This window comes from Roseovarius litoreus (assembly GCF_900142765.1).
Taxonomy (GTDB): domain Bacteria; phylum Pseudomonadota; class Alphaproteobacteria; order Rhodobacterales; family Rhodobacteraceae; genus Roseovarius; species Roseovarius litoreus.
The window spans coordinates 168,246-223,754 of the sequence record NZ_FRCB01000005.1; the positions used below are offsets into that span (position 1 = coordinate 168,246).

Below are 55,509 nucleotides of genomic sequence, written 5' to 3' on the forward strand. Positions count from 1 at the left end.
TGGACCCACCTTGAGCGGCAGCGCGGGGGGCTTGGCTTTGTGGGCGGTCCGGGCGAGACGCAGATCGAGGCCGACCGGCGCGCGATCGACGAGCAGCTGGTGCGACTGCGTCGGCAATTGTCGAAGGTGGTGCGCACCCGCGAATTGCACCGCGCGGCGCGCGCCAAGGTGCCGTTTCCGATCGTGGCTCTGGTGGGCTATACGAACGCCGGCAAATCGACGTTGTTCAACCGCATGACCGGGGCCGATGTGATGGCCAAGGACATGCTCTTTGCGACGCTGGATCCCACCATGCGGCGGATCGAATTGCCCGGTGGCGGACCCGAAGTGATCCTGTCGGACACGGTGGGGTTCATCAGCGATCTGCCGACCGAGTTGGTCGCGGCCTTCCGCGCCACACTGGAAGAGGTGCTGGCCGCCGATCTGATTGTGCATGTGCGCGACATCTCGCATCCCGAGAGCGAGGCGCAGGCGCGTGACGTGCGCACTATCCTCGAAAGTCTGGGCGTGCGCGACACCACCCCGCAGATCGAGGTCTGGAACAAGATCGACAAGCTGGATGACGAGACGCGTCAGGCGGTCCTGACCCGGGCGGCGCGGCATGAGCATGTGCAGGCGTTGTCGGCGGTCACGGGCGAGGGCATGAGCGAGCTGGTGGGCGTCATCACCAGCGCGATGACCGACACGACCCAGGAGGCGCATCTGCATCTGAGGTTCGATGAAGGGCGCAAGCGCGCCTGGCTCTATGAGCGCGGATTGATCGAGGATGAACGCCAGACCGAGGATGGGTTCGATCTGACCGTGCGGTGGAGCCTGCGGCAGCAGGCGCAGTTCGAGCAGGTGTAACGGGCTGCGTCAATGCGGTGTGGTCTTGGAGAAAAGCTGGATCACCACGATACCGCCGAGGATCATAGACGTACCGATTATGGCGGGCGGGTCGAGGCGCTGGCCGAACAGCACGAAACCGATGATCGCGATGAACACGATCCCCAGCCCCGACCAGATCGCGTAGGCGACGCCGACGGGGATGTATTTGAGCGTAAGCCCCAGAAGATAAAGCGCGATGGCATAGGCGACGATAGCCAGAAGCGTCGGCCCCAGCCGGGTGAATTGCTGGCTGGCCTGCAGGGCGCTGGTGCCCAAGGTTTCGGCCGCTATGGCGAAAATCAGCAGGATATAGACCTTGAGCATGGGCGCGCCTTTCGGGGGAGGTGAGTTTGTCCAGTGCTACGCGGTTTGGCCCGCAGGTGCAATTTCCGAAGCCGGGCCGGTCTTGGCCCAAAGCGTTTCAGGCGGTCTGATCCTGCATCCGCGACAGGCGCAGCATCAACAGCCGTGCGAGCAGCACGACACAGAACACCGCCAGCAAAAGCGGCATCGGTGTGCCGTTGAACATCAGCCCCACCGGCACGGTCAGCAGCACGGCGCCCACGGTGGCGAAACAGGCGATCACGCTGGCCCCCATGCCGGCGATATGGCCCAAAGGCTCCATCCCGAGGGCGTTGATATTGCCGAGCGTCAGCGCAGCATTGGCGAATACGGTGGTCTGCCAGACGATATAGACCGGAAATTGCAGCGCCGGGGGCAGGCCAAAGGAAAAGGCCAGCACCATCGCACCCGACAGAACGATCTGCAGCCCGAGCGCGCCCGATACCATGCGCTGCATCCCGAGCCGGACCACGATGGAGGCGTTGAGGAAACTGACAGCACCGGCGATCACCGCCATGACGAAAAACCAGAAGGGAAATTCGGGCGCGCGGTCGAAGGTCACCGCGAAAATCTGCTGGATCATCGAGATCGAGCAAAAGAGCGTGGTCATGCAGAGCATCTGCACCGCGATGGCCAGCCGGACGGTGGGATTGGCAAGCACCTCGCGCATGGCGGCGACAAGGGCGGCACGCCGGAAGGGGCGGCGTTTCTCGGGGGGCAAAGGCTCGTCCAGACGCAGGGCCAGCCAGAGCGAGCAGGCCAGAGCGAACAGGATGAAGGTCAGAAAGATCGCTCGCCAACCGAAAAGGCCGATCACCACGCTGCCCGCCAGTGGCGAGACGGCGGGAACCAGTGTGAACACCATCATCACGAAGCTCATGAGCCGGGCCATGTCACGACCCGAATAGAGATCGCGCACGATGGCGAGGGCCACGATCCGCGCGGCCGCCGCGCCAAGACCCTGAACGATGCGCGCCGCGATCATCAATTCGAGCGAGGGCGCGATCCAGGCCAGGCCTGCGCCAAGAATATAAACGCCCGATCCGATGAGGATCACGCGCTTGCGCCCGAAACTGTCGGAAAGAGGGCCGGTGAACAGCGTGCCGACCCCCAGCCCGAGGATGAAGGAGGTGACGACAAGCTGCGCGCGGTTGAGCGCGTCAGGCGTCAACTCGGCGCCGATGCGGGGCAGGGCGGGCAGCATGGAATCGAGCGAAAAGGCGACGGTGGCCACCAGCATCGCCATCATCGCCACGAATTCCAGCCGGCTGAGCCGGGGCTGACCGGTCATTTGTCGGGGCTTTCGGGTTCGTTTGCGGCGGGCGGGTCCTGTTCGGGGCGGTGGTGGTGGCCAAGCCGCGCGATGAGCCATTCAGTATGTTCTTCGCGTTTGCGCACGGCAAAAGCGCCGAATTGCTGGATCGCCACGGCAAAGATGCCCAGACCCACGAGAATGAAGACCGTGGTGCCGATCTTGCCGATTGCGGTGGCGGGCACCAGTTCGCCGTAACCCACGGTCGAGAGGGTCACGACGGTAAAGAAATAGCTGTCAAGCCAGCTCCACCCTTCGACGAGGCGAAAGAACACCGTGCCGCCGGCGATGATCAGAACCACCATCGCGATGAGCGTCAGGATCTTGAAGCCACTCATGGATCAGCCCTTGCCGTTGCCCGGATCATCGCCGCGCGCGATCTGCTCGGTGATCTCGTCGATGACCTTGAGCCACAGATCGGCGGGTTGTGCGCCGGGGACCGCATGCTGGCCCGCCACGATGAAGGTGGGCACCGAGGTGACGCCCATCTCGCGAAAGCGGCTGTCGCGGGCGCGGATCGCGTCGAGATCGGCATCGCTGTCCAGCAGGCGCCGGATCACGGCGGCGTCCATCTCAAGCCCATCGGCGAGATCGGCCAGAACCTCCGCATCGCCGATATCGCGCCCCTCTTCGAAATAGGCGCGAAACAGCGCCATCACCATCGGTGTCTGGCGGTCCTCGATCCCGGCCCAATGGATCAGGCGATGGGCATCCAGCGTGTTGGGGGTGCGGGTGATCGCCTCGAAATTCAGCGAAAGCCCCGCCTCCTGCGCCTTTTCAAGCACGGGCATGTAGGCTTTGACCGCGCCCTCTTTGCCGCCGAATTTCGCCTCGAGATAGGCGCGGCGGTCCATGCCTTCGGGCGGCATGTCGGGATTGAGCTGGAAGGGATGCCATTCCAGCGTGAAGGGATGATCGGGGCGCGCGGCAAGGGCGGCGTCCAGATAGGTCTTGCCGATATAGCACCAGGGGCAGATCGGGTCGGAAATGATGTCAAGCTTGACCATTGAGGGCCTCGTAGATCGGCCGCAGCTTGCGGCGCAGGAGTTTGCCATTGGCCCCGGTCGGCAGAGCATCGACATGAATATAGGCGCGGGGCCGCTTGTAGGCGGCAAGGCTGTCCGAGACGTAGGCGTCAAGCGCGGCGTCGTCCACCCTTTGCGGCGCGGTATAGAAGGCCATGATGACACGCAGGTCGGGCTTCACCTCGATATCGGTGACGGCGCTTTGGGTGATGGCGGGGTGATGATTGAGCACCATTTCCACCTCGATGGGCGACACGCGGATGCCGCCTGCGTTCATCATGTCGTCCGAGCGGCCAAGATAGGTGATATCGCCCGCAGCGTCCATCACGCCCTGATCGCCGGTCAGGAACCAGTCGCCCTGAAAGCGGGCTTGCGTTTCGTCGGGCGCATCGAGATAGCCCAGCATCAGGCCCGGATCGCTGCGGTGAATGGCGATGGTGCCTTCGGCGTCCTGCGCCACGGGGCCGTCCGGGCCAAGGATCGCCACACGCCTGCCGGGTTGCGGGCGGCCCAGAGTGCCGGGGGTGGCCGGATGATCGGGGCTGGCGGAGATGAAGGTGGAGCATTCCGACATCCCGTACGCCTCGTGGATGGGGGTGCCGGTGGCGTCTTGCCAGTGATGGCGGATATTTTCCGAGAGTTTTTCGCCAGCGGCAAGGCCATGGCGCAGCTTGGGCAGGGGCGGCATCGGCGCGCTGCCCAGCATCTTGCGATAGACACCGGGGGCGGCGGCGAAGATCGTGGCGTCATGACGCTTGAGCAGCAGCGGCAGTTGCGCGGGGTCGGTGCCGGCTTCGGGAATGAGGGCGGTGGCGCCCATGGTCCAGGGGTCCATCAGACCGGTGCCGAGCGTATAGGTCCAGTTGAAGGCGCCGGCATGGAGCAGGCGGTCATCGCGGCAGAGCCCATACCAGCCCTGCATCATCATGCCCCGCGCCCAGATGGCCCGATGCGCATGACACACCGCGCGCGGCACGCCCGAGGTGCCGGAGGTGTAGATGATGTAGCCCAGCCTGTCGGGATCGCCCATCTGCCAGTCGGCGGGCGGAAGATCACGCATCGCAGCAAGCGCCGTGGTGTCGATCACCGGGATCGCGGTGTCGGGGCAGGCGATGCCCGGCCCGAGCAGGATCGCCGCCGGGTCCAGCGTGGCGATCATCGCGGCCACCTCGGGTTCGGTGAGCTGCGGAGAGGTGGGCACCGGCACCAGACCCACGGCAAGCGCGCCCAGATAGGCGATCGGGAAATCGACGGTATTGCCAAGCCGCATGAGCACGATGTCTCCGGGCTGCAGGCCGGAATTCAGAAGGCCGGTTCCGGTGCCCAGAACGGCGGCCTTGAGGCGCGCGTAGCTCCAGCGTTCGGCGCCGGTCAGGCGCAGGACGGCGAGTGCGATCTTGTCGGGCGTCTCGTCGGCCCGGGCAAGGACATGCGCCGCAAGATTGAACGGCGACGGACAGGCAGGGAAGGGATCGGGACAGGTTTCTGAGATCATGCTGCCGGAGTATGCCGGGCGCCCTTCAGTTGCAAGTGGCGAGGGCTGGGCTTATAGCTTTTCACCATGCAGCGCACGACACCTGAAAACCTGATCCGCGTGGCCCGCGAAAGCGGCCGGGAAGAGACCGGCGAACCGCTCAACCTCGGGGAGCGGGTTCGAGACCTGCGCAAGTCGCGCGGCTGGACGCTGGAGCAGGCGGCAAGCCAGGCGGGGCTGGCGCGCTCGACCCTGAGCAAGATCGAGAACGGTCAGATGTCGCCCACCTATGAGGCGCTCAAGAAGCTGGCGGTGGGTCTTGAGATTTCGGTGCCGCAGCTCTTTACGCCGCCGCAACGCGAACAGATCAGCGGGCGCATGTCGGTGACCAAGGCCGGCGAGGGCCAGCATCAGGCCACCACCACCTATGAGCATGTCCTCCTGGGCGAAGCACTGACCAAGAAGAAGATGCTGCCCTATCGCGCCCGCATCCGGGCGCGGCACATGGACGAGTTCGATGGCTGGGTGCGCCATGACGGCGAGGAATTCCTATACGTCCTGACCGGGGTGATCCGGCTTTACACGGAATTCTACGAGGCGATCGAGATGCGCAGGGGCGACAGCGCCTATTACGACGCCACGATGGGGCATAACGTGATCTCGGTCAGTGACGAGGATGCGACGATCCTTTGGGTGACCTCACTGGCGTGACGGCAGGGCGAAAGACCCGGCTGGCGGATGCCAGCAGGGCCGATCCTGCATGCGTGGCGAACGGGGCGAGTGCGCCCGATCAGAACCAGCTTTGAACGCCGCGCGCGGCGCCGGAGATATCCTGTCCGACGCCGTCGATCGTGGCGCAGGCGGACAGGGCCACAAGAAGGCCAAGGGCGATCATATGTTTCATGGCGTTGCCTGAGTATCTTGGACTGCTGTTTTTAGTTTTCTTCGAACCACCAGACTTCGGGCAGGAAATGAATTCCGTCCCCGTAAATCGGTAAGTTATCCACAGGATACTTCAATTCCTTGAGATGGGCAATCCTGCCCACGGCGTAGTTGTGAATCGGAATCACATAGCGCCCCGCGGTCAGGACCCGGTCGAGCGCGCGAGTGGCTGCGACGAAATCCTCACGGGTGCGAGAGGTCAGCATCGCGTCGATCATCGCGTCGGCGGCAGGCGATGTCATGCCCATCAGGTTGCGGCTGCCGGGCTGCTCGGCGGCCTCGGACCCCCAATAGAAGCGCTGTTCATTGCCCGGGCTGAGGGACAGGGACCGGCGCATGAAGGTCATATCGAAGTCAAAGAGCCGCTCGCGCTCGGCATATTGCGCCTTGTCGATGGATTGCACCTGCAGATCGATGCCCAGACGTTCGAGTGCACGGGCATAGATATCCATGATCGCGGTGGCCTGCTGGATCAGCGCATCCTGCTGCAACAGCACCTCAAGCCGGAAGGGTTGACCTTGGGTGTTGCGCAACTCGCCGTCCTGCACGGTCCAGCCCGCCTCTTCGAGCAGGCCGAGCGCCACGCGCAGATTGCCGCGGTTGCGCGCCGAGCCATCGCTGACGGGCAGGCTATAGCCCTCGAGCGCACCGGGCGGCAGGGTGCCTGCGAAGGGCATGAGCAGATCGCGCACGCGGCCCGTGGCGGAGCCGGGTTGCATCCCCAGTTCGGAATTGGAGAAATACGAGGTGATCCGGGGCTGCAGGCCGCCGGTCAGGGTGTCGTTGATATACTCGAAGTTGAACGCCTGAATGAGCGCCTCGCGGACGCGCCAGTCATCCAGAGGCGGGCGGCGGGTGTTCATCACGAAACCCGTCATCCCCGAGGGCTTGGAATGGGGGATCTCGGATTTGACGATATCGCCCGATTGCACGGCTGGAAAATCATACTGCGTGTTCCAGCGTTCGGCGTTGAATTCGCGGATATAGGAGAGCGCCTGCGCCTTGAACGCTTCCTGCATCACGGTGTTGTCGCCGTAAAATTCGATGCGGATCTCGTCGAAATTCGAGATGCCGCGGCGCAGCGGCAGATCGGCCCCCCAGTAATCGGGGTTGCGTTTGAGCACGAGGAAACGCCCGAATTCATGGCTGTCGATCACATAGGGCGCGGAGCCTATGGGCGCCTCGTCAGGGGGCGCATCGGCGAAATCACGCCCCTGCCATTGGGATTTCTGCAAGATCGGACGCAGACCGGCGATGATCGCCAATTCGCGGTCCTCTTCGGCGAAGGTGAGACGGACGGAGCGCGGACCGGTCTGTTCTATCGAGGCGGTCTGATCGTGAAAACCGCGATAGCGGGGGTGACCGGCGGTGCCGAGGCTTTCATAGGACCAGATGACATCCTCGACCGTGACGGGGCTGCCATCCGAAAAGCGCGCCTCGGGGCGCAGGGTGAATTCGACCCATTCACGATTCGGGCCGGTCTCGACCGATTCGGCCAGAAGGCCGTAAAGCGTGAACGGCTCGTCCCAGGATCGGCCCATCAGCGACTCGTGCGTGAGGAAGCGCAATTGCCACGGAGGACTGCCCCTGAGGGTGAACGGGTTGAGCGAATCGAAGCTGCCGACATTGCCGGTAACGATCCGCCCGCCTTTTGGGGCATCGGGATTGGCATAGGGCAGGGACACAAAATCCGGTGGGAGTGCCGGCTCTCCATACATAGCTATGCCATGCGCAGGTTCGGCATGGGCGGACTGCATGGCTGGAACCAGCGCGAGAAACGCCGCGACGACTCCCGCCAGAGAGAAAAAATCCGATCTCATTTCAGCAACAATTCCTGTTCGCCCTTATGTGCTTGAGCTTGGACCGTAGAGGCGGATTCACGTCTTTTCAAACTTTTAGCTTGGATCACGGCGCCAGATTGCTTATAAAGGGATCACTGCTCGATAGGTTTCTTGCCTGTATGAAACCTGCCTCAATAACTTAACGCCGGCTTCGTGCCGGCGTTTTTTTTGGCCGGGTGGTCCGTCATCCATTGTCCGCTTTCCCGTGCAATTCGCACGCGCAGCAATTATGCTGCGCCCGCACATGTCTGCCATGAAGGGCGGGCGCGAACCACAGGAGATCGAGATATGGGCATTTCAGGCAAGACCGCAATCGTGACGGGATCGACCTCCGGGATCGGGCTGGGTATCGCCGAGGAACTGGCCCGCAACGGCGCGAACGTGATCCTGAATTCCTTCACCGACACCGAAGAAGATCATGCCATCGCCGACCGGCTGGCGCGCGAACATGGAATCAGTGCGCGGTATATCCGGGCCGACATGTCCAACCCCGAAGCCTGCCGCGCGCTGGTGGAACAGGCGGGCGCCTGCGATATTCTGGTCAACAATGCCGGTGTTCAGCATGTGGCGCCCATCGACCAGTTCCCGACCGAGAAATGGGACATGATCATCGCGATCAACCTCAGCTCGGCCTTTCATACGACGGCGGCGGCGCTGCCGCTGATGCGCAAGGCGGGCTGGGGCCGGGTCATCAACATTTCCTCGGCGCATGGTCTGACGGCGAGCCCCTACAAGGCGGCCTATGTCGCGGCCAAGCATGGGGTGATCGGACTGACCAAGGTGACCGCGCTGGAGACGGCACAGGAGCCGATCACCGCCAATGCGATCTGCCCGGGCTATGTGCTGACCCCGCTGGTCGAGGCGCAGATCCCCGACACGATGAAGCAATACGACATGTCGCGCGAGGATGTGATCCGCAACGTCCTTTTGGAACGGCAACCGTCCAAGGAATTTGCCACGATCAAACAGTTGGGCGGAACGGCGATGTATCTGTGCTCGGATGCGGCGGCGCAGGTGACGGGCACCACGATCAGCGTCGATGGCGGCTGGACGGCGCTGTGAGCCGCGCATGAGCCAGAAGAAACGGATCAACCTGGCCTTGCAGGGCGGGGGCGCGCATGGGGCATTCACCTGGGGCGTTCTGGACCGTCTGCTCGAGGATGACGGGATCGAGATCGCCGGTATCTCGGGCACATCGGCGGGGGCCTTGAATGGCGCGGCGTTGAAATCGGGGATGCTCGAAGGTGGGCACGAGGGCGCACGCGAGAACCTGACGTGGCTCTGGGAGCAGATGGGTGCTGTGCGCGATATCCGGATGCCTGCATGGATGACGGGCGCGATGCCCGCGCCGGGGGCTGTGAGTGCGGCGCTGGAAGCCTCGGTGCCGTTTGCGATGGTCGATGCGATGACGCGGGCCGTATCGCCTTATGCCTATGGGCCGTTCTATGTGAACCCGCTGGAACGGATCGCCGCGCAGTTTCACTATGACAAGGTCTGTTCCGACGCCGGGCCGCGCTTTTTCGTGGGCGCGACGAATGTGCATAACGGCAAGATCCGGGTGTTTACGGGGGATGACATCTCGACCGAAAGCCTGCTGGCCTCGGCGTGCCTTCCGACGCTGTTCAAGGCGGTCGAGATTGACGGCGAGCATTACTGGGACGGCGGATATACCGGCAACCCGGCGCTGTTCCCGCTTTTTGCGCCGGAGCTGCCCGAGGATATCCTGATCGTGCATATCAACCCGCTGGTGCGCGAGGATGTGCCCAAAAGCCCGCAGGAGATCCAGAACCGGATCAACGAGATCAGTTTCAACTCATCGCTGTTGCGCGAATTGCGGGCGATCGGATTTGTCCAACGCTTGCTGGAGGATGGCAGCCTGACGCCCGGGTCGATGAAGCGGGTGCATGTCCACATGATTGCCGATGACGTGCTGATGCGCGAGCTGTCGGTGGCCAGCAAGCTGATGCCGACGCCCTATCTGCTGCACAGGTTGCGCGATGCGGGATATGCGGCAGCCGAAGGTTTTCTGCAGACCCATCGCGACGATCTGAATCAGCGCAGCAGCGTTGATCTGGCGGCGATGTACAACTGACGCGGACTGCCTTTTGTGAAGCTATTTCAGGTGTTTGTGCTTGTCTGTTGAGGTAGATTCCCCGGGGTAGACAAGCCCCGCCGAGATCACCAGCTTGGCCGCGTCTTCGACGCTCATCGACAGCTCGACCACATCTTCGCGTGGGAAATAGAGCAGAAAGCCACTGGTCGGGTTGGGCGTTGTGGGGACAAACACGCTGAGAAGTTCCGAGACGGTGTCCACCTTGCCCGCGATTTCGCCCTTGGCCGTGGTCGAGATGAACCCGATCGCCCAGATGCCCTTGCGCGGGTATTGCACGAGGCAGGCCTTTTCGAAGCTGCGCTCGGACTGGGCGAAGACCGTCTCGGCGATCTGCTTGACGCCGGAATAGATCGAGCGCACCACCGGCATCCGGTTCACGACGGATTCCGCGAAGCGGATCAAGGACTTGCCGATCAAACCTTTGGCGATCCATCCAACGATGATGGTGAACACAAGAAAGATGATGACGCCGACGCCGCGCAGGTTGATGCCGATGTAATGCTCTGGGCGCAGGTTGGCGGGGATCAGGGGCAGAACGAAGCTGTCGACCCAGCCCATCAGCGTCCAGATCAGCCATATGGTCATCGCCACCGGCAGGATCACGACGAGCCCGGTCAGGAAACTGGCCCGGATGCCGGCGAACATGCCGGGTTTGCGGGGTGGTTGCGGAGTGTCGTCGAACGGCGTTGTCATGACATATGTCTGCTCAGGAAAAGCCCATCGGCTATCTAGGATGTTTCGCTGTCTGCTACAATGGGCTTGGCCGCGAGGCGCTGCAATAGCGTGTTAAATGCTTATATTTCAGGCAGTTCTGCATCGTCGCTGACCGCGGCGATCGCGATGCGCGCGGCCAGCCGGGCATTCGCATGGATCAGCGCGACATTGGCGCTCAGCGACGCGCCGTCGGTCATCTCGGAGATGCGGCGCAGCAGAAAGGGCGTCACGGCCTTGCCGGTGATGCCTTGGGCGTCGGCCTCGGATTGTGCGGCGGCGATCAGAGGCTCGAGAGTTTCGCGAGGGATTTCAGCATCTTGCGGGATGGGGTTGACGACAAGCTGCCCGCCGGGCAGGCCAAGCGCGGCGCGCATCCGATGGGCGAGGGCGATCCGGGCCGGGCAGTCCATGCGCAAGGGTGCGGGCAGACCGGAGTCGGCGGACCAGAAAGCGGGGAAGGCATCCTGCCCGAAGGCGATCACGGGAACGCCCAGAGTTTCCAGCGTTTCCAATGTCTTGGGCAGATCGAGGATGGCTTTGGCCCCGGCGCAGACCACGGTCACCGGGGTTTGCGAAAGTTCGGTCAGGTCGGCGGAAATGTCGAATGTCTCGGCGGCGCCGCGATGCACGCCGCCGATCCCGCCGGTGGCGAAGACGGTGATGCCGGCGCGCGCGGCACAGATCATGGTCGCCGCCACCGTGGTCGAGCCGGTGCCACCCATCGCCATGCAGGCGGCCAGATCGGCACGGCTGAGCTTGGCGACGTCGGGCTTTTGTGCAAGGATTTCAATCTCCTGGCGGGAGAGACCCACCCTGATCTTGCCATTTGTCACAGCGATCGTGGCCGGGATCGCGCCGGCATCACGGACGGCCTGTTCGACCGAAAGAGCGGTTTGCGCATTGCGCGGCCACGGCAGGCCATGGGTGATGATCGTGGATTCCAGCGCCACGACCGGCAGGCCGGTTTGCAGCGCATCGCGGATCTCGGGGCTGGGGTGAAGAAGGGGCATTGCGGGCCTCCGAGGGCAGGATGTCGAATCGGGGGCAGGCCCCTTATGAAGGCTCAGATTACCCGATCGGTATCGCGTCGGTATAACGTCGGTATAACGTCGGTGCGAAAACCGCGCCCCGAAAGCCGCCGAGGCGGGCAGGGGGGTTGCGCCCACCCTGGGGCTGGTCTATAGGCACCGCACTTACACCCGCAGGCATGGGCGGGCTGTCAGGGGAGACATCCCTGTCGGTCCACCGGTTGAAGCAAATGCTTCTCATCCCGTGCCGAGGCTTAAACCGGAAAGGAAACGGACATGGCTCTTCCCGAGTTCACCATGCGTCAGCTGCTTGAAGCCGGCGTTCACTTCGGCCACCAGACGCAGCGTTGGAACCCCCGTATGGGCGAGTTCATCTATGGCGCGCGCAATGGCATTCACATCATCGACCTGACACAGACGGTTCCGATGCTCGACGCGGCGCTGAACGCGATCCGCGACGTCGTCTCGAAGGGCGGGCGCATCCTGTTCGTCGGCACCAAACGTCAGGCTGCACAGCCCGTGGCGGAAGCCGCCGACCGCTGCGCACAGTATTACATGAACCACCGCTGGCTGGGTGGCACGCTGACCAACTGGCAGACCGTGTCGCAGTCGATCAAGCGTCTGAACGAGATCGACGAGATCCTGAGCGCCGGTGCGGGTGGTCTGACCAAGAAAGAGCGTCTTGGCATCGAGCGCGACCAGCAGAAACTGCAGGCGAGCCTTGGCGGCATCCGCGAAATGGGCGGTCTGCCGGACATGCTGTTCGTGATCGACGTCAAGAAAGAGGCGCTGGCCGTTGCCGAAGCCAACAAGCTGGGCATCCCGGTCGTCGCGATCGTCGACACCAACTGCTCGCCCGATGGCGTGGATTACATCATCCCCGGCAATGACGATGCGGCGCGCGCCATCTCGCTCTATTGCGATCTGGTGAGCCGCACCGCTCTGGATGGCACCGCCGTGCAGCTTGGCGCCGCTGGCGTCGATCTGGGCGAGATGGTCGAGGCCCCTGTCGAAGAGGCCGCCGCCGAGGAAGCTCCGGCTGCCGAAGAGGCCAAGACCGAGCAGGCTGCCGAAGGCTGAGCCGCTTTCATCAAAACGACATGGGGGCCGGGCTATCCCGCCCCCTGCATATTCAGACGATTCCAAGGAGAGCCCAGATGGCTATCACTGCTGCACAGGTGAAAGAGCTGCGCGATACGACCGGCGCAGGCATGATGGACGCCAAGAAGGCGCTGACCGAGACCGATGGTGACATGGAAGCCGCGATCGACTGGCTGCGCACCAAGGGTCTGGCCAAAGCCGCCAAGAAATCCGGCCGCACCGCCGCCGAAGGCCTTGTCGCGGTCAATGTCGAGGGCGGCAAGGGCGTCGCCGTCGAGGTGAATGCCGAGACCGACTTCGTCGCCAAGAACGCCGATTTCCAGGATATGGTCGGCAAGATCGCCGGTGTCGCCATCGGCACGTCGGATATCGACGCGCTGAAGGCCGCCGAGCTGGATGGCAAGACCGTCGAAGAGGTCATCACCGCCAAGATCGCCACCATCGGCGAGAACATGTCGCTGCGCCGCATGGCCACGATCGAAGGCGACACTGTGGTGTCCTATGTCCATAACGCCATGGCCGATGGCATGGGCAAGATCGGCGTTCTGGTCGCGCTGAAAGGTGGCGATGAGGCCTTTGGCCGTCAGGTCGCCATGCATATCGCCGCCACCAACCCCGCCGCGCTGAACGAGGCCGAGCTTGACCCCGCCGTGGTCGAGAAGGAACGCCAGGTCCAGATCGACATCGCCCGCGAATCCGGTAAGCCGGAAGAGGTGATCGAGAAGATGATCGTCGGCCGCATGAAGAAGTTCATGGCCGAAGTCACGCTGCTGGGTCAGCAATTCGTGATCAATCCCGACCTGACGGTCGAGGCCGCCGCAAAGGAAGCGGGCGCCGAGGTTCTGGGCTATGTGCGCCTTGAAGTCGGCGAAGGCATCGAGAAGAAGGAAGAGGATTTCGCGGCCGAGGTGGCCAAGGTCGCCCAGGGCTGATCTTTCCACCACGTGATGTGCAAAATTCAATGCCGCCCCGATCGCTCGGGGCGGCATCTTACATTTCCGACGCCTCACTTGGGGAATGAAGACGGACAGCACACAAAAATACACTTCCGGGTTCGCCGGAAAAATTGTCCGACTGACGGCACGATCAATAGAACCGCCAGCCGGGGTCCAGTAAAACTGGAAAGACGGAGAGCTTCGAAATACGCGAAGAGTTCCGCCCCTTGTTCCCGGGCATAAAACGCCACCACTCACGGAACGTGCGCAGTGTGCGCATCTGGGGACCTATTCAAAAGTAGTGGAATCCATACCTTTCGATGTTTTTTTTGGTCTTTCGTTCCGGATCATGGGTCCAGAACGAACATCTGGTTCTGAAACGCTGCCTTCAGAACGGCCTGGGCCGTGGTCTCGACGTTCAACGATTCGCGCGCAAGCCGCAGGTGTTTTTCGACTGTGGCGGGGGTCAGGCCCATCAGAACGGCGATATCCTGAGTGGTCTTGCCATCGCCGACCCAGGCCAGAACCTCGCGTTGGCGCCGGGTCAAGGCGCGGCCCTTCGTGGTGTAGGGCAGGGTGAGGATGCGCAGGTGAACCACGTTGTTGAGCGTGAGGATTTCATGCCCGTAGCTGGCCCAGATGGCATCGACTGCGGGCTGATCCAGGTCTCGGCGGGCCGTCAGGGCGATGGCGCCCTTGCTGCGGGGCGTGACGGATTTGAAGCTGATCGAATACCCGGCGGTCACGCCATGGCGCCGATTGAATTCGATCACCTTGCGTTCCGCTTCAGAGATGTCGCCGGACAGCTTCCTGTCGGCCATCACCGACCATGAGCAGGCGCCTTCATTGTCGAGCGCCCATTTGACCATCGGCGCGTGGAAATAGAGGCCTTCGCCGATGAAGACATCCGAGTAATCCTGATGATGATTGGTCAGCAAGACGAAATCGTCGGGATCCCCGAGCGAGGTTTCGGTGCGGTAGCGGGTGTAGCCATACATGATCCGGTCGAACCCGTAATCGGCCATGCGCCGGGTGTGGATCTTCCAGACTTCCTCGACGCTGGAGACGTTGATGATTTCGTTGATGACCGCTGTGCTGACCGTCATGAAGCGCGCTCCAGGTGTCCGACCATGGCGTCGAGCGCCAGTTCGTACCCCTGGGCGCCGAAGCCACAGATTATACCGATAGCGACTCGTGAAATATAAGACTGATGACGGAACGCTTCACGCGAATGGATATTGGACAGGTGCAATTCGATCGCCGGAATTTCGACCGAGCTGAGCGCATCCATCAGCGCGATGGAGGTGTGCGTGTAAGCACCCGCATTGAGAATGATCCCGTGATGCGTACCGCGCGCCGCATGGATCGCGTCGATCAGGGCACCTTCGGAATTGTCCTGCTGAAACGCCAGATCGACGGACAGGGCCTTGGCACGGGTGCGGCACATCGCTTCGATATCGGCCAGCGTGGTGGTGCCATAGACATCAGGTTGCCGGGTGCCGAGCAAGTTCAGATTGGGCCCGTTAAGGATCAGGATCGAGGTCATTGGAGCGTTCCCTTGTTGGCCGCTGTTCTAGCGCGCTGTCACGGCCCGTGTCGAGAGTGCGATAAGCGGCGATAGCGTTTCGCGCGTGATCTGCGACATGGATGCCGCTAGGGTCAGGCCCGTATGAAACCGCTGCTTTGCGTAAGCTTTGCCTTTCAACAATATGTTTTTAAACAGGATAAACGGTAGCGGCCTCATATCGCGGCCATGTATATTATTTACATAATACTGATTATGCGCCTTAGATCACGATCCGTAGCGCATGGTGTCCAGACATGCCTGCGGCACGATTTTTCGTCACCCGGCAACCCGCCCCCCTGCGGATCGGTCATCGTCTCAATCTGCGCCTCATTGACGGATGATAATGTAAGCGCGGCTTTGCTGGCCCTATCATCAAAGCGTTCCGCCTTTGACCTGAGGCATCAGCTATAGGCGGAACGCGTAGAACGAATGAACGAAGCACTGCAGTTCGCGAAAATCTGTGAGTCAGTTTTTTCGCGAAGCGCTTTAAAGAACCGCAGCACTTGAAGAGCGTATGAGCGACAAGGATGCCACGGTATGGCGGATATCATGGGACAGATTTTCGGGGAACGGACGAACCCAGAGCAGCGCCTGAGGGAGGCAGCGTTTTGGTGCCGTGTTCTGTGCCCCGCCCTGTCGGGATCGCTCACCACATATTTCAGGGACTTTGCGCTGTTTGGCAGGCCGGGTGCAGCCGGCGTCATGGCGTTTGGGGCGCGCGACTAAAACAGGGAGACGATCACATATGCGGCTTAGGATCATCACACCAAAGCGGGTTGTTCTGGACACCGAGGTCAGCCAGATTTTCGGCCAGGGCAGTCAGGGGGCGTTCGGGCTTTGGGCTGGTGACATGGATTGCCTGTCGGATCTGGTGCCGGGTGTTCTGAGATATCAGGTACCGGGGGGACCGCTCGGCCATGTGGGGCTGAGCGCGGGCATTCTTGTCAAGAAAGGGTCCGTGGTGACGGTCACGACGAGCAACGCCTATCCGAGCCATGACCCCGCCGAGGCCGCGCGGCGTATCAGGGCCGAGCGGCGCGATGCGGCGGATGCCGACAGGCTCGAGCGCGAGGCGCTGGCCATGCTGGACGCCGAGATGCAACGCCAGTTGGTCATGTTTGACAGGCCGGCCACTTATGCGGCTCAGGCTGCGCTGTCGGATCTGGGCAAGGGATGAGACGCGCGGTCAGCGCCGCGCTGATACGGCGTGCACAAGGCGCGCGCCGGTCTCGTAGATCGCGGTCTTGAGGCCCGGAAGCCTTTCGATATGCGCGCCCACGGGGTCGAGCGGCAAATGGCTGTCATCCCCCGTCAGCAAGGCATGTGCCGCGGCCTGCCCAAAAGCGGTGCCGGGGGCGATCCCACGGCCCGAATAGCCGAAGATCGACAGCGCATCGGGACCGATCCGCAGGATGCGCGGCAGATGGTCCGACGTCATCGAGATCTGCCCGGCCCATTGATGGGTGATCTCGGCATCGGCCAGTTGCGGGAAAAGCTGTGCCAGCTTGCGACGTGCCCATCCCGCCTGCACGCCGGTATCGTCGCCCATGCCGCCAAGGATCACCCTACCCGCCGCGTCGCGGCGCAAGGACGACATGATCAGGCCGGTATCCCAGCACCCTTCCCCGCCCGGCAAAATGTCTCGAGAAATGTTGTTTCCGAGGGGGGCTGTGGCGAGTTGGAAGTAATTGACCTTGGGTACATGAGGTAATGTCATATGAGCCACGGGCCGGTGATAGGCGTTGGTGGCCACCAGAAGCGCCTTGGCGCGCAGCGTGGCGTCGTTGCTGCGGATGATCCAGTGATCGCCCTGCCGGGTGATCGCGCTGGCGGCACTATTCTCGAAGAGACGCGCGCCCATGTCCCGGGCCGCGCGGGCCAGACCACGGACATAAGCCAAGGGCTGAACCGTCCCTGCCCTTGCATCATGGAGCGCGCCGTGAAAGCCGGATGTGCCGGTGCGGGCCGCAGTCTCGGTTTGGTCCAGCACCGTGACCGGCGCATTGCGGCGGATCAACTGGGCGTGCCGGGCCTTGAGCTGTGCCAATCCGCGTGGCGCATGGGCGAGGTGCAAGGTGCCCGCGCGGCGCGGCTCGCAGGCGATGTCGTGCCGTGCGATCAGGTCGAACACCAAATCGGGGGCCGACGCCAGAACGGTATTGAGCCGCTCACCCGCCTCGGTTCCGAGCGTGTCGCAGACCGTATCGGGCGGCAGCCACAGACCGGCATTAACCAGCCCCACATTCCGCCCCGAGCCGCCGTGGCCGATGGTGTCGGACTCCAGTAAAATAACGTCCGCGCCCTGCCCGACGGCCTTTAGAGCGGCGCTGCAGCCAGTGAAGCCGCCGCCGATCACCAGCAGATCGCATGACAGATCACCCGACACAGGCGGGGCGGAGAAGGTTTCGGCGGCGCTGTCACGCCAGAGGGAGCCGAGGTCGCGCATCGAGTCACCGTAAGAGTCGCACGGGCCACGGTAGCGCGTGCAGGGCCAGACGCAACAGGCGATAGCCCTGCCCCCTGCCCCTGCAGCCTGTGGATCAGAAGAACGCCTGCAACCCGGTCTGCGCACGTCCGAGGATGAGCGCGTGCACGTCATGCGTGCCTTCGTAGGTGTTCACGGTCTCGAGGTTCATCATGTGGCGAATGACTTGATATTCCTCGGAAATTCCATTGCCGCCATGCATGTCGCGGGCCATGCGCGCGATGTCGAGCGCCTTGCCGCAATTGTTGCGCTTGATGAGGCTGATCATCTCGGGGGCGGCACTGGCTTCGTCCATCAGGCGACCGACGCGCAGCGCGGCCTGCAGACCCAACGTCACCTCTGTTTGCATATCGGCAAGCTTTTTCTGGAAAAGCTGGGTCTGGGCCAGAGGGCGGCGGAACTGATGACGGTCGAGACCATATTGACGGGCGGCGTGCCAGCAAAATTCGGCCGAGCCCATGACACCCCAGGCGATGCCATAGCGCGCGCGGTTGAGGCAGCCGAACGGCCCCTTGAGCCCTTCGACATGGGGCAAGAGCGCGTCTTCCCCGACCTCGACGCCATCCATCACGATCTCGCCGGTGACCGAGGCGCGAAGGCTTTGTTTTCCGGTGATTTTCGGGGCGCTGAGACCCTTCATGCCCTTGTCGAGAATGAAGCCCTTGATCTTGCCGTCATGGGCTTCGGACTTGGCCCAGACGACGAAGACATCGGCGATGGGCGCATTGGAAATCCACATCTTGGAGCCGGTGAGACGGTAGCCCGTCGCGGTCTTCTCGGCGCGGGTCTTCATGCCGGCGGGATCCGATCCGGCATCGGGTTCGGTCAGGCCGAAACAGCCGATCAACTCACCGCTGGCCAATCCCGGCAGGTATTTGAGACGCTGGTCTTCGCTGCCATAGGCATAGATCGGGTACATCACGAGCGAGGATTGCACGCTCATCATCGACCGATAGCCGGAATCGACCCGCTCGATTTCGCGGGCAACCAGCCCATAGGCCACGTAACCTGCGGACAATCCACCATATTCTTCAGGGATCGTGGTGCCCAGAAGGCCCATCTGCCCCATCTCGCGAAAAATGCCGGGATCGGTTTCTTCATTGGCATAGGCGCGGATCACGCGCGGCTGCAGCGCCTCCTGAGCGAAGGTGCGCGCGCTTTGGGAAATCATCCGCTCTTCTTCAAGCAGTTGATTTTCCAGCATGAAAGGATCCTGCCAGTCGAAAGATCCGAGATCGGGCTTGTCTTTCTGGCGGATGCTGGGCGTGTCGAGGCTCATGGTCTGTCCGTCCTTATGAGGAAATATCGGGTTAATTGGACAATACATCAGCTCTCGGGTAAGAAAAAACGCGAATTCTGCATTTATCCATGAGGATTGCGCATATGAGTACGATACCACGCCGCTTTCTGCCCTCGACCGCCAGCCTGCGGGCGCTGGAAGCGCTGGACCGAATGGGCAGTGCCACGGCGGCGGCCGAAGAGCTGTCGTTGAGCCAGAGCGCGGTGAGCCGACAGCTGCAAACGCTGGAAGAGCAGTTGGGGATCACCTTGATTATAAGGCAAGGGCGGCGGATGGTGCTGACGCCGGAGGCCGCCGACTATGCCGCCGAGATCCGCGCGGCGCTGCACAAGATCAGCCAGGCGACGTTGAAAGTGACGGTGAATCCGGCGGGCGGCAGTCTGAGCCTTGCCATCCTGCCCACGTTCGGGATGCGCTGGCTGGTGCCGCGACTGGCGGATTTCGCGCGGCGGCACCCGGAGGTGACGATTAACCTTTCGACCCGGATAAAGCCGTTCAACTTCGCCTCGGAACCCTTTGATGCTGCACTCCATTTCGGGCGCGCGGACTGGCCAGGAACGCAGGCTTTGCGGCTGAAGACCGAAGCCGTGATCGCGGTTTGTGCGCCAGAGCTTCTGGCGGGGCGCGCGCTCAGCGGGCCGGGTGATCTGTTGGGCTTGCCGCTTTTGCATATCGAGACCCGGCCCGAGGCGTGGCGGGCCTGGTTTGCAGCGCATGGAATCGAGGCGGGACAGGTTACGGGGACGATTTATGACCAGTTTTCAACGATTACGCAGGCGGCGCTGCACGGGTTGGGCGTGGCGCTTTTGCCCGATTACCTGGCCGAACAGGATCTGGCGACGGGGCGGCTGGTGCGGGCCTGGGGCGATGTGACCGAGACGCCGGGCGCCTATCACCTTGTTTGGCCAGTGGAAAAGGCGCGCGATGGGGCGCTGATCAAGTTTCGGGATTGGCTGAGCACACAGGCTGAGGACGAAGACCCCCTGCCCCGCTGACGCAGCAGTCCATGAGGATTGCGCATATAGCCCCAAAACCGACTTGTGTACGAACCGTACGAAACCGACGCGGGTTTGGGACGAAACCCGGGCCATTCGCCCGGATTTGTGTCCATCCCGTACGCAAATCGCGTTAGCCGAGCGCGTAGCCCGCGCCGCGCACGGTGCGCAGCGGATCGCCCCCGCCATGCTGACAGAGCGCCTTGCGCAGCCGTCCGATATGAACATCGACGGTGCGGGTATCGACATAGATGTCGCGGCCCCAGACCCGGTCCAGCAATTGTTCGCGAGACCAGACGCGGCCCGGCTTTTCCATGAAGGTCGAGAGTAGGCGAAATTCGGTCGGGCCGAGTTTCAGCGGCTTGTCGGAGCGGGTGACGCGGTGGGTTTCGGCATCGAGCACGATATCTTCATATTCCAGACGCTCGCCCACGGCCGAGGGTCGGGAGCGGCGCAGGAGCGCGCGCACGCGGGCCATCAGCTCGATCACGGAATAGGGTTTGACCACGTAGTCATCGGCGCCGGTTTCCAGACCGCGCACCCGGTCCACCTCTTCCGAGCGGGCCGAGAGCATGAGGATCGGCACGTTGCGCGTATCGGCGCGGGTCTTGAGCTGGCGGCAAACCTCGATGCCCGAGACATTGGGCAGCATCCAGTCGAGCACGATGATGTCGGGGGCGGCCTCGTCGACGAGCAACAGAGCCTCTTCGCCGTTTTCGGCGGTGGTCACGCGGAACCCGTCGGCTTCGAGGTTGTAGCTGAGCACTTCGCGCTGCGCGGGCTCATCCTCGACCAGAAGGACGGAGGGCTGATCGATGGACATGGGTCACAGTTCCTTGTTCAGGCCTTGGGTGCCACGGTGGGATCGATCGACGTGCGGTCCTGCTTGGGGCGCACATCGTCGGGCATGTCGCCGGTGACGAGATAGATCACCTGTTCGGCGATGGAGGTGACGTGGTCGCCCATGCGCTCGGTGTTCTTGGCGATGAAATGCAGATGCATGCAGGGCGTGATGTTGCGGGGGTCTTCCATCATGAAGGTCAGGAATTCGCGGAAGAGCGCGTTATACATCTGGTCGATGTCATGGTCGCGATTGACCACGTCGCGGGCCAGATCGGCGTCGCGCTGGATATAGGCGTCAAGCGCGTCGCGCAGCATCTTTTCGACTTCGCGGGCCATGCGGCGCAGCGCGACGGTGGAGCCGTTGATCGGCGTCATCTGGGCCAGAACGGTGGTGCGCTTGGCCATGTTCTTGGAATAATCGCCGATCCGTTCGAGGTTGCCGGCGATTTTCATGACGGTGAGGATCAGGCGCAGGTCGATCGCGGTGGGGGCGCGCAGGGCGATGGTGCGGGCGGCCTCTTCGTTGATCTGCTCTTCGAGCGCGTCGATGGCGCGGTCGCCCTGGCGGACCTGTTCGGCGAGCTCTTCGTCGCGGGTTTCCAGAGAGGTGGCGGCGTCGAGGATGGCCTGTTCGACCAGCCCGCCCATCTTCATGATCTGGGCCTGGATGGTTTCGAGATCGCGATCGAAAGCCGAGGCGATATGGGTGTCGGACATCTGAAGGCTCCTTAGCCGATACGGCCGGTGATGTAGCTTTCGGTGCGCTCATCCACGGGATTGGTGAAGATCTGCCCGGTTTCGCCGAATTCGACGAGATGGCCGAGATGGAAGAAGGCGGTCTTCTGGCTGACGCGCGCGGCCTGCTGCATGGAGTGGGTGACGATGATGACCGAGTAGGACTGGCGCAGCTCGTCGATCAGTTCCTCGACCTGGGCCGTGGCGATGGGATCGAGGGCCGAGCACGGCTCGTCCATGAGAAGAACCTCGGGCGCGGTGGCGACGGCGCGGGCGATGCACAGGCGCTGCTGCTGGCCACCGGAAAGGCCGGTGCCGGGGGCGTCGAGCCGGTCCTTGACCTCGTCCCAGATGGCGCCGCGGCGCAGGGCGGTTTCAACGATCTCGTCCAGTTCCGCCTTGGAGCGGGCGAGGCCGTGGATGCGCGGGCCATAAGCCACGTTGTCGTAGATCGACTTGGGGAACGGGTTGGGCTTCTGAAAGACCATGCCGACCTTGGCGCGCAGCTGCACGGGATCGACGCGCTTGTCGTAGATATCCTCGCCATCGAGACGGATATCGCCTTCGACGCGGCAGACATCGATCGTGTCGTTCATCCGGTTCAGGCAGCGCAGGAAGGTCGACTTCCCGCAGCCCGACGGGCCGATGAAGGCGGTGACGGTATTGTCCTCGATCTCAACGGTCACGTCCTTGATGGCGTGGGTGTCTCCGTAATAGACCTGCACATTGCGGGCGGAGAACTTGATTTCTTTCTGGTCCACGTTTCTCTCCAGGCTGGGCGCGTCGTACATGGGGGTTTTCCCTCGTTTACCAGCGGCGCTCGAAGCGGCGGCGCAGGATGATGGCAATGATATTCATGGTCATCAGGAAGACCAGAAGGATGATGATGCCGCCCCAGGCGCGTTCGTAATAGGCCGGATCGGCGCGCTTGGCCCATTCGAAGATCTGCGCGGGCATGGCCGAGTTGGGGTCCATGAAGCCCGAGGCCAAGCCGTCGGGATAGTTGGTGGCGATGTAGCCCACCATCCCGATCAGAAGCAAGGGCGCGGTTTCGCCAAGCGCCTGAGCCAGACCGATGATCGTGCCCGTGAGGATGCCGGGCATGGCCATCGGCAGCACATGGTGGAACACCGCCTGCATCTTCGACGCGCCGACGCCCAGTGCCGCGTCGCGGATCGAGGGCGGCACGGATTTCAGCGAGGCGCGGGTCGAGATCACGATGGTCGGCAAGGTCATCAGCGTGAGCGTGAGGCCGCCCACCAGAGGGGCGGATTGCGGCAGATGGGCGAACTGGATGAACACCGCGAGACCCAGGATACCGAACACGATGGAGGGGACGGCGGCGAGGTTCGAGATGTTCACCTCGATCAGGTCGGTGAAGCGGTTTTTCGGGGCGAATTCCTCGAGATAGATGGAGGCGGCCACACCGATCGGCAGCGACAGGGCCAGAACCACCAGCATCATGAAGAACGAGCCCAGGATCGACACCCCCAGACCGGCCTGTTCGGGGCGGCTTTCGGAGGCGTCGGCGCCGGTGATGAACGTAAGGTTGAATTCCTTGACCACGATGCCGGCGGCGACCAGCCCATCGACGATATCGAGATGTTCGACATCGATGTTCTTGTCGCGCACCACGTCTTCGCGGAACACGCGGTCCTTGAGATAGCCATCCACGCGAGACGAGGCGAGGATGCGGAAGTCGACCGTCTGGCCGATGAGATCGGGATTTTCGATCACCGTGTCGCGCACCTGCGCTGCGGCGGAGGGCGAGATCATCTGTTTCATGTCGCCGGGCTTGGCCAGCGGGGTTTCGATGCCTGCGGCCTGCACCACATCGAACAGCCCCTGCTGGATCAGCGGCGTGTAGCCGAAGGTGGACACCTTCTTGATCGCCTCGATGTCGCGCTCGCCGGATTTGTCGAGCTTGGCGGGATCGAGATAGACCGGAACCTTGATGAAGGTCTGCTGGAAGGCGCCGACCCCGTTGAAGAGGATCGAGCCGAGCAGGATCACCAGGAACACAAGACCGGTGGCCACGGCGGCGATGCCATAGGCGCGAAAGCGGGCTTCGGCGCGGTTGCGCTTGCGGGTGCGCGCGTCAACGGTGTTGAGCGAGCGATGCGCGGGTGCGGCGGCGCTGTTCTCGGGAAGGCTCGCGTCGGTCATTCGTATTGCTCCCGGTATTTGCGGACAATGAAGAGGGCGAAGACATTGAGCCCGAGGGTCAGCACGAAGAGCGTCATGCCCAAGGCGAAGGCCACGAGCGCCTCGGCGCTGGCGAAATCGGCGTCTCCGGTCAGCTGGCTGACGATCTTGGCGGTGACGGTGGTCATCGCGTCGAACGGGTTCATCGAGAGCCGGGCCGCGGCCCCTGCCCCGAGCACCACGATCATCGTCTCGCCAATGGCGCGGCTGGCGGCCAGAAGGATCGCACCGACGATGCCGGGAAGTGCGGCCGGCAGGATCACCTGACGGACGGTTTCGGACTTGGTGGCGCCCAGACCATATGAGCCGTCGCGCATCGCCTGAGGGACGGCGTTGATGATGTCGTCGCTGAGCGAGCTGACGAAGGGAATGAGCATGATGCCCATCACCAGACCGGCTGTCATGACGGCGGTGCTGGCCTGCATGATGCCGACGCCGTCATCGCCGAAGATCTGCACCAGCAGCGGGCCGACGGTGAGCAGCGCGAAGAGGCCGTAGACGATGGTGGGGATGCCGGCCAGAACCTCGAGCAGGGGTTTGGCGACCGAGCGCACCTTGCCGGGGGCGTATTCGGACAGGTAGACCGCCGAGAAGAGACCGATCGGCACCGCCACCAGAAGCGCGATCAGCGAGATGTAGAAGGTGCCCCACAGAAGCGGCAGAACGCCAAGCTCGGAGCCGCCCCCGAAGCTGGGTGCCCATGTGGTGCCGAAGAAGAAATCCCATGCCGAGTAGAGCTTGAAGAACTCGAGCGTGTTGAAGATGAGCGACAGCACGATGCCGAGCGTGGTCAACACGGCGACACTTGCAGCCGCGACCAGAAGCGCGCGAATGCCCTGTTCGACCACGTTGCGGGCGCGAAAGTCGCGGTCGGTGCGCGAGAGCGCATAGACGAAGCCAAGCGCGGCGATGGCCAGAACGGCAATGGTCATCATCAGGTTGCCGACGCGCGACATGGAGCGGTAGTCCTGAGCGGCGCTGAGCACGGCGGCGTTGACATCCGAGCCGAGGGCGACGCCCACTTCGGCCAGACGTTCACGCACCTGGGTGAATTCGCTGCGCAAAGTCGCGGCATCGTCGCGGGTCATGGCGCCTTGCGACACCGCAAGGTCCAGCCCGTCGGCGACGCGGCGCACATCGGACATCACGAGGCTGCGGGTCGAGCTTTCGGGGATGGCGCTGTCGGGCAGTTGCCCGGCGATGGTGTTTTCGACCAGAAGCGGTTGCGCGATCAACCAGACGGCCAGAAGGCCTGTTGCCGGCACAAGCGCCATGAGCGCCACATGCCAGCCGTAATAACTGGGCAGGGAATGCAGAGCGCGGCTATCGCCGCCGGCATTCTGGAGGGCGCGTTGGCGGCCAAGGACGTATCCGATGGCCGACAGCGCGAGAACGATCAGGACAAGCCATGTTGCGGGCATGGGGGCCTCGGGGTCTGGTCGGAATTTCGGGGGTAACAGGCGACAGGAACGGAAAAAAGGGGGGTGGCACAGGCTGCGCCACCCCCCGAAGAACCGGGGATGGCTTACATGCCTTCGCCCATGGTCACTTCGTCAGCGATCTTCGCCTGGGTCATGGCCAGTTCCGGATCCGAGACGAGGCCGTAGTTGGCCAGCGGGCCGTCGGGGCCTGCGATTTCGTCGGACACGAAGAATTCAGCGAATTCCTTGAGGCCGGGGATCACGCCGATATGCGCTTTCTTGACGTAGAAGAACAGCGGACGCGACACCGGGTATTCACCCGAAGCGATGGTTTCGGTCGAGGGTGCAACGCCCGACATGGTGGCAACCTTGAGCTTGTCGGTGTTGTTCTCGTAGAAGGCCAGACCGAACACGCCCACGCCTTCGGCGTTGCTGTCGATACGGGCCAGAGTTTCGGTGTAGTCGCCGTCGATATCGATCGAACGGCCATCGGTGCGCACCGAGATGCAGGCATCTTCGATGGAGTCTTCGTCCATGCCGGCCTCTTCCATGGCCTTCATGGCGCCGGTGGCTTCACAGCCGTGGGCCAGAACCTTTTCCTCGAACACTTCACGGGTGCCGTGCTTGGTGCCGGGGATGAAGGCGGCGATTTCAACGGCGGGCAGATCGGCGTTGAACTCTGACCACATGGTGTAGGGGTTGTCGACCAGCTCGCCGTCTTTCAGCACCTTGGGGGCCAGGGCGTTGTACCAGTCGGCAGGCTCGAACGCGGTGAAGCCGGGGCCGTCGATCTGGCTGGCAAACACGATCCCGTCATAGCCGATGCGAACCTCGATGATGTCGGTCACGCCGGCTTCGGCACAAGCCTTGATCTCTTTTTCGCGGATGGCGCGCGACGCGTTGGCGATGTCGATGGTGTTTTCACCGACGCCTTCGCAGAAACGCTTGAGGCCCGAGGACGAGCCGCCCGATTCCACGACCGGTGTCGGGAAGTCGAAGTTTTCGCCGAAAGCTTCGGCGACGATCGAGGCGTAGGGCAGAACGGTGGACGAGCCTGCGACCTGCACGTTGTCACGGGCGGCGGCGGCGGTGGCCGAAACTGCGGCGATCGCCAGCGTCGAGGCGGTCATCTTGAAGTAGGACATGGAAAGCTCCTGATTGGTTTGGTTCGGGTTGCCCCGGGGCGACCCTCACCAGCGTGCTAGTGGCCTGCAGCGACGCTTTTGTTACACTTTTGTAACGGTTTCATGACACATCCCGCGATGCGCCGGAATCCGAGCAAAAGCCGGCAGAAAATACGGGCCGCACAGCGCGAAAAAGCGCGAAACTCCGGTCAGGGTTGCGGGTAGGCAGGCAGAATCACCCGAAATTCGGTGCCCTGCCCCAGTTCGGAGTCGATTCGAAGCCGGCCGCGATGGCGATTCACGATATGTTTGACGATGGCCAGCCCCAGCCCGGTGCCGCCCATCTCGCGGGAGCGGTGGCTGTCGATTCGGTAAAACCGTTCGGTCAGGCGCGGAATATGGACGGCATCAATGCCGGGGCCTTCGTCGCGCACGGTGACGATGGCGGCGGGGCCGCGCAGCGACAGGGCATTGGCGTCGGTGGTCAGGCCGATATGCACGGTCTTGCCCTTGCCGCCATATTTGATCGCGTTTTCAATCAGGTTGGTGGCCACTTGCGTCAGCTGATCGACATCGCCCGGCACGATCACCGGGGTTTCGGGCAGATCGAGCGCCAGATGGACATCGGCGGCCTGGGCCACGGGCCGCAGACTGTGCCCCACGCCGGAGAGGCACTTGCCCAGATCGACGCGGTCGGTGGGGCGCACACGCTCGTCGGCCTCGACCCGGCTGAGGGACAGCAGATCGCGCACCAGACGCTCCATGCGCTGCGCCTCGGAGAGCATGACGCCGAGAAACCGCTCAGACGCGCGCGGATCGCCCTTGGCGGGGCCTTGCAGGGTTTCGATGAAGCCCATCAACGCCGTGAGGGGCGTGCGCAGCTCATGGCTGACATTGGCCACGAAGTCGCGGCGCATCTGCCCGGCCTGTTCGAGATGGGTGATGTCCTCGAAGCAGACCAGCGCGCCCGAGGCGGCATCGGTGTCGACCCGTGAGACGGTGACGACGAAACTGGTGTCCTGCCCGCCTTCGCTGCCCAGATAGCGCGTGGTGCGCCGGGTGCCGTCGCGCAGGGTGTTTTCGATGGCGTCGAGCACGGGGGGCTGGCGCAGGGCGGTGATGAAATGCCGCCCCACGATCATTTGCCCCAGAAGCGTGCGGGCCTGATCGTTGGCGGCAAGGATACGCTCGCCCCGCCCGATCAGCACAGCGGGCAGCGGGATCGCGTCAAGCAGGGTCGACAGCCCCTCGCCGGTCATGTGACGGGTGTCAGCCCGGCGCGGAACCGGCGCATATTGCGCTGATAATGCCGCGCCGATTCCCGCAAGCCTTCGATCGCGGCCTCGTCCAGTGTGCGGATCACGCGACCGGGCGATCCCACCACCAGCGAATTGTCGGGAATTTCCTTGCCTTCGGTGATGAGCGCCCCTGCCCCGATCAGGCAGTTGCGACCGATCACCGCGCGGTTGAGGATCGTGGCGCCCATGCCGACAAGGGTGTTGTCGCCGATGGTGCAGCCATGCAGCATCGCCTTGTGGCCGATGGTACAACCGGCGCCGATGGTCAGCGGACAGCCCGGATCGGTATGCATGACGGTGTTTTCCTGCACATTGGTGCCCGCGCCGATCAGGATGAGTTCGTTGTCACCGCGCAGGGTGCAACCGAACCAGATCGATGCGGCCTCTTCCAGGGTGACGTTGCCGATCACATTGGCATCGGGGGCGATCCATGTGTCCTCGGCGATGGTGGGCGACCGCCCGTCGAGCGCATAAAGGGTCATCGGGTTTCCTCGAATTCGCTGTGCAGGGCTTTGACATGGGCGTTCAGCCCCGGCTGCTGGATACGTTTGAGGCGCGCGGCCTCGATGATGGTTTTCAGGCGTCGGTCGGTTTCGTCCAGATCGTCATTGACCAGAACATAGTCATATTCGGCCCAATGGCTGATCTCGTCCCAGCTTTTGCGCATCCGCTTGGCGATCACCTCGGGGCTGTCCTGCCCACGGGTTTCGAGCCGGCGGTGCAATTCGCGGATCGAGGGCGGCAGGATGAAGATCGACAGGGTGTGAGGCCCGAGGGCCGAGTTCTGGATCTGCTGGGCGCCCTGCCAGTCGATGTCGAACAGCACGTCGCGCCCGGCATCGATGGCGGCCTGCACCGCGCCCCGCGGCGAGCCGTAGAAATTGCCGAACACATGGGCATGTTCCAGCATGTCGCCATTGGCCACGTCACGCTGGAACTGTGCTTCGGTCAGGAAATGGTAATCCTGCCCGTCCACCTCGCCCTCGCGGGGGGTGCGGGTGGTGGCGGAGACCGAGAAGGAAATCGAGGGATCCCAATCGCGAAGGCGCCGCGACAGGGTGGATTTGCCAGCCCCCGAGGGCGAGCTGAGGATGATGAGAAGGCCGCAGCGGCGGGTCATTGCGGGGGCTCCTGCTGAGGGCATTGGGTCATTCGACATTCTGCACCTGTTCGCGCATCTGGTCGATGACCGCCTTGAGATCGAGCCCGATGGCCGTGAGCGCGGTGTTCTGCGCCTTGGAACACAGGGTATTGGCCTCGCGGTTGAATTCCTGAGACAGGAAATCGAGCTTGCGGCCGATGGGCGCGCTTTCGGCCAGAAGGGCGCGGGCGGCGGCGACATGGGCGCGAAGGCGGTCGATTTCCTCGGTCACGTCGGATTTGACGGCGATCAGGGCAAGTTCCTGCGCGATACGGCCCGCATCGGCGCCGTCGGCATTGTCCATGACGCGCGCAAGCTGGGTGCGCAGGATGCCGGCCATTTCGGCGCGGCGGGTTTCGGCGGCTTGTGCCGCCTGCTCCGTCAGGCTGGCGATCTGATCCAGCTGATCGGACAGGATGGTGGCCAGAGCGGCCCCTTCGGCGGCGCGCATGGCCAGGAAATCCGCAAGCGGCGCTTCGAAATCGGCGAGAATCGCGTCGCGCAGGGGGCCGGTTTCGGTCTCGGTGGTGGAGCTGTCGAGAACGCCGCGCATCGCCACCAGATCGGCGGGCGTGGACGGCGCGAGCGTCACGCCGGTTTCCTGAGCGCGCGCCTCGACCCGGGCCATGGCGGCAAGGATGTCGTCAAGCGCGGCCTCGTTCACCGCGAGACGCCCGGCGCGGTCCTCGGACTGGACCCGCAGGCCGAGGCTGATATTGCCACGCGCCAGACAGGACGACAGGCGCGCGCGCAGCGCGGGTTCCAGCCCCTCGATCCAGTCGGGAAGCCGCAGGCGCAGATCCAGCCCCTTGCCATTGACGGAGCGCAGCTCCCATGTCCAGGACTGGGGGCCGAACGCCCCCTTGCCCGAGGCGAAAGCGGTCATCGAATTCAGCACGTGATCCTCCGGACGGTGTGTGACCCGTCCTAGCCAGTCGGGCGCGGGCTGGCAAGCGGCGCGCTGGAGGTTAACCATTTGTGCGGAATTTTAAACAAAACTGACGGCAATTGTGCCAAATACCCCGAAAGCGGCGCCGGTCCGCGGGGTGCGGGCTGGCGGCAAGGCGGCGGGACGATCCCTGCGGCGGGACGATCAAGGTGACAGGACGATCAACATGGTGTTCAAAGGCCCCTTCGGGCGAGGAAATGTGCTGACGCTGGATGCCGCGGCAAAGCGGCGGACGGGTCTGCGCGCGCTGGATATCGAGGCGCTGCGCGCCTATTGGACGGCGCAGCGCGCGGGCGGAGATGTGCCACGTCGGGCCGATATCGACCCGCGCAAGATTGCGGAGCTGTTGCCGGATGTGTTTGTCGCCGAGCGGATCGCGCCGGGTCTGGCGCGCATGCGAGTGGCCGGGCTGCATCTCAGCGACCTGATGGGTATGGAAGTGCGCGGCATGCCGATCAGCGCGCTGATCGAGCCGGGAGATCGCGACCAGCTGGCCGATCTGCTGGTGGATCTGTTCGACCGGCCTGCGACGCTGGATCTGGATCTGGTATCGGTGGGCGGTCTGGGGCGTTCGCAGCTGCACGGGCGGCTGATCCTGTTGCCGTTGCGCAGCGATCTGGGCGATATCTCGAGAGCGTTGGGCTGTTTGGTGACGGATGATGCGCCGGGGCGCACGCCGCGGCGGTTCTTCATCAAATCCTGCAGGATACAGCCGATCGGCGAGATGCCCCTGCCTGCGACGCCGGCTGTCATGGCGCGGCAGACGGCGCGAGACGCAGAGCAGCAGACGGCACCAAAACTGGCACGGTCGGAGCGCCCATATCTGCGGCTGGTCAGACAGGATGGCGCGGTCTAGCGGGACGGCGCGTCACGCAGGCTCGCCGCCCAGGATCTCCCAGAAATCGGCGCGCAGATTGTGATGGGGAAACGGCTCGGACGGGGTGCCCACGCCCAGAAAATCGCATAGCGGCTGCCAGCCTTCGGCCACATCGAAGATCAAGAGCCGCTCGGGCGGCAGGGCGTTTTGCACTGCGTTGGTCTGACGGTGAAAGGCGGCGATGGCGGCGGCCTTGTCCTTGAGATCGCCACCGAACACCGGCTTCCCTACCATGTGATTCCAGATGCGCAGAATATCCTGAACATGCGGCGGCAGGGGCAGATCCTCGTGACGGCGCATCAGCTTGCCGATGGTGCGCTCGAAGCTGGACCACCAGCTGTCATCGGGGCGGATGGTGTGAATGACCTTGGCTTCGGGAAAGGCAAGCGCGGTGTCGCGCCAGACATGCGCGCCCGGCCAATCCACCTGTGAGCGATAGCCCGCGAAAACCGCGTGCCAGTCCACCTGCTCGCCAGCGGCGATGGCGCGCCAGAACGGCACCTGATCCGGATGTTCGACAATTTCGTGCATGTGGTGGCACGGGCCGAAGCCCAGACGTTCAAGAGCCGCCTTGAGCGATTTGGTGCCTGTCCGGCCAAAGCCGGATCCGATGACCTGCAATGCCATGGTCTTTCCCCCATCGACCAAATGGGATCAGCCTGCGCCCGCGGATCGTGGCTGTCTACACGTAACGGCGCATCGACATACAAGGCACGCGTGTGCGGTGGTCAAAAAACCCAGTAACGCCAGAGCGTTACGATGCGAACCTCATGCAACAAAGAGCAAGGCGAAAGGGGGTGGCCCCCCTTTCGCCACCGTCTTTGGGCCGTCAGACGGCCTTGGCTGCCGGGGCGCGGGCTTCGCGCATGGCGACGAGTTCCTCGGCCACGAGGAAGGCCAGTTCGAGCGATTGGCTGGCGTTGAGGCGCGGATCGCAAGCGGTGTGATAGCGGTCCGACAGGTTCTCGTCGCTGAGCGCCCGCATGCCGCCGGTGCATTCGGTCACGTCCTGTCCGGTCATCTCGAAATGCACACCGCCGGGGATGGTGCCCTCGGCGCGATGGACGGCGAAGAATTCCTGCACTTCGCGCAGCACGTTTTCGAAAGGCCGGGTCTTGTAGCCGGTGGCGGATTTGATCGTGTTGCCATGCATCGGATCGCAGACCCAGACCACGTTGGCGCCCTCTTCGCGCACGGTCTTGATGAGGCGCGGCAGGTGATCGCCCACCTTGCCCGCACCAAAGCGCGCGATCAGGGTGAGGCGACCGGCCTCGTTTTCGGGGTTGAGCGTGGCCATCAGGCGCTTGAGATCGTCCGATTCCATCGACGGGCCGCATTTCAGGCCGATCGGGTTGAGCACGCCGCGCGCGAATTCGACATGCGCACCATCGGGCTGGCGGGTGCGGTCGCCGATCCAGATCATGTGCCCCGAACCGGCAAGCCAGTTGCCGGAGGTGGAATCGAGCCGGGTCAGCGCCTCTTCGTATTCCAGCAACAACGCCTCGTGGCTGGTGTAGAATTCCACGGTGGCCAGCTCATGCTGGGTTTCGGCGGTCATGCCGGCGGCGGCCATGAAATCCAGCGTGTCCTGAATGCGGCTGGCCATCTCGCGGTATTTGGCGGCCTTGGCGTCGTCGGTGAAGCCAAGCGTCCAGGAATGCACGCGGTTCACATCGGCGAACCCGCCGGTGGAAAAGGCGCGCAGCAGGTTGAGCGTGGCTGCAGCCTGCGTGTAGGCCTGCAGCATGCGGGTGGGATCGGGGATGCGCGACTCGGGCGTGAAGGCCAGATCGTTGATGATATCGCCCCGGTAGCTGGGCAGCTCGACGCCGTTGAGCACCTCGGTGGGGGCGCTGCGGGGTTTGGCGAATTGGCCGGCCATGCGTCCGACCTTGACCACCGGCACCTTGGCGCCATAGGTCAGCACCATCGCCATCTGCAGCATCACCTTGAAGGTGTCGCGGATCGCGTCGGCGGAGAATTGATCGAACGCCTCGGCGCAATCGCCCCCCTGCAGCAAGAACGCCTCGCCGCGCGATGCGGCGCCGAGATGGCGCTTGAGCTTGCGGGCCTCACCGGCAAAAACCAGCGGCGGATATTGCGACAGGCGCGCCTCGACCTCGGCCAGGGCGGCGGCGTCGGTGTAGTCGGGCATCTGGACGCGCGGCTTGGCGCGCCAGTCTGATTTGTGCCAATCGGTCATGGATATTCTCCGCTTGCAGGCCGTTCAGGGCCTTCCTATACAAAACACCCCATCAGGATACCATATCCGATTTAGGCCCATTGACGCAAAAGACAGGCTGTGGCTTGTGTCCCGGGTCGGGAAAATGTCACACTCGGACCGTGTGCCGCTGGACCGCGCCGCACATTTTAGGATGACCAGGACGATGCAGCCCAATCCAAAGACCGTCCCTGTCGAAGCACCGAAGGCGCCGCGAAGGTTCGTCTTCGTTCTGCTCGACAATTTCACGCTGGTAAGCTTTTCGGCGGCGGTGGACAGTTTGCGGATCGCCAACCGGATGTCGGGGCTGACGCTTTACGAATGGAAGCTTGCGGGTGAGCCCGAGGATGGGCGGGTGTCCTGTTCGGCGGGGGCGGTGTTTCAGACGGATATGGGGCTTGATGAGCTCAACCGCGACGACACGCTGGTGATCTGCGGCGGTGCGGATGTGCAGCGCGCGACCACGAAGCGGCTGCTCAACTGGCTGCGCCGCGAGGCGCGACGGGGGCTGAAGATCGGCGGTCTGTGCACGGCGGCCTATGTGATGGCGCGCGCGGGTCTGCTGGATGGCAAGCGGGCCACCACCCATTGGGAGAACCACGACAGTTTCATCGAGGAGTTCGACGAGGTCGAGTTGACCAAATCGGTCTTCGTGGTCGATGGCGCGCGAATGACCACGGCGGGGGGCACCTCGTCGATCGACCTGTTTCTGAAGATCATCGCCGATGAGCATGGCGAGAAGCTGGCCAATGCGGTGGCGGATCAGTTGATCTATTCGTCAATCCGCACCGATCAGGACACCCAACGCCTGAGCGTGCCGACGCGGATCGGCGTGCGGCATCCCAAGCTGAGCCAGGTCATCCAGATGATGGAGGCCAATATCGAAGAGCCGATCAGCCCGTCGGTTCTGGCGCGCGATGTGGGCATGTCGACCCGGCAGCTGGAACGGCTGTTTCGGCGGTATCTCAACCGCAGTCCCAAGCGCTATTACATGGAATTGCGCCTGCAGAAGGCGCGCAACCTGTTGATGCAAACCGATATGACGGTCATCAACGTGGCGCTGGCCTGCGGGTTTGCCAGCCCCTCGCATTTCTCGAAATGCTACCGGGCGCATTACAACACAACGCCCTACCGCGAACGCGGCGCACAGGCGGCGCGGCTGTCGGTGTGATGCGCACCTAGCCGGGGGTCATGCGGTAAAGCGCGCCCTGCCCCACCGACAGGAACCAGATCGCGCCGTCCGGGCCTTCCCGAATGTCCCGCACCCGCAGCGTATCGGGACTTTCGAGACGCTCGACCTCTTGCAGGGGGTCGCCGGTGAGCCGCGAGATGTAGTCGAACTTGAGCGAGCCGACAAAGACATGCCCGCGCCATTCGGGCCAGAGCGCGCCGGAATAGATTATCATGCCGGAGGGCGCCATCGAGGGGTCCCAGTAGAAGGCCGGTTGCTCCATGCCGGGTTTCGAGGTGCCTTCGCCGATCTTGAAGCCGGAATAGTGACGCCCGTACGAGATCACCGGCCAGCCGTAATTGGCGCCGCGCCGCACCTTGTTGACCTCGTCGCCGCCGCGCGCGCCATGCTCGACCACCCACAGATCGCCCGAAAGATCGAGTGCCGCCCCTTGCGGGTTGCGGTGGCCATAGGACCAGATCTCGGGCTGAGCGCCGGAACGGTCGAGAAACGGGTTGCCAGGCGCTGGCGCGCCGTCGCGGGTGATCCGCAGAACCGAGCCGTTCTCGTTGGACAGGTCCTGCGCCGAGGGCCGGTCGCCGCGATCGCCGGTGGTGACGAACAGATGACCGTCCGGCGCCTCGACCAGCCGCGAGCCGAAATGCCGCCCGCCCGAGCTGCCGGGCTCCATCTGCCAGATGATCGTCCAATCGGTGAGGCGGCGGGCATCGGGCGAAAGCTGCGCGCGCGCAACAGCGGTGCCGGCATCGGAGCCTTGCGGTGACGAGAGGGTGAAGAACACCGTCCGGGAGCGCGAAAAATCGCGCGACACGAGGACATCGAGCAACCCGCCCTGCCCGACCGCCGCAATCGGACCAAGCCCCGTCACCTCGTGCCGGGTGCCGTCCTGCAGATGCCAGAGCCGCCCGTCGCGTTCGGTGACCAGCAACCCACCGTCCGGCAGAAATCCCACGGCCCAAGGCGCATCGAACCCATCGGCGATCCTGGTTAGGGTCAGCGGCCCTGCCGAGCTGTCGAGGGCGGCGGCAGGCGGCGAGATCAGGCAAAGACTGACCAACGCGGCGGCGATATGGCGTAACATCGAAACCTCCCTTGGCATCCGTCCCCGGTGCATTGAGCGGCGCAGCAGGAACCGAAAATTACTTTGGCCAATATGTTGGGGCACCGTATCGCGCGGTCAATGGCGTTGCGGCAATGTCGCCCGCCGGTTCCGCTTGATTTTCGCCTGCCGAAAGATAACGTCGGGCGTCAGGGGAAAATCAAACAGGGAGAACGACCATGAAGAAGTTGCTTATGGCCACGGCCGTCGCCGCACTGAGTGCGGGCGCCGCGAGCGCGGACGATCACGCCGTTAAACTTGGCATCATCCTCGGCTTCACCGGCCCGATCGAGTCGCTGACCCCGCATATGGCGGGCGGCGCGGAACTGGCCATGACCGAGGTCACGGACAGCGGCGCGCTTCTGGGTGGCAAGGCGGTGGAGCCTGTGCGCGCGGATTCCACCTGCACCGACGCAGGCGCGGCCAGCGCCGCCGCCGAACGCCTGATCACCTCGGAAGGGGTCAAGGGCATCATGGGCGCCGATTGCTCGGGCGTGACCGGCGCGATCCTGTCGAATGTGGCGGTGCCCAACGGCATGGTGATGATCTCGCCCTCGGCCACGTCGCCGGCGCTGACCACCGCCGATGACAATGGCCTGTTCTTCCGCACCGCGCCCTCGGATGCGCGGCAGGGCGAGGTTCTGGCCACTGTGCTGATGGAGCGCGGCATCGAAAGCGTCGCCGTGACCTATACCAACAACGACTATGGCAAGGGGCTGGCCGACAGCTTTGCCGCCGCGTTCGAGGCGGCGGGCGGCAGCGTGACCACCACGGCGGCACATGAGGACGGCAAGGCCGATTATTCGGCGGAAGTCGGGGCGCTGGCCTCGGCGGGTGGCGATGCGCTGGTCGTGGCGGGCTATGTCGATCAGGGCGGGCCGGGTGTGATCCGTGCCGCGCTGGATACCGGCGCGTTCGATCTTTTCGTGCTGCCCGACGGGATGATCGGCGCGGCGCTGGAAGAAACTTTCGGGTCGGACATCGACGGATCGGTCGGCACGGTGCCGGGCACCGAAAGCGAGGGGGCGGACACCATGCTGGAGATGGCCACGGCGGCGGGCATCGACGGCACCAGCCCCTATGTGGGCGAAAGCTATGACGCGGCGGCGCTCTTGATGCTGGCCATGCAGGCGGCGGGATCGGCGGAGCCGGGCGATTATTCGGCCAAGATCCTCGAGGTGGCCAACGCCCCCGGTGAGCAGATCTTCCCCGGCGAGCTGGGTCGCGCGCTCGAGATCCTGGCCGGTGGCGGGGATATCGACTATGTCGGTGCCACGGATGTGGAGCTGATCGGACCGGGCGAAAGTGCCGGATCCTATCGCGAGATCGTGATCGACGGCGGCAAGATCACCACGGCGGGCTATCGCTGAGCCCGGGTGACGAGACAAGAGCCCGGCCCGGGGGATCATCCCCCCGGGCCGGTGCATCACCGGCCGGGATCTTGTGCGGCGCGGATCGGGGGAAGAGAGCGGCGATGATTACTGTCGAGAACCTGCACAAGCATTTCGGCGGCTTTCACGCGGTGGATGGCGCGAGCCTGAGCGTGCGCGAAGGATCGATCACCGGGTTGATCGGCCCCAATGGCGCGGGCAAGACCACGCTGTTCAACGTTATTGCGGGTGTCCTGCCGCCGACATCGGGCCGGGTCACGATGCAGGGCGAGGATATCACCGGCCTGCCGCCCCATGCGCTGTTTCACAAGGGCTTGCTGCGCACCTTCCAGATCGCGCATGAGTTTGCCTCGATGACATGCCGGGAAAACCTGATGATGGTGCCCGGCGGACAATCGGGGGAGACGCTGTGGAACACGTGGTTCGGCCGCAAGCGCATCGCCGAGGAGGAACGCGCGCTGCGCGCGAAGGCCGATGAGGTGCTGGAGTTCCTGACCATCACCCATCTGGCCGACCAGCGCGCCGGAGAGATTTCCGGCGGGCAGAAAAAGCTGCTGGAACTGGGCCGGACGATGATGGTGGATGCGCGCATCGTCTTTCTGGACGAGGTGGGCGCGGGCGTGAACCGCACCCTGCTGAACACCATCGCCGAGGCGATCCTGAACCTCAATCGCGAGCGGGGCTATACGTTCGTGGTGATCGAGCATGACATGGATTTCATCGGCCGGATTTGCGATCCGGTGATCTGCATGGCCGAGGGGCGGGTTCTGGCTGAGGGCACGCTGGACGAGATCAAGGCCAATGAGCAGGTGATCGAGGCCTATCTGGGCACCGGGCTGAAGAACAAGGACATGGTGGGCACATGACGGGGGCTGGCCTTTGCATCCGGGACGGTGCGCGTGCTGCGGGCGCAAGACGTGGGGGCCCTGCCCCCACACCCCCGGGATATTTCCAGCCAGAAGAAACGGGGGCGTGCAGGCGCTTGGGTGGCGGTCATGGCTGAGCCTTTCCTGATCGGCGAGGCGATGACGGGCGGCTATGGCAAGACCGGGCCGGATATCCTGCATGGCTGCACGGTGGCGGTGGATCGCGGCGAGATCGCCGTGATCGTGGGCCCCAACGGTGCGGGCAAATCCACCGCGATGAAGGCGGTGTTCGGGATGCTGGATCTGCGGCAAGGCGCGGTCAGGCTGGATGGCGAGGACATCACGCGTCTGACGCCGCAAGAGCGCGTGCGACGCGGCATGGGCTTCGTGCCGCAGACCGGCAATATCTTCACCTCGATGAGCGTGGAGGAGAACCTTGAAATGGGGGCCTTTATCCGGGAGGACGACATTTCGGAGACGATGGGGCAGGTCTATGACCTGTTTCCGATCCTGCGCGACAAGCGCCATCAGGCGGCGGGCGAATTGAGCGGCGGGCAGCGCCAGCAAGTGGCCGTGGGGCGCGCGCTGATGACGAAACCCAAGGTGCTGATGCTCGATGAGCCGACCGCGGGGGTGAGCCCGATCGTCATGGACGAACTCTTCGACCGCATTCTCGAGATCGCGCGCACCGGGTTGCCGGTGCTGATGGTGGAGCAGAACGCGCGCCAGGCGCTGGAGATCGCCGACAAGGGCTATGTGCTTGTGCAGGGGCGCAATGCCCATACCGGCAGCGGCAAGGAGCTGTTGGCGGATGCGGATGTGCGGCGGAGTTTTCTGGGCGGATGAGCGGGATCTGGACATATCGGGCGGCGGCTCTTGCGTTGGTGCTTTTGGGAGGGGCTGCGGCCGAGGCGGGCGCCGGCCGTCTCACTTGTGTGGCCAGTATCCAGTGCCGGGGCGATGCGCAGCGCATGTGCGCGCCTTCGGGGCTGCGCATCGAGGCGGCGCGCCGCGGTGGCCGCGTCGATATGTGGATCGACGGGCAAGGGCCGTATGTGGCGCGGGTGAGCGGCGGCTTGGCGCCGCTTCGGCTGGAGGTGCCGCTTTTTGCGGGTCATGGCTTTAGCATGGGCCCGGATGGGCGCTTCGTCTGGCTGGGCAATCGCGGCAAGCGGTTTTCCGGCCAATGCGAGGGGGAGCTGTGATGGATGTCCTCAACGCGCTTGTGGCGCTGTCGAATTTCGTGCTGGTTCCGGCGCTGGCCTATGGCAGCCAGCTGGCGCTTGGCGCGCTTGGGGTGACGCTGATCTACGGGATCCTGCGGTTTTCGAATTTCGCCCATGGCGACACGATGGCCTTCGGCACGATGGTCACGATCCTTGTCACATGGGCCATGCAGGCGGCGGGCATCGGGCTTGGGCCTTTGCCCACGGCGCTGCTGGCGATGCCCTTCGGCATCCTGGGCTGCATGGCGCTGGTGCTGGTCACCGACCACGCGGTCTATCGGTTCTACCGGGTGCAAAAGGCCAAGCCCGTGATCCTTGTGATCGTGTCGATCGGGGTGATGTTCATTCTCAACGGGCTGGTGCGCTTCGTGATCGGGCCGGATGACCAGCGCTTTGCCGATGGCGAGCGGTTCATCATCTCGGCGCGGACCTTCAAGGAGATGACCGGGCTCGAGGAAGGTCTGGCGATCCGCACCACGCAAGGCATCACGGTGGTGACGGCGGTGATCGTGGTGGCGCTGCTCTTCTGGTTTCTCAACCGCACGCGCACCGGCAAATCCATGCGCGCCTATTCCGACAACGAGGATTTGGCGCTCTTGTCGGGGATCAACCCGGACCGGGTGGTGATGGTGACATGGCTGATCGTGGCCGCCCTCGCGACGGTGGCGGGGGTGCTTTACGGGCTGGACAAGAGCTTCAAGCCCTTCACCTATTTCCAGCTGCTGCTGCCGGTCTTCGCCAGCGCCATCGTGGGCGGCCTCGGCAATCCGCTGGGCGCCATTGCCGGAGGGTTCATCATCGCCTTCAGCGAGGTCACGATCACCTATGCGTGGAAAAAGGTGCTGGGCTATGTGATGCCCGAGGGGCTGGAGCCTGAGGGGCTGGTGCAGCTGCTGAGCACGGATTACAAATTCGCGGTCAGCTTCGTGATCCTGCTGATCGTGTTGCTGTTCCGGCCCACGGGGCTGTTCCGGGGGAAATCGGTATGAGCGAGAGGATGCGCAACACCACCCTTTTCGGGCTCGTGGCGGGGCTGATCCTGCTGACCGGCATCATGCAGAGCTGGAACAGCGCGCTGCTCATTGTCAACATGGGGCTGATTTCGGCGATCATGGCGCTTGGCGTGAACCTGCAATGGGGCTTCGCGGGGCTGTTCAATGTGGGCATCATGGGCTTTGTGGCCCTGGGCGGGCTGGCGGCGGTGCTGGTGTCGATGCCGCCCACGACCGAGGCCTGGGCGGCGGGCGGCGCGCGGGTGCTGGCGGGGCTGGCCACCGGCGCGGGCGTGCTGGTGGCGACGATACTCGTGCGGCGCAAGATGCGGCCCGGATCCTTGCGCGGTCTGGTGACGCTGGCCCTGCTGGTGGGCGGATTTTTCGTCTTTCGCGCGGTGTTCGATCCGGGCGTCGAGGCGGTGGAGGCGGTCAACCCGGCCGGCACGGGCTATCTGGGCGGGCTGGGCCTGCCGGTGCTGCTGGCCTGGCCGGTGGGTGGGCTGCTGGCGGCGGGGGCGGCATGGATCATCGGCAAGGCGGCTTTGGGTCTGCGCTCGGATTACCTGGCGATCGCGACGCTGGGGATCGCCGAGATCATCCTTGCGGTCCTGAAGAACGAGGATTGGCTGGCCCGGGGGGTCAAGAACGTGAACGGCCTGCCGCGCCCGGTCCCCTACGAGGTGGATCTGCAGAACGATCCGGGCTTCGTGGGGACGGTGCAGGGCTTTGGTTTCGATCCGGTGACGGCCTCGTCGATCACGGTCAAGCTGGGCTATGCGGGGCTGTTTGCCTGTGTCCTGCTGGTGATCCTTGTTGCGGCGCAACTGGCGCTCAACAGCCCCTGGGGGCGGATGATGCGCGCCATACGCGACAATGAGGTGGCGGCCGAGGCGATGGGCAAGGATGTCACGCGGCGCCATCTGCAGGTGTTCATCTTGGGGAGTGCGGTCTGCGGGATCGCGGGCGCGATGATGACGACGCTCGATGGGCAGCTCATCCCGACCTCGTACCAGCCGCTGCGCTTTACCTTCCTTGTCTGGGTGATGGTGATCGTCGGCGGATCGGGCAACAATTTCGGCGCGGTACTGGGCGGGTTCCTGATCTGGTTCCTGTGGGTGCAGGTCGAGCCGATGGGGCTGTGGCTGATGCAGGTGATCACGGCACCACTGGCCGAGGGCAGCGCGCTCAAGGCGCATCTGCTGGAGAGTGCCGCGCATATGCGGCTCTTGACGATGGGGGTGATCCTGCTGCTGGTGCTGCGGTTCAGTCCACGCGGGCTGATCCCCGGCAAATAAAGCGGGAGCGACAGGGGAAAAACTCCGGGGGCCCTGCCCCCGGACCCCCGGGATATTTGCGGCCAGAAGAAACGCGCGAGAAACGTGAGGGGCCGGCGCGCGGCGAGGATCAGGCGCGCTGATGGCCGATCCGGGCGATGCCGAGCACGTCGAGGACCCTGGCCTCGATATGGTCGGCGTCGAGACCGGCGGTGGCATACATGTCTTCGGGGCTGGCCTGATCGATGAAGGTATCGGGCAGCACCATGGAGCGGAATTTCAGCCCGTCATCGAACACGGCGTGATCGGCCAGAAGCTGCGCCACATGGCTGCCGAAGCCGCCGACGGCGCCTTCTTCGATGGTGATGAGCGCCTCGTGGCGGGCGGCGAGATCGAGGATCAGATCGCGGTCCAGAGGTTTGGCGAAGCGGGCATCGGCCACACTCGGGGTGATGCCGCGCGCGCGCAGGGCCTCGGAGGCTTTCATCACCTCGCCCAGCCGGGTGCCGAAGGACAAAAGCGCGACACGGCTGCCTTGCTGGATCATGCGGCCCTTGCCGATCTCGAGCGGCTCGCCGCGTTCGGGCATCTCGACGCCTTGCCCCTCACCGCGGGGATAGCGAAAGGCGATGGGGCCCTCATCATGCGCGACGGCGGTGGCGACCATATGCTTGAGTTCGGCCTCGTCGGCGGCGGCCATCACGGTGAAGCCCGGCAGATTGGCGAGATAGGCCACATCGAAGGCACCCGCATGGGTCGGACCATCCGCACCCACCAGCCCGGCGCGGTCGATGGCGAAGCGCACCGGCAGACGCTGGATCGCCACGTCATGCACCACCTGATCGTAGCCGCGCTGCAGGAATGTGGAATAGAGCGCACAGAAAGGTTTCATCCCGCCCGCGGCAAGCCCTGCGGCGAAGGTCACGGCATGCTGTTCGGCAATGCCCACATCGAAGCAGCGCGAGGGGTAGCGCTGCTCAAAGAGGTCCAGCCCGGTGCCTTCGGGCATGGCGGCGGTGATGGCGCAGATCCTGTCGTCTTGCGCCGCATGCTCGAGCAGCGCATCGGCGAAGACGCGGGTGTAGCTGGGCGCGTTGGAGGGCGCTTTTTTCTGCTCGCCGGTCACGAGGTCGAATTTCGCGGTCGCATGGCCGCCATCGCGGCGCGCCTCGGCGGGGCCATAGCCCTTGCCCTTGCGGGTGATGACATGGATGAGCGTGGGGCCGGTGGCCCGCGCGCGCACGGTGCGCAGCACCGGCAGCAACTGGTCCATGTCATGCCCGTCGATCGGGCCGATATAGCTGAAGCCAAGCTCTTCGAAGAGCGTACCGCCGACGGTCAGGCCCTTGAGCATGTCCTTGGCGCGGCGCGCGCCTTCCTGAAAGGGCGGCGGCAGGAGCGACACGGCACCTTTGGCCGCGGCCTTGAATTCCTGGAACGGCTCGCCCGCATAGAGCCGCGAGAGATAGGACGACAGCGCCCCCACGGGCGGCGCGATGGACATCTCGTTGTCGTTGAGAATGACGATCAGGCGCTGTTTCAGATGGCCTGCATGGTTCATCGCCTCGAAGGCCATGCCCGCCGACATCGCCCCGTCGCCGATCACCGCGATCGCATCGCCATGGCCCGTGTCGCAGGCGCCGCCCAGATCGCGCGCCACGGCAAAGCCGAGTGCGGCGCTGATCGAGGTGGAGCTATGGGCCGCGCCGAACGGATCATAGGGCGACTCGGAGCGTTTGGTGAAGCCCGACAGCCCGCCCTTCTGACGCAGGGTGCGGATGCGGTCGCGGCGCCCGGTGAGGATCTTGTGCGGATAGGATTGGTGGCTGACATCCCAGATGATCTTGTCGCGCGGCGCATCGAACACCGCATGCAGCGCCACCGTCAACTCCACCACGCCAAGCCCCGCACCCAGATGTCCGCCTGTCTCGGAGACGCAGGAGATCGTCTCGGCGCGCAGGTCATGGGCCAGCTCGACAAGCTGCGCATCGGAGAACCGCTTGATATCGGCGGGGCTTTGGACCAGGTCCAGGAGCGGGGTATCGGGACGGTTGGACATGGTGGCGTGCGCCCTCCTTGGGGCAAAACTCAGCTGTGACGCGAGATAACGAAGCGGGCGAGCGCCCGCAAGCTTTCGGCGTCATCGCCGTAACCAGATAGCGCATCACAGGCACGGTCAACCAGCGATGCGGCCCGCGCGCGCGCCTCATCGAGCCCCAGAAGCGACACGAAGGTGGCCTTGCCGGCGGCGGCGTCCTTGCCCACGGCCTTGCCGGCGGCGGCCGCATCCCCGATCACGTCGATCACATCGTCCTGGATCTGGAAGGCCAGACCGAGCGCTGCGGCATAGGCGGCTAGCGGTGCTGTGTCGGCCAGCGCCATGCGCGGCCCGGCACAGGCGGCCCATTCGATCAGGGCGCCGGTCTTGCCCGCCTGCAGATGGGTGATCTCATCCAGGGTCAGGGGGCGGTCGGCGGTTTCGGCGGCGATGTCGAGTGCCTGGCCCAGCACCATCCCCTGCCCGCCCGCCGCACGCGCAAGGCTGAGCGCCAGATCGGCGCGGGCCTGCGCCGTGGCGGCGCCGTCGGGATGGGCGGCCAGTTCGAAGGCGAGCGCCTGCAGCGCGTCGCCGGTCAGGACGGCGGTCGCCTCGTCCCAGCGGATATGCACGGTGGGCTGGCCCCGGCGCAGATCGTCATCGTCCATGCAGGGCAGATCGTCATGCACCAGCGAATAGGCATGCATGGCCTCGATCGCGCAGGCGGGCCAGAGCGCCCGCGCCTCGGGGATGTCATGCAGGCGCGCGCCATCCAGAACCAGCCGCGCGCGGATGCGTTTGCCGCCCGAGCAGGCATAGCGCATGGCCTGCGCCACGGCCCCGTCGCCGAAGGCGTCCAGCACCCGGTCAAGATGCTCCTGAACGCGCGCCGCCTGCCCGCTTTCACCCAAGCTCACCGGCGCACCGGCCCTGTCGCCGTGCTCCATCGGGTCACAGGCCTTCGACGGGCTGTGTTCCGGTGGGGGTGCCATCGCCATCGAGCGTGATGGCGGCCACCTTTTCCTCGGCTTCCTTGAGCTTGGTCTCGCAGCGTTTTTTGAGCTGCGCGCCGCGCTCGTAGAGTTTGATCGACGCGTCAAGCGCGACATCGCCGCGTTCCAGCTTGCCCACGACCTCTTCGAGCTCTTTCATGGCGTCTTCGAAAGACATCTCGGAAACGGGGGTGTCGGTCATGGGATATGTCCTGTGTGCTTGTCCTTTGTGCGCCCACCTTACCGATGGCGGCGGGCGGGTTCAATTCGGTTGACGCAGGCAAATGGCTGGGAAATGGTCAGCCCATGACCAAATCCCGTCAAAGTGATCGCATGCCGGATCTGGATGCCCTGGAAGAGATTGTCGGTCGCTTCGAAGCGGCCCGCTCGGCCGATCCGGGCCTTGCGGATGCCGAACTTGGCGATCTCATCCGTCTTGTGCCCGGCAAGCGCGCGGTGATCCGGGGAAGGATCGGCGGGCGGGCCTGTGTCTGGCGGATGTTCATGGACCCGCTGGACGATGTCTCGTCCCGCGAATGGGAGGAATTGCAGCGCATCTGGCCCGAGATGCAGGGCAAGCGGTTTCGCGTGGTCGAGCCGCTGCGTCACAATGCCGAGCATCGGTTGCTGGCGATCGAAGAGGTGGAGGGCACGCCCCTGCTGGAGCTGGTCCGCGCCTCGCCCGAGGCGGTGCGCGCGGATCTGGTGACACCGGCGGCGGACTGGCTGAGGCGCTATACCGAAAGCACCGAAAGCTGGGTGCCTGCAAAGCCGGTGGGATGGCTCAAGCGTGCAGAACGCGCGTCGGCGACGCAGCCATTCGCACGGTTGCACAAGCTCGAGACGCAGCTGATCGTACAGATGACCCGTCTGGCCGAGCGGATCGAGGGGCTGGAGTGGCGCGTCGCCATCAGCCATGGCGATTTTCATCCCAACAACCTGATCGTCGAAGGCCAGCGGATGACCGGCATCGACACCGGCGGATCGGGGCGGATGCCGATCTACAAGGATATCGCGCGCTTTGCCATGCATATGGGGCGGCGCGGCGTGATCCCGTCGGGGCGCCGCATGCTGGGGGTGGATGGCGCCCTACTGGATGCGTTCACCGACGCTTTCGCGATGACCGAAGCAGAACGCCGGTGCATCCTGCCCTTCATGCTGGGGGTCGATGCGCTGCTCAGGGTCGAGACGCGCGCGCTGTCGAAGTCGCGGATCCGGCGCGCGGGCGAGATGTACGAGGCGCTCATCGAAGATATGAGCAGGCTTTAGCGGCCCTTGAAAAGCCCGCCTAGTATCCCGCGCACGATCCGGCGGCCCGTGGTGCCCTTGAGCTCTTTCAGAACCGCGCCGGTCAGGGCCTCACCGAAGGCGCCAAGCCCCGAGTCGTCCTTGTCCCGTGCACTGGACCCGCTGACGCGTGAGCCGGAATACCGCCGCGCGGCGGTGAATTCGCGCGGCTCTTCCGCCTCGGGCGCAGGCGGGGCGTTTTCGGCCAATTCGGCTTCGGCTGCGGCTTTTGCCGCCTCTGCGGCGCGTTCGGCAAGGATCTCATGGGCCGATCTGCGATCAATCACCGTCTCGTATTTTCCGGCGAGCGGAGAGGTGGCGATCACACCGGCGCGCGTTATGGCATCCACCGGCCCCAGTTTCGACGAAGGCGGGCGGATCAGCGTGCGCTCCACCACGCCCGGCGCGCCCTTGGCCTCGAGCATCGAAGTCACCGCCTCGCCGGTGCCGACATCGCGGATCGCGTCGGCGGTGTCGAAACGCGGGTTCGGACGATAGGTTTCTGCCGCACGCATCAACGCCTTCTGGTCGCGGGCGGTAAAGGCGCGCAGCGCGTGCTGCACGCGGTTGCCGAGCTGGCCCAGGATATCCTCGGGAACGTCATCGGGGTTCTGGGTGATGAAATAGACCCCGACCCCCTTGGAGCGGATCAGGCGCGCGACCTGTTCGACCTTGTCCACCAGAGCGTCGGGCGCGTCGTCGAACAGAAGATGCGCCTCGTCGAAGAAGAACACCAGCTTGGGTTTGTCGGGATCGCCCACTTCGGGCAGGCTCTCGAAGAGTTCCGACAGAAGCCACAGAAGGAAGGTGGCATAAAGCCGGGGAGAGCCCATCAGCTTGTCGGCGGCAAGGATGTTGATCCGCCCGCGCCCATCCGGCGCGGTCTGCATCAGATCGGCAAGGTCGAGTGCCGGTTCGCCGAAAAACTGCGTGGCCCCCTGATTTTCAAGCACCAGAAGCTGGCGCTGGATCGCACCCACCGATTGCGGCGAGACATTGCCATATCGCAGCGACAGCGCATCGCGGTTTTCCCCGACCCAGACCAGAAGCGCCTGCAGATCCTTGAGATCCAAGAGCGGCATCCCCTCTTCATCCGAGACCCGGAAGGCGATGTTCATGATGCCTTCCTGCGCCTCGCTGAGGCCCATCAGGCGGCTGAGCAGAAGCGGACCCATCTCGGCCACGGTGGTGCGGACGGGATGGCCCTGCTCGCCGAAGAGATCCCAGAAGGTGACCGGGAAGGACTCGTAGCGGTAATCGGCAAAGCCGATCTGAGTGGCGCGTTTGGTGAAGGCCTCGTGCAGCTTGAACTCGACACTGCCCGAGGCGGCCAGCCCCGACAGATCGCCCTTCACATCCGACAGGAACACCGGCACGCCCGCCGACGAGAACCCTTCGGCGAGGATCTGCAGGGTGACCGTCTTGCCGGTGCCGGTGGCCCCCGCGATCAGCCCATGCCGGTTGGCGTATTTCAGTGACAGGCCCTGAGCGGTACCGTAATCGGCCCCACCGCCCCCGATGAAGATATGTTTGTCCATGTCACTCGCCCTCGTCCGGTTTTTCACGCTTCGAACATACTTACTTAACGTTTGACCGCCAGTATGAATCTTGCCCCGAATCTCATGTCCTCCTGGTTCGGGGTGACTTCCTCCCTGTCAGACTGGCCGCGTCTTCGGACGTGGCCTTTTTTTGCGCATATGGTTCTCTTTCGACTGTTGACGGATTGCGATAACTGTCCTAGCGTTCGCTCAATTACTAAGTCGGCCAGTCCGGCAGGGAGACTAAAGGAAAGAGGCCGCAAGGTCTCTTTTCTGTTTTTCGCGGCATGCGGCGGCGACGGAACAGCCCGGCGCCATCGCCCGGGACGATCATCCGGCACGGGCGCGCGAGCGGCGGTTTGTCGCCGTGATGAAGGGCGCGGAATGGGATTTGATCCTGACACCTCGGCAGCGCCATGTTAGAGCGCATGAAATGTAACTTAGTCAGATGAACGGGGACGCAATGCCCAGACTTCTTCACCTTCTTCCCTTGGTCGCCCTTCTGGGCATGAGCACCTCGCTTGCAGCGCAGGACACCGCGACGGGCGACAGCGCCACGGACCCGGCCCAGACCACGCAGCCCGCGCCCGAGACCGCACAGGACCAATCCGCAGCCGAGCCGGAAACCCCCGGTGACGAGGCAAAGCCTGATGAGGAACTGGATCTGGGCCGTCCCGCGCGGGAGAATCCGAACTACATCAAGGATCAGTATGGCGACTGGCAATTGCGCTGCTTCCGCAGCGGCGGCGAGGAAGACCCCTGCCAGATGTACCAGCTGCTGACCGAAGACGCCGGCAACCCGGTTGCGGAATTCAGCCTGTTCCGTCTGCCCGAGGGCGCGCAGGCCGTGGCGGGTGCCACGATCATCGTGCCGCTCGGCACGCTTTTGTCAGAAGAGCTGAAGCTGTCGGTCGATGGCGGCCGCGCCAAGACCTATGCGTTCTCCTTCTGCACGATGGTGGGCTGTTATGCCCGCATCGGCTTCACGCAGGCGGATATCGATGCGTTCAAGGCGGGTGCCATGGCCAATCTGCAGATCGTCCCGGCGCAGGCGCCCGATCAGGTGGTGGACATCAAGGCCTCGCTTTCAGGCTTCACCGCCGCCTATGACAATGTGACCATCGTCGACAACTGACGCCACGGATGGTCCGAAGATTCAGGGCGCAGCGCTTCAAGCGTTGCGCCTTTTTCTTTGTTTAACAGCGTGTTGCAGACGAAAGCTCAGGTGAAACGCTTGAGGGCCAGAACCGCATTCAGCCCGCCGAAGGCAAAGGCATTCGAAAGCGCCACGCTGACATCGGCCTCGCGTGCTTCGTTTGGCACGACATCGAGCGCGCATTCGGGATCGGGTTCCTCATAGCCGATGGTCGGCGCGATCACCCCATCGCGGACCGCCAGAATGCAGGCCAAAAGCTCGACCGCGCCGGTGCCGCCGATCAGATGGCCGTGCATCGACTTGGTCGAGGAAATCATCAGCCGGTCGGCATGGGCACCAAACACATCGGCCACAGCCGCGCTTTCGGTCTTGTCATTGGCCGCCGTTCCGGTGCCATGCGCGTTGATATAGCCCACTTCCGAGGCGTTGAGCCGCGCATCGGCCAGCGCGCCCTTGATCGCGCGGGCCGCCCCCTGCTTGGAGGGCATCACGATATCGGCGGCATCCGAAGACATCGCGTAGCCCGCCACTTCGGCAAGGATCTCGGCGCCGCGGGCACGGGCATGCTCGTATTCCTCGAAGACGAAGATACCTGCGCCTTCGCCCTGCACCATGCCGTTGCGATTGGCCGAGAACGGACGGCACCCATCCTTGGACATCACGCGCAGACCTTCCCAAGCCTTGACGCCACCGAAGCACAGCATGGATTCCGACCCGCCCGTGACCATCACCGGGGTCATCCCGCCATGCACCATCTGAAACGCCTGTGCCATCGCGTGATTGGACGAGGCGCAGGCGGTCGAGACGGTAAAGCTCGGCCCCTTGAGATTGAACTCCATCGACACATGGCTGGCGGCGGCATTGTTCATCAGCTTGGGCACAACGAAAGGATGCACCCGGTTCTTGCCATCCTCGTAGACCGAGCGGTAATTCTCGTCGAGCGTGGTCATCCCGCCGCCGGAATTGCCCAGCACGACCCCGGCCCTTGCGGCGAGCTCGCCGGAAAACTCGAGCCCGGATTGGGCAATCGCCTCGCGGGCGGCGATCAGCGTGAATTGGGTGAACCGGTCGTAGAGCGACAATTGCTGGCGATTGAAGCGGGTTTCCGGCTCGTAGCCGCGCACCTGACCGCCGATGCGGATGGCCAGCCGGTCGACATCGCGAAACTGCAGATCGCCGATCCCGCAGCGCCCTTCGCGCATCGCCTCGAGCGTGTCGGGCACGTTGTGACCAAGCGCGTTGATCGTGCCCGCGCCCGTTATGACGACACGTTTCACGACTGCTCTTTCACAAGCGCCTCGATGCCGTCGATGATACTGGCCACCGAGGAGATGTCGAACTCGCTCTCTTCGGGTGCGTTTGCGTTGAACGGCACCGAGATGTCGAATTCTTCCTCGATCGCGAAAATGCTTTCGACCAGCCCGAGGCTGTCGATGCCCAGATCCTCCAGCGTGCTTTCGGGTGACACATCCGAAGGATCGAGTACGGCTTGCTGCGCGATGATGTCGATCACGCGGTCCTTGATGCTGCTCATTGTGGTCACCTTCCTGAAGTCATCCCCAGAATCACCGTGGATTTAGTCACTCTGCCTCAGGTTTGAAACAGTTTTCTTGAGATCCGCGACATCCTGGAAAAGCCGTTTGAGGCGGCGCAATCCCTTGTAGACCTCCATCTGGCTGTCCATCTTCATCGCCGGATATCCCAGCATCACCCGACCGGCCGGGATATTCGACAAGGCCTTGGTCGCACCGCCGCAGATGACATTGTTGCCGACGAACAGATTGTCGCCGATTCCGGTTTGACCGGCCATCACCACATTATCCCCGATCACTACCGATCCGCCGATGCCGACCTGACCACAAAGCAGCGTGTCGCGGCCAATGATGACGTTGTGTCCGATCTGCACAAGGTTGTCGATCTTGGTCCCGTTGCCGATCTGGGTGTCGCGGATGGTGCCCCGGTCGATGCAGGTATGCGAGCCGATTTCGACATCATCGCCGATGGTGACGCCGCCCAGACTGTGGATACGGGCATAGGACTGGCTTTTGACCTCGCCCTGATCGCCAAGCGTGGCGCGGGCGCGTTCCACTCCGGATTGCTCTGGCGTGACAAAGGAAAATCCGTCGCTGCCGATGACCGCGTTGGGCTGCGCGATGAAGCGGTCACCGATGCGCACGCGCGGCCCGATCCGCACCCCCTCGCGCAAGAAACCGCCCTGCCCGATCACGCTGTCCGCGCCGATGAAACATTGCGGGCCGATCACCGTGCCTGCACCGATCCGGGCGCGCGCCCCGATCACGCACAAAGGCCCGACGCTGACGCCCTCCGCCAGCTCGGCCCGAGGATCGATCACCGCCGAGGGATGAATGCCGCTGTCCCAGCCCTGCCCCGGGTCCATCAACGCCGACAGCCCCGCCAGAGCGAAACGCGGGCGCGGTGCGATGATCGCCGCCTCAAGCCCGAGCGCGGCCCAGTCGGCCCCCTGCCACAGCATCGCTGCGCGCGCGCGCCCCTGTCCGATCTTCTCGGCATATTCGGGCTTCATCGCCAGCGCGAGATCGCGCGGCCCGGCATCTGACGGCTCTGCGACGGCGTCGATTTCCAAATGGGTCGCTCCCAGGGCGCTGGCCCCGAGAGAGTCGGCAATCTGCTGGACGGTATAGGCCATGACACTCCCCTCGATACGGAGTGTGGTTTACCCCTGAACCGCGCGTAGAGAAACCCCCGCCTTGTCGAGCGCATCCCAGATCCGTCCATCACGCCCATAGACGTCGCGACGATACTGCACCGGGCCTTTCGCCTGCGTGAAGGCGGTGCGGTAAATGATGTGCACCGGCACGACCTCCTCGAGGTTCACCCGCGTTTCGCGGCCAGTATCGAGAATCGAATGGAAGGCCCGCTTGGGGTCGGTCTCTTGCTTGGACAAAAGCTCATAGGCCAGCTCGAACGGCTTTTGCACGCGCACGCAGCCGTGGCTATAGGCCCGCACTTCGCGTCCGAACAGGTCCTTGGCCGGCGTGTCATGCAGATAGATGTTGTACTTGTTGGGAAACATGAACTTGACCAGCCCCAGAGCGTTGCTCTGCGAGGGCGGCTGCTTGATCGAGAACGGGAAATTCGAGGCATTGTAGGCCGCGAAATTCACCGCGCCACGGCTGACCTGCTGGCCGCGGCTGTTGTACAGCCTGAGGTGGCTGACCGCGTTGGGGTTGCGCTTCATCTTGGGCAGGTATTCCCCGACCGCGATCGAGCGCGGCACATGCCATGTCGGGTTGATGACCATATGGTCCATCTCGTCGGAAAACTCGGGGCTGCGCCGGTCGCCGGTATTCTTGCCGATGACCACCCGGGTTTCGAAACTCACCGCGCCATCGTCGATGATGCGGGCATGAAAATCGGTCAGGTTCACAAGGATATGGCGCTCGCCCAAGGGCATGTTGATCCAGCGTTCGCGCTCCATCGCGACAATCAGCGATTTGAGACGCTCCTGCACAGGCACGTTGATCTCGGCCAAAGTGCCCGGCCCGGCCACGCCGTCGGGTGTCAGCCCATGCGCCAGCTGGAAGCGCTGCACCGCATGCAGCATGTTCTCGTCATAGACCTGTGTTGCCGAGCGATCGAGAAACCCCATCGCCACGAGCCGGTCGCGCAGCGCCGTGACCGCAGCCCCCGATTGGCCGGGCTTCACCGCCTCGGCGGGAACGGCCGGCCCCCATCCGCCCCTGTCGGCCAGCCGCTCGAGACGCAGCTTTTCCTTCATCAGACGGGCATATTCGTTGGATTGCGGCGGCAGAGCACGGAAGAAAGCCTGCGGGCTGGATTGCACGAAATTGGTCAGATAGGACAGCCGCTCGCGATAGGGCACTTGCCGCTTGATGTCGTCGTCCACCTGTCCCGGCACCAGAACGCCGGTCTGCATGTCGCGCGAAAGCCGCAGGAACACCTGACTGAGCGCCACCTCCGCCTTGCCCAGATCGCGAGCGCTGCGGGCGGATTTCAGCTTGGCCATAAGCCCCTCGGCGTCATAGCGTGCCGCCGGAAGCCCGTGGTCCTCGGCGCTGCGGATCGCATCGAAAAGCGCCACGCGCCGGGCCTTGTCGGCCGCGCTGTCGCCGATCCAGATGCCGGTGAATTCATTGTCCTGGTAGAACGCCGCCAGATCGCGGTCCTTGGCGGCTGCTTCGGCAACCGCCTGTTTGAAGGCGGTGACCTGCGCCTGCGCGCCCGTGCCCAGCAGAAGCTGGCCCAGAAAGATCAGTGAACTCAGCAGAACCGCCCTTGGCAGGACAGTGGCAATCATCGGCATCGCGTTCCCTCGGCTCATTCGGTCTGTAAACACATGCTTGAGTGTGCCAGCACTCGCCTGTCGCTTGTCCATAAAATTCTGTGTGATCCTCCAAGACGGCCCGAGGCCTGAGGCGAAAACGCATCGTCTTAAGTGTAAAACGGTGACACTGGTTCCAGTTTGCGCAAAAAACTGCCGAAAAACCTTGATCGTTTCAATTTGCATCAAAACAGGCTTGGTCCGTGATTCTTTTTATGCGATATGTTTCACGCACTTGGGGAACAGACACCGAGTTCGCTGGATAGCGGACCGAACGAGCAAGATACGGGACAGGCGCTAAGCATATGACGGACTACAGCTCTTCGGGCATCACGCGTCGCGCGTTGCTGGGTGCTTTTGCAGCCAGCGCGGTTGCGGCGGCACCGACCTACTCGAACGCCGCTGGCTTCCTTCGCGGAGCAGGCGACATCAGGCGGTTGCGGATGACATCTCCGCGCACGGGCGAAAGCATCGACACGATCTACTGGATCGAAGGCGACTATATCCGCGACGCGGTTCGCGAGATTTCGCTCTTCATGCGCGACTGGCGCACGAATGACGTTCACAACATCGACCTGCGCACGATCGACATCATGGCGGCGGCGCATAATCTCATGGATGTGAACGAGCCCTACATGCTCTTGTCGGGCTATCGCAGCCCCAAGACCAACGCGATGCTGCGCAGCCGCTCGAGCGGTGTGGCGCGCAACTCCCTGCATCTGCAGGGCGAAGCGGCGGATCTTCGGCTCAATTCCCGCTCTGTCGGGCAGATGTTCCGCGCGGCCTCGGCCTGCAGGGGCGGTGGCGTCGGCAAATATTCCGGGTCCAACTTCGTGCATATGGATTGCGGTCCCGTGCGCACCTGGGGCGGCTGAGCACGGTCTCTCCCGCACCCTGTTGGACATAAAAAAACCGGCCTTTCGCAGAGGCCGGTTTTTTCATGTCTGCCAGCTATCGCGGCCCTCGGGTCAGCCGATTTTCTTCAGCCGCGCCGCGCGCAGCCGCTCGAAATCGTCGCCCGCATGATAGGACGAGCGCGTGAGCGGCGTCGCCGACACCATCAGGAAGCCCTTGCCATAAGCCACCTTTTCATAGGCCGCGAATTCATCGGGATGCACGAACCGATCCACCGCGTGATGCTTGGGCGTGGGCTGCAGATACTGGCCGATGGTCAGGAAATCGATGCCCGCGGCGCGCATGTCGTCCATCACCTGATGGACCTGCACGCGGTCCTCGCCAAGCCCCACCATGATGCCCGATTTGGTGAACATCATCGGATCGATCTCTTTCACCCTCTGCAAAAGGCGCAGCGAATGGAAATACCGCGCTCCCGGGCGCACCGTGGGATAAAGCGCCGGCACCGTCTCGAGATTGTGGTTGAACACGTCCGGTTTCGCCGCCACCACGGTTTCCAGAACCGACGGCGCGCAATGCAGGAAATCCGGGGTCAGGATCTCGATCGTGGTGCCGGGGCTGCGATGACGCACGGCGCGGATGGTCTGGGCGAAATGCTCGGCCCCACCATCGTCGATATCGTCGCGGTCCACGCTGGTGATGACCACATGGTTCAGTCCCAGTTTCTGCACCGCATCGGCTACCCGGCCCGGCTCGAACAGGTCAAGCGCATCCGGCTTGCCCGTGGCCACGTTGCAAAAGGTGCAGCCGCGCGTGCAGACATCGCCCATGATCATCATGGTGGCATGTCCCTGGCTCCAGCATTCGCCCGCATTGGGGCAGCCGGCCTCTTCGCAGACCGTCACCAGCTTGTGCTCGCGGATGATCTTGTGGGTCTCGCGATACCCTGCCCCGGTCGGCGCCTTGACGCGAATCCAGTCGGGTTTCTTGGGTTGCGCATTGTCCGGGCGATGCGCCTTTTCGGGGTGTCGCTGGCCCGGTATCTTGATGTCTCGCACGGAAAACTCCCCGCTGCTCGGTCCTTGTGATGTGCGTAACATAGTCCAAGCCAGGCGCGAGTGCCAGTTCCGCATATCCGCCATGCACCGCCGCGCGGTGCCGCCGGGTTGCAGCCTTCGCGCCTTGGTCTATTCTGCGCGCAACCATCACACAACAAGGGACAGCGTGTGGAACATCTGGACTGGCAGGCCCATCGGCGCGAGGATCATGCCTTGGGCAAGACACAGGAATTCCTCAAGCAAATCGTCTATGGCGGCAATGACGGGATCGTCACCACCTTTGCGATCGTCGCGGGATTCGCGGGGGCATCGGCCGATGGCGTGGCCCAGATCGGCGGGGTCGCGGTGCTGGTCTTCGGGCTTGCCAACCTCTTTGCCGATGCGGTCAGCATGGGCTTGGGCGAATTCCTGTCGGCCCGCTCGCAGCATGATCTCTACCGGGCGCGGCGACAGGCCGAACTGCGCGAAATCGCCCGCAACCCCGAACAGGAGCGTATGGAACTGTTCGAAATCCTGCGCCAACGCGGCCTGCCGGCGGGCGAGGCCGACACCGCCACCGCGATCCTGTCGCGCCATCCGCAGATCATGGCCGATCTGATGATGACCTATGAATTCGGCATGCAGGACCCGGACGAGGAAAACCCGGCCCTCAACGGGCTGTTCACCTTCATGTCCTTCGTGATTTTCGGCTCGATTCCCTTGGTGCCGTATTTCCTCTTCGAGCCGACCCAAGAGACCTTCTACATGTCCATCGGCACGACGCTCAGCGCCCTGATCGGCCTTGGCCTTCTGCGGTTCAGCGCGACGCGTGAACGCATCACCCGTTCGGTCGGGGAAACGGTTCTTGTCGGCACGGTCTGTGCCATCGTCGCGTTCTTCGTGGGCTGGCTGGTGGGCGGCTGAGGCAGGCCCCGCGCCCTACCCGATCAGCCCCCCGCCATCATGCAAGCCGTCATAATGGCGGCGCAACCGCTGCAGCGCGATGCGCAGCACGATCTTGCCCGAGCGCGCCGACCAGCCCATGCGTTTCTCGGCGGTCTCCAGCCCTTCGAGATAGCAACAGCACCGCAGCGCCACATCCCCAAGGCCGGGGCCAAGCTCGCGCAGCGCCTCGAGCACACGCAGGCGCGCGGCATCCGGGCTGCCCGGACCACCCTGTGCATGCCCCGGCGCGTGTGTCGTCTGCAGCATCATCTGATCCCAGCTGCCCGGTCGCAACGGCACAAGCCCCGCAAGATCGAAATCCTCGCGCAGACGCTCTCCGGCGCGCACGAGCTCGGGAGACAGGAAATGCAGCCCGTCGCGATCCCGGCGCCGCGCCAGCGCGATCAGCGGCGTTTCGGCCGCGCCATAGCGCAGCCTG

56 protein-coding genes (2 of these 56 running past the window's edge) are annotated in these 55,509 nt (G+C 63.9%); 20 read left to right on the forward strand and 36 right to left on the reverse strand.

The features are described 5' to 3' along the window. Window positions 1-846, forward strand: partial view of a GTPase HflX gene (gene hflX / locus F3H35_RS11520; RefSeq protein WP_149779729.1) — the 3' portion only. Its footprint begins 432 nt before the window's first position; the window shows 846 of its 1,278 coding nt (coding positions 433-1,278); the start codon falls outside the window, past its left edge; it ends in the stop codon at window positions 844-846. A 9-nt stretch (window positions 847-855) separates the two neighbouring features. Here the strand turns inward: hflX and F3H35_RS11525 are convergent, their stop codons facing one another. From F3H35_RS11525 to F3H35_RS11545, 5 genes are all read right to left on the reverse strand, one after another. Then, the gene (locus F3H35_RS11525; RefSeq protein ID WP_149779730.1) at window positions 856-1,191 is read right to left on the reverse strand and encodes a DMT family transporter; all 336 of its coding nucleotides are present in this window, start codon (window positions 1,189-1,191) and stop codon (window positions 856-858) included. Between the two features lie 97 nt (window positions 1,192-1,288). Next, a complete protein-coding gene (locus F3H35_RS11530) occupies window positions 1,289-2,500 on the reverse strand; it encodes an MFS transporter (RefSeq protein WP_149779731.1) in 1,212 nt (403 codons plus the stop codon). Then, window positions 2,497-2,859, reverse strand: coding sequence for a potassium channel family protein (locus F3H35_RS11535; RefSeq protein ID WP_149779732.1), 363 nt, complete (start codon window positions 2,857-2,859; stop codon window positions 2,497-2,499). The genes F3H35_RS11530 and F3H35_RS11535 overlap by 4 nt, the downstream gene beginning before the upstream one ends. 3 nt (window positions 2,860-2,862) lie before the next feature. Beyond that, a complete protein-coding gene (locus F3H35_RS11540; protein ID WP_149779733.1) occupies window positions 2,863-3,528 on the reverse strand; it encodes a DsbA family oxidoreductase in 666 nt (221 codons plus the stop codon). Continuing rightward, window positions 3,515-5,041, reverse strand: coding sequence for a class I adenylate-forming enzyme family protein (locus F3H35_RS11545; RefSeq protein ID WP_149779734.1), 1,527 nt, complete (start codon window positions 5,039-5,041; stop codon window positions 3,515-3,517). Before F3H35_RS11545 ends, F3H35_RS11540 begins: the two co-directional genes overlap by 14 nt. 66 nt (window positions 5,042-5,107) lie before the next feature. Between F3H35_RS11545 and F3H35_RS11550 the strand changes: the two genes are divergently transcribed. Next, window positions 5,108-5,731 (forward strand): helix-turn-helix domain-containing protein, encoded by a 624-nt coding sequence (locus tag F3H35_RS11550; RefSeq protein WP_149779735.1) that lies wholly within the window; start codon window positions 5,108-5,110, stop codon window positions 5,729-5,731. A 79-nt stretch (window positions 5,732-5,810) separates the two neighbouring features. Here F3H35_RS11550 and F3H35_RS11555 read toward each other — a convergent pair whose 3' ends face one another. Continuing rightward, complete coding sequence (locus F3H35_RS11555) at window positions 5,811-5,924, reverse strand: entericidin EcnA/B family protein (protein WP_149779736.1); 114 nt, start codon at window positions 5,922-5,924, stop codon at window positions 5,811-5,813. A gap of 31 nt (window positions 5,925-5,955) precedes the next feature. Continuing rightward, complete coding sequence (locus F3H35_RS11560) at window positions 5,956-7,782, reverse strand: extracellular solute-binding protein (RefSeq protein ID WP_149779737.1); 1,827 nt, start codon at window positions 7,780-7,782, stop codon at window positions 5,956-5,958. A gap of 309 nt (window positions 7,783-8,091) precedes the next feature. On the opposite strand from F3H35_RS11560, the gene F3H35_RS11565 reads away from it, so the two are divergent. Then, window positions 8,092-8,865: a 3-hydroxybutyrate dehydrogenase gene (locus F3H35_RS11565; RefSeq protein ID WP_149779738.1), complete on the forward strand. Its 774-nt coding sequence runs from the start codon at window positions 8,092-8,094 to the stop codon at window positions 8,863-8,865. Window positions 8,866-8,872: 7 nt separating this feature from the next. Next, entirely contained in the window at window positions 8,873-9,895 is a 1,023-nt protein-coding gene (locus F3H35_RS11570) for a patatin-like phospholipase family protein (RefSeq protein ID WP_223228391.1), read from the forward strand. Window positions 9,896-9,916: 21 nt separating this feature from the next. Here the strand turns inward: F3H35_RS11570 and F3H35_RS11575 are convergent, their stop codons facing one another. Together F3H35_RS11575 and F3H35_RS11580 are read right to left on the reverse strand one after the other, a co-directional pair. Continuing rightward, a complete protein-coding gene (locus F3H35_RS11575) occupies window positions 9,917-10,609 on the reverse strand; it encodes a DUF502 domain-containing protein (protein ID WP_149779740.1) in 693 nt (230 codons plus the stop codon). Window positions 10,610-10,710: 101 nt separating this feature from the next. Then, a complete protein-coding gene (locus F3H35_RS11580) occupies window positions 10,711-11,640 on the reverse strand; it encodes a pseudouridine-5'-phosphate glycosidase (protein ID WP_149779741.1) in 930 nt (309 codons plus the stop codon). Between the two features lie 294 nt (window positions 11,641-11,934). On the opposite strand from F3H35_RS11580, the gene rpsB reads away from it, so the two are divergent. Next, complete coding sequence (gene rpsB, locus F3H35_RS11585; protein ID WP_149779742.1) at window positions 11,935-12,738, forward strand: 30S ribosomal protein S2; 804 nt, start codon at window positions 11,935-11,937, stop codon at window positions 12,736-12,738. A 77-nt stretch (window positions 12,739-12,815) separates the two neighbouring features. Then, a complete protein-coding gene (gene tsf / locus F3H35_RS11590) occupies window positions 12,816-13,691 on the forward strand; it encodes a translation elongation factor Ts (RefSeq protein WP_149779743.1) in 876 nt (291 codons plus the stop codon). A gap of 350 nt (window positions 13,692-14,041) precedes the next feature. Here the strand turns inward: tsf and F3H35_RS11595 are convergent, their stop codons facing one another. Beyond that, window positions 14,042-14,800 (reverse strand): LuxR family transcriptional regulator, encoded by a 759-nt coding sequence (locus tag F3H35_RS11595; RefSeq protein WP_149779744.1) that lies wholly within the window; start codon window positions 14,798-14,800, stop codon window positions 14,042-14,044. After that, window positions 14,797-15,240, reverse strand: a complete 444-nt coding sequence (gene aroQ / locus F3H35_RS11600) for a type II 3-dehydroquinate dehydratase (protein ID WP_149779745.1) — start codon at window positions 15,238-15,240, stop codon at window positions 14,797-14,799. Before aroQ ends, F3H35_RS11595 begins: the two co-directional genes overlap by 4 nt. Window positions 15,241-16,006: 766 nt before the next feature. Here aroQ and F3H35_RS11605 point away from each other — a divergent pair. After that, window positions 16,007-16,438, forward strand: a complete 432-nt coding sequence (locus tag F3H35_RS11605; RefSeq protein WP_149779746.1) for a hypothetical protein — start codon at window positions 16,007-16,009, stop codon at window positions 16,436-16,438. Window positions 16,439-16,447: 9 nt separating this feature from the next. Here the strand turns inward: F3H35_RS11605 and F3H35_RS11610 are convergent, their stop codons facing one another. Then, window positions 16,448-17,707: an NAD(P)/FAD-dependent oxidoreductase gene (locus F3H35_RS11610; RefSeq protein ID WP_149779747.1), complete on the reverse strand. Its 1,260-nt coding sequence runs from the start codon at window positions 17,705-17,707 to the stop codon at window positions 16,448-16,450. A 94-nt stretch (window positions 17,708-17,801) separates the two neighbouring features. Beyond that, window positions 17,802-19,025 (reverse strand): acyl-CoA dehydrogenase, encoded by a 1,224-nt coding sequence (locus F3H35_RS11615; protein ID WP_149779748.1) that lies wholly within the window; start codon window positions 19,023-19,025, stop codon window positions 17,802-17,804. Window positions 19,026-19,129: 104 nt separating this feature from the next. Between F3H35_RS11615 and F3H35_RS11620 the strand changes: the two genes are divergently transcribed. Next, window positions 19,130-20,041: a LysR substrate-binding domain-containing protein gene (locus F3H35_RS11620; RefSeq protein ID WP_149779749.1), complete on the forward strand. Its 912-nt coding sequence runs from the start codon at window positions 19,130-19,132 to the stop codon at window positions 20,039-20,041. A gap of 133 nt (window positions 20,042-20,174) precedes the next feature. Here F3H35_RS11620 and phoB read toward each other — a convergent pair whose 3' ends face one another. From phoB to F3H35_RS11670, 10 genes are all read right to left on the reverse strand, one after another. Continuing rightward, a complete protein-coding gene (phoB, locus tag F3H35_RS11625; protein ID WP_007815369.1) occupies window positions 20,175-20,864 on the reverse strand; it encodes a phosphate regulon transcriptional regulator PhoB in 690 nt (229 codons plus the stop codon). A 17-nt stretch (window positions 20,865-20,881) separates the two neighbouring features. Then, complete coding sequence (gene phoU / locus F3H35_RS11630; protein ID WP_149779750.1) at window positions 20,882-21,601, reverse strand: phosphate signaling complex protein PhoU; 720 nt, start codon at window positions 21,599-21,601, stop codon at window positions 20,882-20,884. Window positions 21,602-21,612: 11 nt separating this feature from the next. Beyond that, window positions 21,613-22,410 (reverse strand): phosphate ABC transporter ATP-binding protein PstB, encoded by a 798-nt coding sequence (gene pstB / locus F3H35_RS11635; protein ID WP_149779751.1) that lies wholly within the window; start codon window positions 22,408-22,410, stop codon window positions 21,613-21,615. A gap of 16 nt (window positions 22,411-22,426) precedes the next feature. Beyond that, entirely contained in the window at window positions 22,427-23,785 is a 1,359-nt protein-coding gene (pstA, locus tag F3H35_RS11640) for a phosphate ABC transporter permease PstA (protein ID WP_149779752.1), read from the reverse strand. Then, complete coding sequence (gene pstC, locus F3H35_RS11645; protein WP_149779753.1) at window positions 23,782-25,245, reverse strand: phosphate ABC transporter permease subunit PstC; 1,464 nt, start codon at window positions 25,243-25,245, stop codon at window positions 23,782-23,784. Before pstC ends, pstA begins: the two co-directional genes overlap by 4 nt. Before the next feature lie 104 nt (window positions 25,246-25,349). After that, on the reverse strand, window positions 25,350-26,390 hold the full coding sequence (locus F3H35_RS11650; protein WP_149779754.1) for a substrate-binding domain-containing protein: 1,041 nt from the start codon (window positions 26,388-26,390) through the stop codon (window positions 25,350-25,352). Between the two features lie 188 nt (window positions 26,391-26,578). Beyond that, window positions 26,579-27,628 carry a sensor histidine kinase gene (locus tag F3H35_RS11655; protein WP_149779755.1) on the reverse strand — a complete coding sequence of 350 codons (1,050 nt, stop codon included), beginning with the start codon at window positions 27,626-27,628 and terminating at the stop codon, window positions 26,579-26,581. After that, on the reverse strand, window positions 27,625-28,149 hold the full coding sequence (locus F3H35_RS11660; protein WP_149779756.1) for a gamma carbonic anhydrase family protein: 525 nt from the start codon (window positions 28,147-28,149) through the stop codon (window positions 27,625-27,627). The genes F3H35_RS11655 and F3H35_RS11660 overlap by 4 nt, the downstream gene beginning before the upstream one ends. Beyond that, window positions 28,146-28,787, reverse strand: a complete 642-nt coding sequence (gene gmk / locus F3H35_RS11665) for a guanylate kinase (protein WP_149779757.1) — start codon at window positions 28,785-28,787, stop codon at window positions 28,146-28,148. The genes F3H35_RS11660 and gmk overlap by 4 nt, the downstream gene beginning before the upstream one ends. 28 nt (window positions 28,788-28,815) lie before the next feature. After that, window positions 28,816-29,694, reverse strand: coding sequence for a YicC/YloC family endoribonuclease (locus tag F3H35_RS11670; RefSeq protein ID WP_149779851.1), 879 nt, complete (start codon window positions 29,692-29,694; stop codon window positions 28,816-28,818). A 229-nt stretch (window positions 29,695-29,923) separates the two neighbouring features. On the opposite strand from F3H35_RS11670, the gene F3H35_RS11675 reads away from it, so the two are divergent. Then, the gene (locus tag F3H35_RS11675) at window positions 29,924-30,613 is read left to right on the forward strand and encodes a PAS domain-containing protein (RefSeq protein ID WP_149779758.1); all 690 of its coding nucleotides are present in this window, start codon (window positions 29,924-29,926) and stop codon (window positions 30,611-30,613) included. A 12-nt stretch (window positions 30,614-30,625) separates the two neighbouring features. Here F3H35_RS11675 and F3H35_RS11680 read toward each other — a convergent pair whose 3' ends face one another. Both F3H35_RS11680 and F3H35_RS11685 read right to left on the reverse strand, forming a co-directional pair. Then, window positions 30,626-31,261, reverse strand: a complete 636-nt coding sequence (locus F3H35_RS11680; protein ID WP_149779759.1) for a sulfotransferase family protein — start codon at window positions 31,259-31,261, stop codon at window positions 30,626-30,628. 202 nt (window positions 31,262-31,463) lie between these two features. Continuing rightward, a complete protein-coding gene (locus tag F3H35_RS11685; RefSeq protein WP_149779760.1) occupies window positions 31,464-32,837 on the reverse strand; it encodes a class II 3-deoxy-7-phosphoheptulonate synthase in 1,374 nt (457 codons plus the stop codon). A 184-nt stretch (window positions 32,838-33,021) separates the two neighbouring features. On the opposite strand from F3H35_RS11685, the gene F3H35_RS11690 reads away from it, so the two are divergent. Then, window positions 33,022-34,026, forward strand: a complete 1,005-nt coding sequence (locus F3H35_RS11690) for a GlxA family transcriptional regulator (RefSeq protein WP_149779761.1) — start codon at window positions 33,022-33,024, stop codon at window positions 34,024-34,026. A gap of 7 nt (window positions 34,027-34,033) precedes the next feature. Here the strand turns inward: F3H35_RS11690 and F3H35_RS11695 are convergent, their stop codons facing one another. Next, the gene (locus F3H35_RS11695; protein WP_149779762.1) at window positions 34,034-35,128 is read right to left on the reverse strand and encodes a PQQ-dependent sugar dehydrogenase; all 1,095 of its coding nucleotides are present in this window, start codon (window positions 35,126-35,128) and stop codon (window positions 34,034-34,036) included. A gap of 197 nt (window positions 35,129-35,325) precedes the next feature. On the opposite strand from F3H35_RS11695, the gene F3H35_RS11700 reads away from it, so the two are divergent. The 6 genes from F3H35_RS11700 (at window position 35,326) to F3H35_RS11725 (ending at window position 40,919) form a co-directional block, all read left to right on the forward strand. Then, the gene (locus F3H35_RS11700; RefSeq protein WP_149779763.1) at window positions 35,326-36,516 is read left to right on the forward strand and encodes an ABC transporter substrate-binding protein; all 1,191 of its coding nucleotides are present in this window, start codon (window positions 35,326-35,328) and stop codon (window positions 36,514-36,516) included. A gap of 104 nt (window positions 36,517-36,620) precedes the next feature. Next, window positions 36,621-37,403 carry an ABC transporter ATP-binding protein gene (locus F3H35_RS11705; RefSeq protein ID WP_149779764.1) on the forward strand — a complete coding sequence of 261 codons (783 nt, stop codon included), beginning with the start codon at window positions 36,621-36,623 and terminating at the stop codon, window positions 37,401-37,403. 129 nt (window positions 37,404-37,532) lie between these two features. Further along, a complete protein-coding gene (locus F3H35_RS11710) occupies window positions 37,533-38,249 on the forward strand; it encodes an ABC transporter ATP-binding protein (protein ID WP_149779765.1) in 717 nt (238 codons plus the stop codon). Then, entirely contained in the window at window positions 38,246-38,608 is a 363-nt protein-coding gene (locus F3H35_RS11715; RefSeq protein ID WP_149779766.1) for a hypothetical protein, read from the forward strand. Before F3H35_RS11710 ends, F3H35_RS11715 begins: the two co-directional genes overlap by 4 nt. Continuing rightward, window positions 38,608-39,618 carry a branched-chain amino acid ABC transporter permease gene (locus F3H35_RS11720; protein WP_149779767.1) on the forward strand — a complete coding sequence of 337 codons (1,011 nt, stop codon included), beginning with the start codon at window positions 38,608-38,610 and terminating at the stop codon, window positions 39,616-39,618. Before F3H35_RS11715 ends, F3H35_RS11720 begins: the two co-directional genes overlap by 1 nt. Next, window positions 39,615-40,919: a branched-chain amino acid ABC transporter permease gene (locus F3H35_RS11725; RefSeq protein ID WP_149779768.1), complete on the forward strand. Its 1,305-nt coding sequence runs from the start codon at window positions 39,615-39,617 to the stop codon at window positions 40,917-40,919. The genes F3H35_RS11720 and F3H35_RS11725 overlap by 4 nt, the downstream gene beginning before the upstream one ends. A 109-nt stretch (window positions 40,920-41,028) precedes the next feature. On the opposite strand, the gene dxs is transcribed toward F3H35_RS11725, so the two are convergent. Genes dxs through F3H35_RS11740 form a run of 3 tightly spaced genes read right to left on the reverse strand, consistent with a single transcriptional unit; the run spans window position 41,029 to window position 44,130 of the window. Further along, window positions 41,029-42,957, reverse strand: coding sequence for a 1-deoxy-D-xylulose-5-phosphate synthase (gene dxs / locus F3H35_RS11730; RefSeq protein ID WP_149779769.1), 1,929 nt, complete (start codon window positions 42,955-42,957; stop codon window positions 41,029-41,031). 29 nt (window positions 42,958-42,986) lie between these two features. Beyond that, window positions 42,987-43,883, reverse strand: a complete 897-nt coding sequence (locus tag F3H35_RS11735; RefSeq protein WP_149779770.1) for a polyprenyl synthetase family protein — start codon at window positions 43,881-43,883, stop codon at window positions 42,987-42,989. Between the two features lie 4 nt (window positions 43,884-43,887). Beyond that, window positions 43,888-44,130, reverse strand: coding sequence for an exodeoxyribonuclease VII small subunit (locus tag F3H35_RS11740; protein ID WP_007816170.1), 243 nt, complete (start codon window positions 44,128-44,130; stop codon window positions 43,888-43,890). A 104-nt stretch (window positions 44,131-44,234) separates the two neighbouring features. Between F3H35_RS11740 and F3H35_RS11745 the strand changes: the two genes are divergently transcribed. Then, window positions 44,235-45,197, forward strand: a complete 963-nt coding sequence (locus F3H35_RS11745) for a phosphotransferase (protein WP_223228392.1) — start codon at window positions 44,235-44,237, stop codon at window positions 45,195-45,197. Here the strand turns inward: F3H35_RS11745 and F3H35_RS11750 are convergent. Further along, window positions 45,194-46,753 carry a helicase HerA-like domain-containing protein gene (locus tag F3H35_RS11750; RefSeq protein ID WP_149779772.1) on the reverse strand — a complete coding sequence of 520 codons (1,560 nt, stop codon included), beginning with the start codon at window positions 46,751-46,753 and terminating at the stop codon, window positions 45,194-45,196. The two genes, F3H35_RS11745 and F3H35_RS11750, sit on opposite strands and share 4 nt — an antisense overlap. 463 nt (window positions 46,754-47,216) lie before the next feature. On the opposite strand from F3H35_RS11750, the gene F3H35_RS11755 reads away from it, so the two are divergent. Further along, window positions 47,217-47,888 carry an invasion associated locus B family protein gene (locus F3H35_RS11755; protein ID WP_223228393.1) on the forward strand — a complete coding sequence of 224 codons (672 nt, stop codon included), beginning with the start codon at window positions 47,217-47,219 and terminating at the stop codon, window positions 47,886-47,888. 86 nt (window positions 47,889-47,974) lie between these two features. Here F3H35_RS11755 and F3H35_RS11760 read toward each other — a convergent pair whose 3' ends face one another. The 4 genes from F3H35_RS11760 to F3H35_RS11775 are packed head-to-tail and all read right to left on the reverse strand — an operon-like array spanning window position 47,975 to window position 52,233. Beyond that, window positions 47,975-49,186 carry a beta-ketoacyl-[acyl-carrier-protein] synthase family protein gene (locus F3H35_RS11760; protein WP_149779774.1) on the reverse strand — a complete coding sequence of 404 codons (1,212 nt, stop codon included), beginning with the start codon at window positions 49,184-49,186 and terminating at the stop codon, window positions 47,975-47,977. Further along, window positions 49,183-49,443: an acyl carrier protein gene (locus F3H35_RS11765; RefSeq protein WP_149779775.1), complete on the reverse strand. Its 261-nt coding sequence runs from the start codon at window positions 49,441-49,443 to the stop codon at window positions 49,183-49,185. The genes F3H35_RS11760 and F3H35_RS11765 overlap by 4 nt, the downstream gene beginning before the upstream one ends. A gap of 42 nt (window positions 49,444-49,485) precedes the next feature. Beyond that, window positions 49,486-50,577 (reverse strand): UDP-3-O-(3-hydroxymyristoyl)glucosamine N-acyltransferase, encoded by a 1,092-nt coding sequence (lpxD, locus tag F3H35_RS11770; RefSeq protein ID WP_149779776.1) that lies wholly within the window; start codon window positions 50,575-50,577, stop codon window positions 49,486-49,488. Between the two features lie 27 nt (window positions 50,578-50,604). Then, on the reverse strand, window positions 50,605-52,233 hold the full coding sequence (locus F3H35_RS11775; protein ID WP_223228394.1) for a L,D-transpeptidase family protein: 1,629 nt from the start codon (window positions 52,231-52,233) through the stop codon (window positions 50,605-50,607). Window positions 52,234-52,538: 305 nt separating this feature from the next. On the opposite strand from F3H35_RS11775, the gene F3H35_RS11780 reads away from it, so the two are divergent. Next, window positions 52,539-53,108, forward strand: coding sequence for a YcbK family protein (locus tag F3H35_RS11780; protein WP_149779777.1), 570 nt, complete (start codon window positions 52,539-52,541; stop codon window positions 53,106-53,108). Between the two features lie 93 nt (window positions 53,109-53,201). Here F3H35_RS11780 and lipA read toward each other — a convergent pair whose 3' ends face one another. Further along, window positions 53,202-54,146 carry a lipoyl synthase gene (lipA, locus tag F3H35_RS11785; protein WP_149779778.1) on the reverse strand — a complete coding sequence of 315 codons (945 nt, stop codon included), beginning with the start codon at window positions 54,144-54,146 and terminating at the stop codon, window positions 53,202-53,204. Window positions 54,147-54,314: 168 nt separating this feature from the next. Between lipA and F3H35_RS11790 the strand changes: the two genes are divergently transcribed. Beyond that, a complete protein-coding gene (locus tag F3H35_RS11790; protein WP_149779779.1) occupies window positions 54,315-55,049 on the forward strand; it encodes a VIT1/CCC1 transporter family protein in 735 nt (244 codons plus the stop codon). A 15-nt stretch (window positions 55,050-55,064) separates the two neighbouring features. Here the strand turns inward: F3H35_RS11790 and F3H35_RS11795 are convergent, their stop codons facing one another. Further along, a protein-coding gene (locus F3H35_RS11795) for a DUF6456 domain-containing protein (protein ID WP_149779780.1) crosses the window boundary here: on the reverse strand, window positions 55,065-55,509 show its end. It continues 686 nt past the right edge of the window; only the last 445 of its 1,131 coding nucleotides appear in the window; the start codon falls outside the window, past its right edge; the stop codon is at window positions 55,065-55,067.

Coding starts and splice junctions, on each gene's coding strand:
- F3H35_RS11525 (WP_149779730.1), bottom strand. CDS start 1,191: ATGCTCAAGGTCTATATCCTGCTGATTTTCGCCATAGCGGCCGAAACC.
- F3H35_RS11530 (WP_149779731.1), bottom strand. CDS start 2,500: ATGACCGGTCAGCCCCGGCTCAGCCGGCTGGAATTCGTGGCGATGATG.
- F3H35_RS11535 (WP_149779732.1), bottom strand. CDS start 2,859: ATGAGTGGCTTCAAGATCCTGACGCTCATCGCGATGGTGGTTCTGATC.
- F3H35_RS11540 (WP_149779733.1), bottom strand. CDS start 3,528: ATGGTCAAGCTTGACATCATTTCCGACCCGATCTGCCCCTGGTGCTAT.
- F3H35_RS11545 (WP_149779734.1), bottom strand. CDS start 5,041: ATGATCTCAGAAACCTGTCCCGATCCCTTCCCTGCCTGTCCGTCGCCG.
- F3H35_RS11550 (WP_149779735.1), top strand. CDS start 5,108: ATGCAGCGCACGACACCTGAAAACCTGATCCGCGTGGCCCGCGAAAGC.
- F3H35_RS11555 (WP_149779736.1), bottom strand. CDS start 5,924: ATGAAACATATGATCGCCCTTGGCCTTCTTGTGGCCCTGTCCGCCTGC.
- F3H35_RS11560 (WP_149779737.1), bottom strand. CDS start 7,782: ATGAGATCGGATTTTTTCTCTCTGGCGGGAGTCGTCGCGGCGTTTCTC.
- F3H35_RS11565 (WP_149779738.1), top strand. CDS start 8,092: ATGGGCATTTCAGGCAAGACCGCAATCGTGACGGGATCGACCTCCGGG.
- F3H35_RS11570 (WP_223228391.1), top strand. CDS start 8,873: ATGAGCCAGAAGAAACGGATCAACCTGGCCTTGCAGGGCGGGGGCGCG.
- F3H35_RS11575 (WP_149779740.1), bottom strand. CDS start 10,609: ATGACAACGCCGTTCGACGACACTCCGCAACCACCCCGCAAACCCGGC.
- F3H35_RS11580 (WP_149779741.1), bottom strand. CDS start 11,640: ATGCCCCTTCTTCACCCCAGCCCCGAGATCCGCGATGCGCTGCAAACC.
- rpsB (WP_149779742.1), top strand. CDS start 11,935: ATGGCTCTTCCCGAGTTCACCATGCGTCAGCTGCTTGAAGCCGGCGTT.
- tsf (WP_149779743.1), top strand. CDS start 12,816: ATGGCTATCACTGCTGCACAGGTGAAAGAGCTGCGCGATACGACCGGC.
- F3H35_RS11595 (WP_149779744.1), bottom strand. CDS start 14,800: ATGACGGTCAGCACAGCGGTCATCAACGAAATCATCAACGTCTCCAGC.
- aroQ (WP_149779745.1), bottom strand. CDS start 15,240: ATGACCTCGATCCTGATCCTTAACGGGCCCAATCTGAACTTGCTCGGC.
- F3H35_RS11605 (WP_149779746.1), top strand. CDS start 16,007: ATGCGGCTTAGGATCATCACACCAAAGCGGGTTGTTCTGGACACCGAG.
- F3H35_RS11610 (WP_149779747.1), bottom strand. CDS start 17,707: ATGCGCGACCTCGGCTCCCTCTGGCGTGACAGCGCCGCCGAAACCTTC.
- F3H35_RS11615 (WP_149779748.1), bottom strand. CDS start 19,025: ATGAGCCTCGACACGCCCAGCATCCGCCAGAAAGACAAGCCCGATCTC.
- F3H35_RS11620 (WP_149779749.1), top strand. CDS start 19,130: ATGAGTACGATACCACGCCGCTTTCTGCCCTCGACCGCCAGCCTGCGG.
- phoB (WP_007815369.1), bottom strand. CDS start 20,864: ATGTCCATCGATCAGCCCTCCGTCCTTCTGGTCGAGGATGAGCCCGCG.
- phoU (WP_149779750.1), bottom strand. CDS start 21,601: ATGTCCGACACCCATATCGCCTCGGCTTTCGATCGCGATCTCGAAACC.
- pstB (WP_149779751.1), bottom strand. CDS start 22,410: ATGTACGACGCGCCCAGCCTGGAGAGAAACGTGGACCAGAAAGAAATC.
- pstA (WP_149779752.1), bottom strand. CDS start 23,785: ATGACCGACGCGAGCCTTCCCGAGAACAGCGCCGCCGCACCCGCGCAT.
- pstC (WP_149779753.1), bottom strand. CDS start 25,245: ATGCCCGCAACATGGCTTGTCCTGATCGTTCTCGCGCTGTCGGCCATC.
- F3H35_RS11650 (WP_149779754.1), bottom strand. CDS start 26,390: ATGTCCTACTTCAAGATGACCGCCTCGACGCTGGCGATCGCCGCAGTT.
- F3H35_RS11655 (WP_149779755.1), bottom strand. CDS start 27,628: ATGACCGGCGAGGGGCTGTCGACCCTGCTTGACGCGATCCCGCTGCCC.
- F3H35_RS11660 (WP_149779756.1), bottom strand. CDS start 28,149: ATGACCCTTTATGCGCTCGACGGGCGGTCGCCCACCATCGCCGAGGAC.
- gmk (WP_149779757.1), bottom strand. CDS start 28,787: ATGACCCGCCGCTGCGGCCTTCTCATCATCCTCAGCTCGCCCTCGGGG.
- F3H35_RS11670 (WP_149779851.1), bottom strand. CDS start 29,694: ATGACCGCTTTCGCCTCGGGCAAGGGGGCGTTCGGCCCCCAGTCCTGG.
- F3H35_RS11675 (WP_149779758.1), top strand. CDS start 29,924: ATGGTGTTCAAAGGCCCCTTCGGGCGAGGAAATGTGCTGACGCTGGAT.
- F3H35_RS11680 (WP_149779759.1), bottom strand. CDS start 31,261: ATGGCATTGCAGGTCATCGGATCCGGCTTTGGCCGGACAGGCACCAAA.
- F3H35_RS11685 (WP_149779760.1), bottom strand. CDS start 32,837: ATGACCGATTGGCACAAATCAGACTGGCGCGCCAAGCCGCGCGTCCAG.
- F3H35_RS11690 (WP_149779761.1), top strand. CDS start 33,022: ATGCAGCCCAATCCAAAGACCGTCCCTGTCGAAGCACCGAAGGCGCCG.
- F3H35_RS11695 (WP_149779762.1), bottom strand. CDS start 35,128: ATGTTACGCCATATCGCCGCCGCGTTGGTCAGTCTTTGCCTGATCTCG.
- F3H35_RS11700 (WP_149779763.1), top strand. CDS start 35,326: ATGAAGAAGTTGCTTATGGCCACGGCCGTCGCCGCACTGAGTGCGGGC.
- F3H35_RS11705 (WP_149779764.1), top strand. CDS start 36,621: ATGATTACTGTCGAGAACCTGCACAAGCATTTCGGCGGCTTTCACGCG.
- F3H35_RS11710 (WP_149779765.1), top strand. CDS start 37,533: ATGGCTGAGCCTTTCCTGATCGGCGAGGCGATGACGGGCGGCTATGGC.
- F3H35_RS11715 (WP_149779766.1), top strand. CDS start 38,246: ATGAGCGGGATCTGGACATATCGGGCGGCGGCTCTTGCGTTGGTGCTT.
- F3H35_RS11720 (WP_149779767.1), top strand. CDS start 38,608: ATGGATGTCCTCAACGCGCTTGTGGCGCTGTCGAATTTCGTGCTGGTT.
- F3H35_RS11725 (WP_149779768.1), top strand. CDS start 39,615: ATGAGCGAGAGGATGCGCAACACCACCCTTTTCGGGCTCGTGGCGGGG.
- dxs (WP_149779769.1), bottom strand. CDS start 42,957: ATGTCCAACCGTCCCGATACCCCGCTCCTGGACCTGGTCCAAAGCCCC.
- F3H35_RS11735 (WP_149779770.1), bottom strand. CDS start 43,883: ATGGAGCACGGCGACAGGGCCGGTGCGCCGGTGAGCTTGGGTGAAAGC.
- F3H35_RS11740 (WP_007816170.1), bottom strand. CDS start 44,130: ATGACCGACACCCCCGTTTCCGAGATGTCTTTCGAAGACGCCATGAAA.
- F3H35_RS11745 (WP_223228392.1), top strand. CDS start 44,235: ATGACCAAATCCCGTCAAAGTGATCGCATGCCGGATCTGGATGCCCTG.
- F3H35_RS11750 (WP_149779772.1), bottom strand. CDS start 46,753: ATGGACAAACATATCTTCATCGGGGGCGGTGGGGCCGATTACGGTACC.
- F3H35_RS11755 (WP_223228393.1), top strand. CDS start 47,217: ATGCCCAGACTTCTTCACCTTCTTCCCTTGGTCGCCCTTCTGGGCATG.
- F3H35_RS11765 (WP_149779775.1), bottom strand. CDS start 49,443: ATGAGCAGCATCAAGGACCGCGTGATCGACATCATCGCGCAGCAAGCC.
- lpxD (WP_149779776.1), bottom strand. CDS start 50,577: ATGGCCTATACCGTCCAGCAGATTGCCGACTCTCTCGGGGCCAGCGCC.
- F3H35_RS11775 (WP_223228394.1), bottom strand. CDS start 52,233: ATGAGCCGAGGGAACGCGATGCCGATGATTGCCACTGTCCTGCCAAGG.
- F3H35_RS11780 (WP_149779777.1), top strand. CDS start 52,539: ATGACGGACTACAGCTCTTCGGGCATCACGCGTCGCGCGTTGCTGGGT.